Origin of the sequence: Actinocorallia sp. API 0066, assembly GCF_020991275.1 — a bacterium.
GTDB lineage: Bacteria > Actinomycetota > Actinomycetes > Streptosporangiales > Streptosporangiaceae > Actinocorallia.
This window is the reverse complement of the sequence record NZ_JAJLQY010000010.1, coordinates 1-57671: the sequence shown is the minus strand read 5'-3', so window position 1 is coordinate 57671 and position 57671 is coordinate 1. Positions and strand designations below refer to the sequence as shown.

The window sequence follows — 57671 nt, the reverse complement described above, 5'->3', positions numbered from 1 at the left end:
TGGTAAGAGATGGGCCACTCTACCCGGTCTCCGTTCTCGGGTCCCACAGATCCAAACCTTTTGGACAAGACCTCGGGACCTTAACTCCCTTGCCGTAGTGCGAGGGGTTGAACAAGTCGTCGAATGGACAGTGTGATCCAGGTCACATCACAGTTGCGCGCCGGTGCATCTATCCTCTGAAGCCTGAACGTGGGAGATTGGCGCCTAAATGTCTGCAGGTTCTAACGTGGGCTGGGGGTACGGCGGTGTTCAGGAATGCGGTGACGGAAGCCGGCTCCCCGACCGGAACGCAGCCTAAGACGGGCTGCATGCGTGTGCTGGTGGTGGAAAGCGATGTCTCCGAGGCTGCGGACCTGGTGCGCGGATTGCGTCGGCACGGCCATCAGGTGAGCAGTGTCGGCACCGGGGCCGACGCCCTCCAGACGTTCGACGACGCCGACTTCGTCCTGCTCGACCTCGAACTCCCCGACCTGGACGGCCTGGAGGTCTGCAGGCTCATCCGCAAGGCGGGGGACACCCCCGTGATCGCGGTGACCGGCCTCGGCAGCGAACTCGACAGGGTGCTGGGCCTGCAGGCCGGCGCGGACGACTACCTGGTCAAGCCGTACAGCTTCCGTGAGCTGATAGCGCGGATCGAGGCGGTGATGCGGAGGGTGAAGCCGCAGCCCAAGGAGCCCGAGACGCTGGTGCGCGGGTCGCTGCGGATCGACGCGGGCACCCGTCAGGTGACCGTCGACGGCGATCCGGTCGAGCTGACCCGCAAGGAGTTCGACCTCCTGTACCTGCTCGCGTCGCGGGACGGCGAGGTCCTCCCGCGCAAACAGATCATGGCCCACGTGTGGGGTGACTCCTGGTCCCGTCGCACTGTCGACACGCATGTCAGCAGCCTGCGCGGCAAGCTCGGCGGCAGCGAATGGATCGTTACGATCCGGGGCGTGGGCTTCCGGCTCGGGCGCGGCTGAGCGGCGGGCCGTCGAGGTCGGCTGGAGCCCCGCACCGCGTGGGGGCCGTCGCGGGACGCCGCCCGCCGCGTGCGACAGGTGCCGAGTATCGCGGGCTGGATCGGTGGGTGCGGCGGGTGCGGCGGGGACCGCGCGGCATCGGTGGCGTTTCGCTCGCGTCCGGCGCCTGTGACATTCGGAAATGACCTTCACCCCTGTTTCGGTCGTTGTGAAATTCGTCGGCGGCGTACTCGGCTAAGCCCGCCGATAAGTCCGGCCGGGCCCCGGGGTCCTTACCGTGTTCGGCACCCCGACACGCCACCATCCGGCCGATCTGACCATTTTCTGACCTTCCCCTGAATTCCGTCGAACCCTTCCACACAACACCTGGATTTTCAGACCGGTTCCTGGCATTCCAGACCTTGAACCGGGATATCTGCCCGCAGAAGAATCGGGTGGTGCTCCGGTGTGCCGTACCCGAACGACTTTCCAGCAGATTTTTCTCCCATCGGCGGAGCCATCATCGGCGCCGGGCGCCGTCAATGGCGAATCAAGGACAGAGAGGTGAACACCGTGAACAGCGACGGCAGTGAGCGGATCCAGGCGGCGCCGACCGGCCCGCGGTTCACCTGGGAGCCGGCGGCATGACCGCAAGACGTGTCGCCATCACTGGAATCGATGTCCTCGCTCCCGGGGGCACCGGCGTCGAGGCGTTCTGGAGCCTGCTGAGCGAGGGCCGGACCGCGACCCGCGCGATCACCTTCTTCGACCCGGCCCCGTTCCGCTCCCGGGTGGCCGCCGAGATCGACTTCGATCCCGAGGCGCACGGCCTGAGCCCGCAGGAGGTCCGGCGGATGGACCGGGCCGCGCAGTTCGCGGTGGTCGCCGCCCGTGGCGCGGTCGCCGACAGCGGCGTCGACCTCGCGGCCCACGACCCGCACCGGATCGGGGTGGCGATCGGCAGCGCGGTCGGCGCGACCATGGGCCTGGACGCGGAGTACCGGGTCGTCAGCGACGGCGGCCGACTGGACCTCGTCGACCACAGGTACGCGGTCCCGCACCTCTACGACTACCTGGTCCCCAGCTCCTTCGCGGCCGAGGTCGCCTGGGCGGTGGGCGCCGAAGGGCCCTGCACCGTGGTGTCCACGGGCTGCACCTCCGGCATCGACTCCGTCGGCTACGCCGTCGACCTGATCCGCGAGGGGTCCGCCGACGTCATGGTCGCCGGTTCCTCCGACGCGCCGATCTCCCCGATCACCATGGCCTGCTTCGACGCGATCAAGGCGACGACGCCGCGCCATGACCGGCCGGAGCGCGCGTCCCGGCCCTTCGACGGGACCAGGAACGGGTTTGTGCTCGGTGAGGGCGCCGCCTTCTTCGTCCTTGAGGAGTTCGAGCACGCACGTCGGCGCGGTGCCCGGATCCACGCGGAGATCGCCGGGTACGCCACGCGCAGCAACGCCTACCACATGACGGGGTTGCGCCCCGACGGCGCGGAGATGGCCGAGGCGATCAGGGTGGCGCTCGACGAGGCACGGATGGCGCCGACCGCGATCGACTACGTCAACGCGCACGGCTCGGGCACGAAGCAGAACGACCGGCACGAGACGGCGGCTTTCAAGCGCAGCCTGGGCGATCACGCCTACCGGACGCCGGTGAGCTCCATCAAGTCCATGGTCGGCCATTCGCTCGGGGCCATCGGTTCCATCGAGATAGCCGCGTCGGTTCTGGCGATGGCGCACAACGTGGTGCCGCCGACGGCGAACCTGCACACCCCCGACCCCGAGTGCGACCTCGACTACGTGCCCATCGTGGCCCGCGAGCGGCGGACGGACGCCGTCCTGACCGTCGGCAGCGGTTTTGGCGGTTTCCAGAGCGCCATGGTGCTCGCCCGGCCGGAGAGGGGAGCTGTGTGAACACGCCTGTGGTGGTGACGGGGCTGGGCGTCGTGTCGCCCAACGGCCTCGGGGCCGCCGACTACTGGGCGGCGACCCTGGTCGGCAAGAGCGGCCTCAGCCGGATCACGCGCTTCGACCCGTCCCAGTATCCGGCTCGGCTGGCGGGCGAGATCCACGGATTCGCGGCCGAGGAGCACCTGCCGAGCCGGCTGCTGCCGCAGACCGACCGGATGACCCGGCTCGCGCTGGTCGCCGCGGACTGGGCGCTCGCCGACGCGGGGGTGTCGACCGCCGAGCGGCCCGCCTTCGAGATGGGTGTGATCACCGCCAGCGCCTCCGGCGGCTTCGAGTTCGGCCAGAACGAGCTGCGGAAGCTGTGGAGCCGGGGCGGCCAGTACGTGAGCGCCTACCAGTCGTTCGCCTGGTTCTACGCCGTCAACAGCGGCCAGATCTCGATCCGCCACGGGCTGAAGGGGCCGAGCGGGGTGGTCGTCAGCGACCAGGCGGGCGGCCTGGACGCGGTCGCCCAGGCCCGTCGGCAGATCCGCAAGGGCACGCCGTTGATCGTCTCCGGCGGGGTCGACGCCTCCCTGTGCCCCTGGGGCTGGGTGGCGCAGACGGCGGGCGGCCGGCTCAGCACCAGCGACGAGCCGTCCCGCGCCTACCTGCCCTTCGATTCCGCCGCCCGCGGGCATGTGCCGGGCGAGGGCGGCGCCATCCTGATCATGGAGGATCTCGCCGCGGCACGCGCGCGCGGGGCGCGGGTCTACGGTGAGGTCGCCGGGTACGGCGCGACCTTCGACCCGAGGCCCGGCAGCGGACGCGCTCCCGGCCTGCGCAAGGCCATCGAGCTCGCGCTGGCCGACGCCGACACGGGCCCCGCCGCCGTCGACCTGGTTTTCGCCGACGCGGCGGCCCTGCCCGAGCTGGACCGGTCCGAGGCGGCGGCGCTGTGCGCGGTGTTCGGCGCGCGCGGGGTCCCCGTCACCGCGCCCAAGACGATGACGGGGCGGCTGTACTCGGGAGCCGCCCCGCTCGACCTGGCCACCGCCTTCCTCGCGATGCGGGAGGGGATCATCCCGCCCACCGTGAACGTGGAGGCGGCCGCCGAGCACCGGCTGGACCTGGTCACCCGGCAGACCCGGGACGCCGAACTCCGCACCGTGCTGGTGCTGGCGCGCGGCCACGGCGGGTTCAACTCGGCGATGGTCCTGCGTTCGGCCCGCGACACGGACCCGCCAGTCGCGAACGAGAGGAAGACCCATGTCCGGTGAATTCACGCTCGACGACCTCAAGCGCATCCTGCGCGCCGCCGCCGGTGCCGACGAGTCCGTCGATCTCGACGGTGACATCGCGGACGCCAGCTTCGAGGCGCTGGGCTACGAGTCGCTCGCCCTCCTGGAGACGGGCAGCAGGATCGAGCAGGAGTACGGCATCGTCCTCAGGGACGACCTGCTGACCGTCGAGGAGACGCCCAGGGGACTGATCGACTCCGTCAACGCGCACCTGTCCGGAGCCGTGTCCACCTGACCCGCGCCCGCCGGGCGGTCCCCCGCCGCCCGGCGGAGCCCGCGAGGACAGGGTCCCTGCCGGATCCCACACCGGAGGATTCCCATGGTGTTCCACGACGGCGGCGAGCGCGGCCCGGCGACCGCGCCGCGCGGCCGGTCCGGGCGTCCGGCGGGCCGTCAGGTCCGCCGGGTCACGCTGGACGCCGGGGGCGTCCGGCTGTCGGGGCTGCTGAGCGAACCGGAGGAGGCCGCGCCGCGCTCGGTGGTCGTGGCGCTGCACGGCGCCGGCATGAGCGCGGGCTACTTCCACGGCCAGGCCCACCCTGACGTGTCACTGCTGGAGTTGGGCGCCCGGCTCGGTTTTACCGTGCTGGCTCTGGACCGGCCGGGCTACGGCACCTCCGCCGTGGATCTGCCGCACGGCCAGGACGTCGTGGAGCAGGCCGCCGCCCTGCACGCCGCGCTCGCCTGGTTCTCCCGTCGGCACGAGACGGGCGCCGGGTTCTTCGTCCTCGCCCATTCCTTCGGCGGCGAGCTGGCGCTGGCCGCGGCCGCCGAGGACAGCGGATCCGTTCTGCTCGCCCTGGACGTCTCGGGGTGCGGCCACCGGTACACCGTCGACGCGGGCGGGATCGCCGGTCACGGCGGTCGGCGGAACTGGGGCGCGTTGCGCTTCTATCCGCCCGGGACGTTCCGCGCCAGCGAGGCGATCGTGGCTCCGGTTCCCGAGCGGGAGGCGGCGGATCTCCCGCACTGGCCCGTGCGTTTTCCCGCGATCGCGGCGAGGGTGAGGGCGCCGGTCCGGTTCACCTTCGCCGAGCACGAGCCCTGGTGGTGTCACGACCCTCCGGCCGTCACCGACCTCCGGTCCCACTTCGTCGACTGTCCCCGTGTCTCCGTCGAGCACCTGCCGGACAGCGGCCACAACGTCAGCCTGGGTTGGACGGCCCGCGCGTACCACCTGGGCGCGCTGGGCTTCTTCGAACAGTGCCTGGCCACCCGTCGGCGCCCGAGATGAGCCGGCTCGCCGACCGCCAGCTCAGGGACGCGCTGACGGTCTCGCCCGGACGGCTGGATCTGTGGGTCATGCGCGGTTCGGACCCACACGGACCAGGACCCTCACCCGCGCTGCTTGAGCTGTCCGAGGCGGAGCGCGCGCGGGCCGCGAGGTTCCTCGGGCCGTCCGGCCGACTCCGGTTCACGTCCGCGCACGTCCTGCTGCGCCGGGTGGTGGCCGCCTACCTCGGCGAGCCGCCCGACAGGGTGCGGTTCGTCCGGGAGGCGTGCCCGGGGTGCGGCGGCCCGCACGGCAGGCCCGCCGTGGCGGGGGCGCCGCTGCAGTTCTCGATGTCGCACAGCCGCGACCTCGTCCTGATCGGGGTCGCGGCGGCGACGGTGGGCGTCGACGTCGAACGGGTGCCCCGGGCCGAGTCCGTGGCGGCGTGCGGCCGGATGCTCCACCCGGCGGAGCAGTCCGAGCTGGCGGCTCTCGACGTCGAGGAGCGGCGCCGCGCCTTCGGTCGGCTGTGGACCCGCAAGGAGGCGTATCTGAAGGCGCTCGGCACCGGGCTCAGCCGGGATCTCGGCGCCGACTTCCTCGGCGCGGAGACACCGGGCGGGCCCCGGCGACCGCCGGGCTGGACGGTGGTCGACGTCGACGTGGCGGAGACCCACGCCGCCGCCGCGGTCGTGCGCGGCACCGGTCCGCTGACGACCACGCTGCGCGGGCTCCCCGACGACGCGGTGCGCGTCGCCGATCCGGCGCCGCTCCTCGGCGAGGCGGTCTTCGGCCCCCCTCGGCAAGCGAAGCACGATCCCTGATCTCACGATCACCACTCACAGGAGGAAGAGACCCCGTGGAGCAACAGGAGAAGCGGATCGCCCTGATCACGGGCGCGACCAGCGGCATCGGTCTTGCCGTCGCCCGGCACCTGGGCGGGCACGGCCACCGGGTGTTCATCGGCGCCCGGAGCGCGGAGAACGTGGCACAGACCGTCAAGCAGCTCGGGGCGGAGGGCCTGGACGCGGCGGGCGCCGCCGTCGACGTGCGCTCCAACGACGCGGTCCGGGAGTTCGTCCAGGCCGCCGTCGCCCGGTTCGGCCCGATCGACGTCCTGGTCAACAACGCGGGACGGTCGGGTGGCGGGACCACCGCCGACATCGCCGACGAGCTCTGGCACGACGTCATCGACACCAACCTCAACAGCGTCTTCCGGGTGACCCGCGAGGTGCTGAACGCCGGCGGGATGCGCGCCGGGCGGCGCGGCCGGATCATCAACATCGCCTCGACCGCGGGCAAGCAGGGCGTCGTCCTCGGCGCGCCGTACTCGGCCTCCAAGCACGGGGTCGTGGGTTTCACCAAGGCGCTCGGGAACGAGTTGGCGCCGACCGGGATCACCGTCAACGCGGTCTGCCCCGGCTATGTCGAGACGCCGATGGCGCAGCGGGTCAGGGCCGGATACGCCGCCGCGTACGACACGACGGAGGACGCGATCCTGGAGAGGTTCCAGGCGAAGATCCCGCTTGGCCGCTACTCCACCCCGGAGGAGGTCGCCGGCCTGGTCGGCTACCTGGCTTCCGACAGCGCGGCGTCCATCACGGCCCAGGCGATGAACGTGTGCGGCGGACTGGGCAACTTCTAGAGGCTTCCGCCCCGAGATCCGATCCAAGGAGGACGAGCATGACGCAGGAGCACGGACGGGAGCACCGAGAGGTGGAGCACGAGATCACGGTCTCGGCGCCGGCCGCCGCCGTCTACAGGCTGATCGCGGAGGTGGAACACTGGCCGCGGATCTTTCCGCCGACCATCCACGTCGAGCGTCTCGAAGGCGGCGCGACCGAGGAGCGCATCCGCATCTGGGCGACGGCGAACGGGACCGCCAAGAGCTGGACGTCCCGCCGCACCCTCGACGCCGGGGCGCTGCGCGTCGGCTTCCGCCAGGAGGTCTCCGCTCCGCCGGTCGCGGCCATGGGCGGCACCTGGATCATCGAACCGCTGTCGGACACGGAGTGCCGGGTGCGGCTGCTGCACGACTACCGGGCGGTCGACGACGACCCGGCGAGCCTGCGGTGGATCGACGAGGCGGTCGACGGGAACTCCCGGTCCGAGCTCGCCGCGCTGAAGACCAACGTGGAGGCGGCGCACGCGGCCGAGGAGCTGACCTTCTCGTTCGAGGACACCGTGCAGATCAACGGCTCGGCCAAGGACGTCTACGACTTCATCAACGAGGCGGGACGCTGGCGGGAGCGGTTGCCGCACGTGGCGACCGTCCGGCTGGAGGAGCTGTCGCCCGGCCTGCAGACCCTGGAGATGGACACCCGCGCCAAGGACGGCTCCACGCACACCACCAAGTCGTACCGGGTGTGCCTGCCGGTCCAGAAGATCGCCTACAAGCAGGTGACGCTTCCGGCGCTCATGACCCTGCACACCGGCTACTGGACGTTCGAGGAGAACGAGGACGGGGTCGCCGCCTCCTCGCAGCACACGGTCGTCCTCAACACCGCCAACATCGCGCGTGTCCTCGGGGCCGAGGCGACGGTGGACGACGCCCGCGAGTACGTGCGCGCCGCGCTCAGCACCAACAGCCGGGCCACCCTGGGGCATGCCAGGACCTACGCGGAAAGCAGGTCCTGACCGGCGTCCCGAGCGACGACGACGGCCGTCGCGCCTCCCCGGGAAGCCGGGCGCGACGGCCGTCTCCGCCTGCGGGATCAGGTCACCGGAGCACCGTGGAAGCCGGGCGCGGGGCCTGGCCGCCGTGTTCCGCGACGAGGCGTTCCAGCCGGGGCACCGTCGCCGTCGGGCTGGGGGAGCCGAGCATCTCCTCGCGCAGCCGTCCGGCGGCCTCCGGGTACGAGGGTGTGTCCAGGATCAGCCGCCCTGCCGTGGCGACGGCGTCCGCGGTGGCCGCCCGGCCGCGGAAGCACTTCGCCGAGCCGTGGTCCTCCAGCCGCTCGGGGTAGCCCACCAGGTCGGGCATGAACGGAACGATGACCTGCGGCACCGCGGCGGCCATGCACCCCAGCGTGAGACCGCCTCCGCCGTGGTGGATCGCCAGGTCGCAGGTGGCGGCCACGACGTCGAGGGGGACCCATCCCGCCCTGGCGCCGGTCGGCAGCGGCCCGAGGTCCGCGACGATGTCGGCGGGCGCGGCGATGAGCAGCTCCGCGTCCAGGCCCGCCGCCCCGTGGACCAGGAGCCGGAGGTCGTCCAGGGCGTACCGGCGGCTCACCCGGCTGCCGCCGGACACCAGGACCCTCGGCCGCTCGCCCCTGGTGTACATCCAGGGTTCGACCGTCCGCGCGGTGGCGTAGGACACGTGCCGCATCAGCTCCGCGGGCGGGGCGTCGGGCGGGCGGATGCTCTCCGGGCACAGGGAAAGGACGAGGGCGGGCGCGGGCAGCCCGTCCCGTCCCGTCGCCGCCAGCTCGGGGCGCAGCCCGTCCTCGGCGGCGCGGTCCCGGATCAGCGACTCGCCCATGTCCTGCGTGGTCCTGACCCAGGGGACGCCGACCGACGCGGCGAGCAGCGGCGCCACGTACACCAGCGGGCCGCCGATCACGAGGTCCGGACGCCACCCGGCGGCCAGGCCGAGCAGCCCGCCCAGGGCGTCGGCGGCCATGCGGGCCGCCGTCAGGCCCAGTTCCCGCTCCCGTTCGTCCAGGTCCTCGGGGAAGGGGATGAAGGCGCCGTCGGCGTCCGTGCGGAAGGACGCCGGTTCCCTCCGGGTCACCGGAACGCCGGGCAGTCCTGCGGCGGCGATGATCGGCATCGCGCCCTCGTGGCCGGCGACGAGGACCTCGTGGCCGGCGCCGCGCACGGCCTGGGCGAGCGGCACGATCGGGAAGATCGTGCCTTCGCCGGCCTCCACGACAAAGAGGACCTTCACCGCGGCCCGAACGGGTCGTGGTCGACGCCGCAGGTCGTGCCTTCGGCGGGCAGGGTGCCGTGGATCAGGTAGTCCCGTTTGACCTTCTCCGTGCAGGTGCTGGGCACGAACATCGAGGTGTGGCCCGCCCCCTCGGTCACGAACAGCCGGGCTCTGGCCAACTGGCCCGCGCCGTCGACGGCGCCGTGCACCGGCGTGCCCGGGTCGTACCGGTTGTTCAGGACGAGGATCGGGTTCGCCGTCCAGGCGTTCCACGGGCCCGTGTAGCGGTCCTCGTCGCGGCCGAGCCAGGTGGCGCAGGGCATCATCTCGAACACGCCGATCCGGCCGAAGTGGGGGATCCGCCGGTCCTCACTGATCGCGAGCCTGCTGTAGGTGCGGATCGACCTCGGCACGTCGCTGTCGGTGCACTGGATCGCGTGGAACGCCTCGTCCCGGTTGTTCACGTACTGCTCCTGCCGGGCGCCCTCGGTGGCCCCGCCGCCCGTGGGCCTGGTCGCGGGGGTGGTGACCCTGGTCGCGGGGCCGGTGGTCCCGCTCGCCTCGTACAGCTGCTGCAGCGTGTCGGCGGTGCTCGGCCAGTACTCCGGGACGTACAGCGCGGCGGCCTCGTCGACGACGTCGTTGTAGGTGTAGGTCCAGGGGCCGTCGGGGGTGTCGATCGTGATGGGCGCGCGGCGTGCCCGTTCCGTGAGCACCGCCCACTTCCGGCGGGGGTCTCCGGCCTCGGCGAAGGCGCAGCGCGAGGGACCGGCGGCGGCGCACTGACGCAGGAACTCCTGGAAGGTGTCGCTGATGCCGCGCGGCCGGTCCTGACGGGTCTCGACGGGGAGCGTCGCGCCCTCGTCGCCGTGGCCGGTGCTGTTGCCGATGAAGTCCAGCGAGCCGTCGAAGGCCATGGCCCGTACCCGCCGGGGGAACATGTTGGCGTACACCGCGCCGAGGTAGCTGCCGTAGGTGAGACCGTGATAGGTGAGGCGGCTGTCGCCCACGGCACGGCGCAACAGCTCCAGGTCGCGGGCGGAGTTCGCGGTGGACACGTGGTCGAGCAGGCCGCCCGCCCGCTTCCGGCAGCGCTCGCTGAAGTCCTTGGCGGCCGCGAAGAACGCCGGCTCGTCGGCGGGTTCGACCGGCCGCGCCGGATACGCCGCGTAGTAGTCCTGCTGTTCCTGCTCGGTGGCGAAGCAGCGGACGGCGGTGGAGCGGCCGATGCCGCGCGGGTCCCAGGACACGAGGTCGAAGCGGGCGCGCAGTTCGGTGGAGAAGAGCCACTCCCACCGGGCGCGCTCGCGCAGCCGGTTCTCGCTGGGCGCTCCCGGGCCGCCGAAGTTGACGAAGAGCGTGCCGATCCGCCTGCGCTGGTCGGAGGCCGGCAGTTTGATGACGGCGAGGTCGACGCGGCGGCCGTTCGGATGGTCGTAGTCGAGCGGGACCTTGGCCGTGGCGCAGCGGAAGCCGTCCCCGCAGTCGGTCCAGGTCAGCACCGGAGTGGCGGCGGCACCGGTCTTGGCCACCGGACCGGAGTCGTCGGCGAGGGCGTTCGGCGCGCTGAGGACTCCGGCGCCGAGCAGGACGGCGAGTGCCGCCGACGCGCGGCGCCATCGTCGGCGGTGGGTCGGGGTGCGCAAGGACGCTGAACTCATGGACCTGCCTCTCACACGGGTGTGGGAGGTCGATGGTCGACCACCGCCGTCGCACCGCCCTCGAGCCGCGATCGAGGCCGGTGCTCAACCGCCCGGCGCGGGTTCGGGAAGGAGGCCGCCTCCCGTGCGGGCCCTGATCCGGCGCACGTCCGGGACGAGGAGGGTGAGCAGCGTGGCGGCGGAGACGAGGCAGCCGCACAGCAGCAGCGCCGGGCGCTCCCCGAACCGGGCCGCCAGCGGACCGGCGGCGATCAGGCCCAGCGGCCCGAACAGGAACGAGCCCAGGGCGTCGTAGGCGCTCACCCGCGACAGGGCGTCGGCGGGCACCTCCCGCTGCATCGTGGTCTCGAAGAGCACACCGAAGACGTTGAACGCGATCCCCATGACGAATCCGCCGAGGACCACCGCGATCAGCGGGGCGCCGAAGCCGAGCAGGAACATCGGGAGCGCGACCCCGAAGATCATGGGGACGGCGACGAGCAGCGGTCGGCGCGGCCGGATCCGGATCGCGACGACGGCGCCGAGCAGGGTCCCGACGGTCTGCCCCGTCAGCACCGCGGACCAGGCGGGCGCACCGCCCAGATCGGCCTTGGCGACGACGGGCCCGAGCACCGCGAACGCCGCCTGCATCGCCGCGAACACCAGGGAGAAGTGCAGCACGCCCGCCCACAGCCAGCGGCGGGAGGAGAACTCGCGCCATCCCTGCCGCAGGTCGACCAGCATCGACCCGGACGGCCCCGCGTCGCGGTCGCGCGGCAGCCGCAACGTCACGAGCAGCACGGCCGAGAGGACGAACGCGGCCGCGTTGACGGCGAGCGCCCACCCGGATCCGACCAGCGCGATCATCGCGCCGGCGGCCGCCACCCCGAGCAGGCGTGCCCCGTTCATGCCGAGCCGGAGCAGCGCGTTCGCGGTCTGCAGCCGGTCCGGGGGCACCACCTCGGGCACGATCCCGACGAGCGCCGGGTAGAAGAGCGCGAACGAGACACCGACGAAGACCGCGCAGACGACGAGGGCGGCCGTGGAGGCCGTGCCGGTCAGGAAGAGCACGGCCATCACCCCGAAGGCGAGCGCGGACACCAGTTCCGCGCCCGTCATCAGCAGGTGTCTGGGCAGCCGGTCGGCGATCACGCCGCCGAACAGCATGAGCGCTATCTCGGGGACGGCCTGGGCGGTCAGCACGACGGCCAGGGTCGAGGCGGTGGCCCCCGGCAGGTCCAGCACGCCGAAGGCGAGCGCGACGGGCCCGAACGCCGAGCCCATCACCGAGCATGTTCTGGCGATGAACAGGATGAGGAACCGCCGGTCGCCGAACAGGCTCAGGTCATGCATCGCGGTTCCCTTCCGCTACCGGGGGGTGGCTACCGCGACGAAGAAGCCGGGGGTGCCGTCGCCGAGGGTGAGGTACTCCGCGCTCAGCCCGGCCCGGGCGAAGGCGTCCTCGTAGTCGGCCCGCGAGAAGAGCGTGAGGTAGTCCACCTCGCTGCGGTGCCTGACGCCGGTGGCGGCGTCGCCGAGCAGGTAGTGGATCTCCATCCGGGTGGCGTCGCCCTGCCGGGTCGAGTGCGCGACCCGGGCGATGCCCTGGGCGCTGTTCCTGACCGCGTGCGCGGACACGTAGCCGTCGATGAAGGTGTCGGGGAAGTACCACGGCTCGATGACGAGGACGCCGCCTTCGGCGAGGTGCCGCGCCATCGCGAGGACGGCGCTGTCCAGGTCGGTGGTGCCGCGCAGGTAGCCGATCGAGCTGAACATGCACACGACGGCGTCGAAGGTCTCGCCGAGCACGAAGGTCCGCATGTCGCCGTGGTGGAGCGGCACGCCCGACAGGCGCTCCCCGGCACGTGCCAGCATCGGCTCCGACACCTCCAGTCCGGCGACCCGCGCGAACCGCTTGGCGAAGCCGGCCAGGTGGATTCCGGTGCCGCACGCCACGTCCAGCAGCGTCGCGGCGTCGGGCTTGCGCTCCCGGACCAGCCCGGTCACCCGCGCGGCCTCGGCGTCGTAGTCCTTCCGGTCCTGGTACAGGAGATCGTAGATCTCCGCCTCACCGGCGTTCTCGTACATCGCATGCCTCCCTGTGGCGTGACAGATCTTTCGATTCGGCACGAGCGTGCGGAAAATTCGGTGCGCGGTCCTACGCCACGGTGAGGACGATCTTTCCCCTGCCGTGTCCGCTCTCGATGGCGCGGTGCGCGTCGGCGGCCCGGGCGAGCGGGTACGCCGCGCGGATGTGCAGGTCGAGCAGGCCCCGCTCGTAGAGGTCGAGCAGCTCGACGAGACGTGCCGCCGACCTGGCCGGACCCAGCGCCGGGATCCCGAGTTCCGCCGCCGCCTCGTCCGAGACCATGGTCCTGATCCGGTTCCGGTCGGCGACCAGGGCGGCGGAGGCGTGCAGCGCCTCGGGCCCGGCCAGGTCGAGGGCGGCGTCCACGCCGTTCGGAGCCACCGCCCTGACCCGGTCGACGAGGCCCTCGCCGTAGGTGACCGGGACCGCGCCGAGCGACCGCAGGTACTCGTGGTTTCCCTCGCTCGCCGTGCCGATGACGGTCCGGGCGCCCCAGGCCCGGGCGAGCAGCACGGAGAAGGTGCCCAGCGCCCCGGCGGCGCCGTGGATCAGCACGGTCTCGCCGGGACGCACGTCCAGCGCCCGCAGGGCCATGTGCGCGCCCTGCCCGTTGCCGGAGAAGCCCCCGGCGACGTCCCACGGCATGTTCTTCGGCTTCGGGACCACCTGGTCCGCCGGAGCCACGACGTATTCGGCGTAGGCGCCCGTGGTGCAGTAGCCCAGGACCTCGTCGCCGACCGCAGAACCGGATCCGTCCGCCTGGTCGACGACCCCGGCGAACTCGTTTCCCGGGACGACGGGGAAGCTGAGGTCCACCGAGGGCGGCGCCCATCCGGTCCTGATCACCGTGTCGAAGTGCTGTACGCCGGCGACCCGCACGCGGACCCTGACCTGGCCCGGACCGGCCTGGGGCGGGTCGAGCTCGTGCGGGGTCAGGACCTCGGGCCCACCGAATGACGACAGGGCGGCAGCCTGCATGGCGTTCCTTCCTCGTGCGCTGGGAGCGGGGGAGGCACCGGCGACAACGCGAGAAGGGTCGCGCGACCGCCTCGAGCACGCCTCGGTTCCCGCTCGAGTCTCCGATACCGCGACGATAGAACTTGAAGTCCACTGGAGGTCAATGGATCGGCCGTCCGCGATGAGCGGCGGTCCGAACGGGTCTCGAGCCGGGTTCGACCCGTGCGGGCGACGATGTCGTCGTCCCGCCACGGCCCGCACGGCCGTGGTCGCCACCGCCGGAGGATGTGTCGACATGTCCAGCAAGCCCATCCGACTCGCCGTCATCATCGGAAGTACCCGCAAGGCCAGACTCGGGCCGATGGTGGCCGACTGGTTCGTCGAGCGGGCCCGCGCGCACGGCGGTGTGGAGATCGACGTCGTCGACCTGGCGGACGCGGCGCTTCCGTACGGACTGGACGGCCAGGCCGACGACGGTTCGTACACCTCGCCCGCCGTGGCGGCGTACGCCGCGCGGATCGACGCCGCGGACGCCTTCGTCGTGGTCACCCCCGAGTACAACCGGGGCTATCCGGCGGCGCTCAAACTGGCCATCGACACCGTCTACCGCGAATGGAACGCCAAGCCCGTCGGGTTCGTCAGCCACGGCGGCCAGTCGGGCGGGCTCCGGGCGGTGGAGCAGCTACGGCAGGTCTTCGCCGAGCTGCACGCGGTGACGATGCGGGACGGGGTCTGCTTCCCGATGGCCGCCCAGCAGTTCGAGGACGGCGGCTCGCCGCGTGACGCGGAGGGCGCCACGATCTCCGCCAAACTCCTCCTGGACCAACTGACGTGGTGGGCGGAGACGCTCCGCACCGCCCGTGCGGAGCGCCCCTACCCGTGCTGACCCGGTACCCGCGCCCGGCGGCCGGGATCACCCGCCGAGGCCCTCGCACAGCGCGTCGACGACGGTCGCGACATCGGCCTCGGTGAGCCCGCCGTGCAGGGGCAGGCACAGCGTCCGGTCGGCGGCGTGCTCGGCGCGCGGGAGCACCCGGTCCGCCTGGCCGTAGAGGGGAACCCTGTGCAGCGGCGCGTAGCGGAAGGTCGTGTAGATCCCGGCCGCGAACAGCTTCCCCGCCAGGGCGTCCCGTATCCCCGCCTCCATCTGCACCCAGTAGAAGTAGTAGGTCGACTCGTGTCCTGCGGGGAGGGCGGGCGGTAGGGCCAGGCCCGCCACCTGCCCGAGCGCGCTGTTGTACCGCTCGACGACCTCCCTGCGGCGGGCCACCAGCTCGGGCAGCCTGGCGAGCTGGACCAGGCCGATCGCCGCGGTGAGGTCGTTGCCGATGAGGCGCCGTCCGACCTCGGTGATCTCGGGATCCCACCAGCGGCGGTCGTGCTTTCCGGCGTGCCCGAATCCGCTGGCCTGCACCAGACCGTGGTACGCCAGGCGCCGGGCGCGCTCGGCCCGCTCCCGGTCGCGGACGTAGAGCATGCCGCCGTCCCCGGTGACCAGCACCTTGGCGGCGTCGAAACTCCAGATCGCGAGGTCGCCGAAGGAGCCCGCGGCTTTGCCGTCGACCCGCGAGGCCACCGAGCAGGCGGAGTCCTCGACCAGCGCGACGCCCAGTTCCCGGCAGTGCGCGGCGATCTCGACGACGTCGCCGGGGTAGCCCGCGTAGTGCAGCAGGATGACCGCTCGGGTTCGCGGTGTGAGCACCTCGGTGATGTCGGCCAGGGTGACGTTGAGGGTCCGCGCGTCCACGTCGCAGAAGACGGGCACCGCCCCGCAGGCCATGATGGCGTTCGCGGCGGCGACGAAGCTCGGCGAGGGGAGCACGACCTCGTCGCCGGGCCGCAGGTCCAGCACCTCCATCGCCAGGAACAGCGCGGCGGTGCCCGAGTTGACGAACACGACGTGTTCGGCGGCGACGCCGATGTGCTCGGCGAAGGCCGCCTCGAACGCCGTGGTGCGCGGCCCGTGGCCCAGCCACTGGCTGTCGAAGACCTCCGCGACCGCCTGGAGTTCGGCCGCGCCCACCTGGGGCCGGAAGAGGTGGATCACCGCCGTGCCCCCGCGAGCTCGGCCAGCCGTCCGATGACGAGGTCCGGGCCGGGCACGGCCGTCAACTGCTCCACGAACGCCCGCGCGCTCTTGCGCAGGGCGCCGTCATGGATGAGCAGGTCCAGGACTTCCGCGTCTACCTGGTCCGGGTCGCGGTTCAGGCCGATGCCGCAGCGTTCGACCATCCGCGCGTTGATCCAGTTGTCGGCGCCGTGCGGCAGCGTCAACTGCGGCACCCCCGCGTGGGCGGACGCCAGGGTGGTGCCGGCGCCGCCGTGGTGGATGATCCCGTCGCAGGTCGCGAGAAGCGGGCTCAGCGGGGTCCACCCGACCACCCTGATGTTCTCCGCCAACGGGCCGAGCTCGTCCAGGTCGGGGTCGTCGCCCAGCGCGAGCACAAACTCGGCGTCCACCGTGCCCGCGGCCGCCAGGACGCCGCGGAGCGATCCGACCCCCGCCACGTGCGGCACGGTCGTGCCGAGCGTGACGCAGACGCGCGGGCGCGGCTTGGGCTCCGCCAGCCAGTCGGGGACGCCGCCGCCGCCGTGGAAGGGCACCGACCGCATGGTCAGGCCCTCGCCCTCGCCGTGCATCATCGGCTCCGGGGCGAAGTGGACGCTGGTGATGGAGGGCAGTTCGGCCGGTACGCCCAGCCGCTCGAACAGCGGCGTCAGAAACGGCAGGAAGCGCCGGGGCATCGAGCCTTCGCGCAGGAAGCTGAACCCGTGCTCGACCGCCGGGACCTCCAGCGCCCGGGCCGCCACGAGGGCGGCCCCCTGGAGCCGGGAGTACACGATCAGGTCCGGCTGCCAGGACCGGGCCAGCGCCATCAGGCCGTCGGCCATCAGCTCGCTGACCTGGGCGAACTTCTGCAGGATGATGTCGGGGGTCTCGCCGGTCTCGGCGATGGCCAGCCCCCGCTCCCGCATCGCGACGGCCCGCTCCGCACGGGTCCCCACCCTGGGGAAGATGTGGCTGAAGTCGGCGTCGGGCGAGACGTCACGGACGGTGAAGCCGGCGTGGGCCGCGGCCCGCGTCGACGGCCCCGAGGTGGCGAAGACCACCTCGTGGCCCGCCACGCGGGCGGCCCAGGCCAGACCGGCCAGCGGGTAGAGATGATCGAGCCCGGGGGAAACGGCGAACAGCACCCTCATGCGGGGCACCCCAATCCGGTCGGCGAGGACAGCGACTCGGCGAACGTGCCAGGCGCCGCTCAAGGCGGACTTGAGAGGCGCTCGCTCCCGGCGGGACTTGAGCGATCCTCGATCGCGCCCGGTCATGGTGGACGCACTGTCGACAGAGTGCGAGGGGTTCAGCGTGCGTGGCATCATCCTGGCCGGCGGAACGGGTTCGCGACTCCTCCCGATCACCCGCGGAACCTCAAAACAGCTGCTGCCGGTGTACGACAAGCCGATGATCTACTACCCGCTCTCGGTCCTGATGCTGGCCGGGGTGCGGGACATCCTCGTCATCTCCTCCCCCGGCGACCTGCCCCAGTACCGCGAGCTCCTCGGTGACGGCAGCGCCATCGGCATCCGGCTCTCCTACGCCGTCCAGGAGAAACCGCGCGGGATCGCCGAGGCGTTCCTGGTCGGCGCCGACCACATCGGCGACGGACCGGTGGCCCTCGTCCTGGGCGACAACGTGTTCCACGGCGCGGGCTTCGCCGAGCTGCTCCGGCCGCATCGATCCCACACCGACGGCTGCGTGCTCTTCGGGTACGCGGTGCGTGATCCGGAGCGCTACGGGGTCGCCGAGGTCGACGAAGGGGGACGGCTGCTGTCGATCGAGGAGAAGCCGGACCATCCGAAGTCCGACCTTGCCATCACCGGCCTCTACCTCTACGACAACGACGTGGTGTCGGTGGCCCGCGGGCTGCGTCCGTCGGCCCGTGGCGAACTGGAGATCACCGACGTGAACCGGGAGTACCTCGCCCGGGGCAAGGCGTCCCTGGTGAACCTCGGTCGTGGCCTCGCCTGGCTGGACACCGGCACCCATGACTCGCTGCTGGAGGCGTCCCAGTACATCAAGACCATCGAGCACAGGCAGGGCGTGCGGGTGGCCTGCATCGAGGAGGTGGCGGTCCGGATGGGCTACATCGACCCCGACCAGTGCCACCGGCTCGGCGCCGGGCTCGCGAGCTCCGGCTACGGGCAGTACGTCATGCGCGTCGCGGAGGACGTGCGGAGGTCGGCGGGGCGCGCGCCGTCCGGCGCCGGGCTCAGCGGCCCGCTGCCCGCGCGCTGACGCAGTCGAGGAGCAGCCGCATCTTGCCACCCAGCTCGCGCCGCGCGAAGTCCCGGGCGACCGAGAGGTCGGCGTCAGGGCCGAGGAGCTCCACCACACCCTCGGCCCTGAGCGTCACCTCCTGCAGCGCGGTGAGCACGGTAGCGCCCGAGGACTCTCCGATCCGCCAGCGGACGCAGTGGCTCGCCCCGATCGGTGGGAGGAGGAGCTGCTTGTACACGAGGAGCCCGGGAGCGCGGCCCACCCGCGCGTTCCTTGTCGTGAGCAGCCCGCCGCCGCTCTCCCGCGTGACCACCTCCACCAGCTGGCCGCCCTCCGGGAACCGGCGCAGGCTCGCCGCCGCCACGTGCGGCATGTGCTCCGGCCATCTGTCGGCCGCGTAGAGGAAGTCGAACACGTCACGCGGCGAGGCGGCCACCCGCCGGACGTCACGCAGCACAAGCCGGAGCTCGGGCCGGTGGAACTCCGACTCCGCCGCCGCCCGCACCGACGAGAGGTCGTCGGCGCGGGCGGCGCCGTGGGTGACGCGGACGAGGGACTCCCGCTCGGACAGCGCGGTGACGGCCAGGCCGAGGTCCTCGGTCCGTGACCCGTCCGGGAAGCGGAACTCCACGCGCAGCTCCCGTGCGCGCAGCCTTCTGCGCATCTCGCCGTACCGGACGCCGTCGCCCGAGACGCTCCACACCCCGACGCGCTCCGTGCCGTCCTCGACGCCCAGCCGTTCGAGGTGGACGAACCGGCCGAACACGCGCGGCCAGGCGTCCAGGTCGGCCAGCAGGCGGTAGACCGACTCCGCCGGGGCGCGCACCGGAAGTTCGACGCGGGCCGGCTCGGACACTCGTGGCTCCCTGGGTGACATGTGCGCACCTTCTGCGGTGGCGCTGGACGGGCGCTCGAAGCCCGCTCGAAGCCCGCGTCGGGCCGTGGGGGGTCGAGCGGGCCTCGAGGGTTCCTCCAGCCCCACGCTCGGTGAGCCTCCAGCACCGCCTGGGATCTTCTCCGGGCGCGCCGCGTCCGCGCCGCGACACGAGGGAGACGATCATGGAGCAGGCAGCAGCACACCCGGCGGCCACGGCCGGAGCGGCGTCGTGACCCGCACCTGGCTGGTCACGGGAGCCTCGCGGGGGCTCGGCCGGGCTCTGGTGGAGACGGTCCTGGAGGCGGGCGAGACCGTCGTGGCGACCGCCCGCGACCCCGAGGCCCTCACCGGTCTCCGCGACCGGTACGGCGACCGGGCGGTGCCGCTCGCCCTCGACGTCACCGACCGCGCCGCCGTGTTCGACGTCGTGGGGCGCGCCGCCGAGGCGACCGGACGCATCGACGTGCTCGTCAACAACGCGGGCCACGGGCTGGCGGGCGGCGTCGAGGAGGTCGGCGAGGAGCAGGCCCGCCGCCAGATGGACGTCAACTTCTTCGGCGCGCTCTGGTGCGCCCAGGCGGTGCTGCCGACGATGCGCCGACAGCGCTCGGGGCACATCCTCCAGCTTTCGAGCATCGCCGGCATCGCCACCTATCCGAACCTCGGGATGTACTGCGCGAGCAAGTGGGCGCTGGAAGGGCTCAGCGAGACCCTGGCCCAGGAGGTCGCGTCCTTCGGCGTCCGGGTCACCATCGTCGAGCCGGGGGAGTTCCGCACCGACTGGAGCGCGGGATCGATGGACAGGGCCGCGCCCATGCCGGAGTACGACGAGGTGCTCGCCAAGCGCCGCCACGGCCTCTCGGGCGTGTACGCCCATCTTCAGCCGGGGGACCCCCGCCTGTTCGGCCCCGCCCTGCTGAAGATCCTGGACGCCGCCGAGCCGCCGCTGCGCGTCCTGCTCGGCGGGGCGGCCGCCGACCTCGCGCCGCTCACCTACCGGCGGCGCCTGGAGGAGTGGGCCCGGTGGGACGACCTGGCCCGCACCACCGACGGCGAGGCGCGCGCACCACGGGCATGCCCACCGACTCCCACCGACGACAGGAAGGCGGTACCGATGACCCGGGCGCCGGAACCCCTCAGGAAGAACGACGTCGGAGACTTCGTCTCCGCGCGGCTGTTCAGCGACATCCAGCAGTTCTACGCACGCCAGATGAACCTCCTCGACGGCGCCGAGCCGGACAACGAGGCGTGGGCGGCGACCTTCACCGAGGACGCGGTCTTCGACGCGAACATCGATCCGGAACCGACGGTCGGCCGACCGGCGATCCTCGCGTCGGTCAGCGGGGCGACCGCCCGCATCTTCGCCACGGACCTGGACTTCCGGCACTGGATCGGGATGCTCGACATCGAGGAGCAGGAGGACGGCAGCCTGCGCACCCGCTACTACGCGCTGGGCATGGCGACCCCCCGAGGCGGATCCCTCGCCTTCCGAGGCCACACCGTGGGCATGGACCACCTTGTCCACCGGGACGGGCGCTGGCTGGTGCGGCACCGGTATCTGGCGATCGACGGCACCCCTTCATGACCCCGGCGGGCACGCCCCCGGCGGCGTACGAGCCGGTGCTCCGCGAGATCGCCCCCGGTGTGTTCGCCTACGAGCAGGCGGACGGAGGATGGTGCCTCAACAACGCCGGGGTCCTGGTGTCCGGGCGGGACGTCGCGGTCGTCGACACCGCGGCCACCGAGCGCCGGGCCAGGAGGCTGCGCTCCGCGATCGCCTCGGTCACCGGGGCGGCACCCAGGATCCTGGTCAACACGCACTTCCACGGCGACCACAGCTTCGGCAACTTCGTCTTCGCGCCCGACGCCGTGATCGTCGCGTGTGAGGCGGCCCGCCGGGAGATGGCCGTCGCGGACCTCCACATGCAGAGCCTGTGGCCCGAGGTGGACTGGGGCGACATCACCGTCGCCCTCCCCGATCTCACCTACCGGGACCGCGCGACCCTGCACGTCGGAGACCTGACGGCCGAGCTGATCCACCTGGAGAACGCGCACACGACGACGGACACGGTGGTGTGGATCCCCGAACGGTCCGTGCTGTTCGCCGGGGACATCGTCATGAACGGGGTGACGCCGTTCTGCCTCATGGGCTCGGTCGAGGGCTCCCTGGAGGCGCTCGCCCGGCTGCGGGCGCTGGGCGCGCGGACCATCGTCCCCGGGCACGGCCCCGTCGGCGGACCCGAGGTCCTCGACGCGAACGAGAGATACCTCCGGTGGCTCCAGCGCCTGGCGGCCGAGGGCAAGGCCGCCGGACTGAGCCCGCTGGAGCTGGCCCGCGCGACGGACCTGGCGGAGTTCGGCGCGCTGCTGGACTCCGAACGGCTGGCCGCCAACCTCCACCGGGCCTACGCCGACACCGGCCCCGAGCCGCGCGGACACCGGCTGGACGTCGCCGCGATCTTTGAGGAAATGACCGAGTTCCACGGCGGCCGACCGCTCTGCCGCGCCTGACCCCGGCCGAGTCGTGTCCCGCCACCCCGAGAGAGGCAGCTGCATGTTCACACCGGCGGATCTCCACCTCCGCGTCCAGCAGTTCTACCACCGTCAGATGGGCCTGCTGGACGACGGCCTGCCCGAGCGGTGGGCCGACACCTTCACCGAGGACGCCGCCTTCCTGGAGCCGCACCGGCTGGAGCCGCTGCGCGGCCGCGCGACGATCCGGGCGTCGGCCCGGGCCCGCGCCGACCGGCTGGCGGCCCAGCGCGTCCACTTCCGGCACTGGCTGAACATGCTCGACGTCCGGGAGCAGGAGGACGGGAGCGTGCGCACGCGCGTCTACGCCCTCGCCATGCGCACGGAGGAGGGAGGTTCCCTGGACGTCTTCGCCAGCGTCGTGTGCAGGGATCATCTGCGGCCGGACGGAACGGGATGGCTGGTGCGGCTCCGGGAGATCGACCACGACGGCTCCGACCTGCGGACGGCGGGCGCGCGATGAGGTTCGGCATCGTCTTCTTCCCGACCGTCGGCCCCGCCGACAAGCCCGCCCCGCAGTACTTCGACGAGTGCCTGCGGCTGGTGGACCTCGCCGAGGAACTCGGCCTCGACCACGTGAAGATCGTGGAGCACTACTTCTTCCCCTACGGGGGGTACAGCCCCGATCCGGTCACCTTCCTCGCCGCGGCCGCCGGCCGGACCGAGCGGATCCGGCTCGGCACCAGCGCCACGATTCCCGCCTTCGTCCACCCGGTGAAACTCGCGGGCAAGCTCGCGATGCTCGACAACATCTCCCACGGACGCCTCGACGCCGCCTTCGGGCGGGCGTTCCTCCCGGACGAGTTCGAGGCGTTCGGCATCTCCATGGACGAGAGCAAAAGCCGGTTCGCGGAGAACGTGGAAGCCGTCAAGCTGCTGTGGTCCGGGGAGGACGTGGTGTGGAAAGGCAGCTTCCACTCCTTCGGGCCCGTCACCCTGCTACCGCGTACCTACCAGCAGCCGCACCCCCCGGTGTTCGTCACGACCGCCCGGTCGGCTGAGTCCTGCGCTCAGGCCGCGCGCGACGGGCACTACCTGCAGACCGTGCCCAACGTCATGTCGACCGAGGAACTGCAGAGCAGGCTGGCGGTCTACCGGTCGGAATGGGCCGCCTCCGGGCGTACGCCCGGCACCGAACGGATCCACCTCAGCTATCCGTGCGTGGTGGACCCGGTGGCCGAGAAGGCCCGCGCGAAGGGACGGTTCGACCACGAGCGCAACACGGACGCCATCAGCGCGGCGGTCGCGTCCTGGGCCGACCGTAAGAGCGCCGACTACCCCGGCTACGAGAAGCTCGCCGAGATCGGCAGGCACCCCGACTTCGACCGGAAGCTCGCCGAGGGAAAGCTGTTGGTCGGCTCGCCCGGCGAGGTGCGCGACCAGCTCGCGCGGATCGCCGCCTGGTTCGGTGACGACGTCACGATCAGCCTGGGCGTCCACTCCGGCCATCTCAGCGTGGAAGACGCCGCCACGACGGTGCGGCTCATGGCAGAACAGGTGATCCCCGAGCTGTCCGCGGCGGACGGCCCACGTCAGGAGCGCACACGATGAGCACGGAGCAGCGGACCGCGGTCGTCATCGGGACCGGCACCATCGGGCTCGGCTGGATCAGCCTCTTCCTCGGACAGGGCCTGCGGGTGCGGGTCTGCAGCCGACGGCCGGACGCGCGGCGGGTGGTGGCGGAGGCGATCGAACTGCACGCGCCGTTCCTGCCGCCGGGCTCGGCCGACCCCGCCGACCTTGCCGCGCGGCTGGAGTTCGAGCCCGACGTGCGGCGCGCGGTCGAGGGCGCCGATGTCGTCCAGGAGAACGTGCCGGAGCAGCTCGAACTGAAACAGGAGCTCTTCGGCCGGATCGGGGAGGCCGCGGCGCCCGAGACGCTGCTGCTGTCGTCCACGTCCACCCTGCTGCCCGACGCCATCGGCGCGCGGATGGGCGACTCCGCGCGACTCGTCGTCGGCCACCCCTTCAACCCGCCGCACGTCGTCCCCCTCGTCGAGGTGGTCGGCGGCGAGCGCACCCACCCCGAGGCCGTCGCCGAGGCCGTCGCGTTCTACCGGTCGGTGGGCAAGGTGCCCATCGTGCTGCGCAAGCCGATCCACGCCTTCGTCGCCAACCGGCTCCAGTCGGCGCTGCTCCAGGAGAGCGTCCACCTGGTCCGCGAAGGGGTCGTGACGCTCAGCGAGCTCGACGCCGTGGTCACCAACTCGATCGGCCTGCGCTGGGCGACCGTCGGCCCCTTCCACGCGTTCCACCTGGGCGGCGGGCAGGGCGGGCTCCGGCACTGGCTGTCGTCGCTGGGCGCGAACCTGGAGGCGGGCTGGCGGGGGCTCGGCCGTCCGCCCATGGACGAGGAGACCCTCGAACTCCTTCTTGAGCAGGCCGACAAGGCGTTCGGAGGCAGCAGTTACGAGGAACTGGTCCGGGCCAGGGACCGTCGGCAGACCGCGGTGCTGGGCGCGCTGGCCGAGGTGGAGGCCGCCGAGGCGTAGCGGGACCGCCGGCCGCGCCTTCCCGGAGGCGCGGCCGGCGTCATTCGGCGTCCAGGAGGTGGCCGCCGTACGCGACGGCGGCCGGCTCCCGGCGCAGCGCGACATGGCTGGCCAGGCAGTGGACGTCCCGCCAGAAGCGCTGCAGGGGGCTCGCCGCGAGCTGGCCGCGTGATCCCGCGCCGCGGAACAGCCCCTCGACCGCGTCGACCAGGTGGTCGACGGCCAGCGCGCAGTCGTACGGCTGGCGGAGCGACTCCTCCGGCGTCAGCCCGCCCCGGTCGCAGCGGGCGGCGGCCGTCTCCAGGAGCAGGTCCGCGACGTTGATCGCGCCCGCCGCGCGCGCGGCCGCCAGCCGCGCCGTCTCTCCGCCGCCCCTGAACCGGGTCGTCCACTCGCGCGCGGCCCCGCGCGCGGCGCCGAGGGCCGGCGCGGCGAAGATCAGGCCGCTCACGCCGCGCAGCGGCACCGTGTGGCAGGGCGACCGCGACCCGACCGCGCGCCCGGCCAGCATCTCCGCCCGGTCGAACGCGCGGTGCGCGGGCACCGACACCCCGTCCAGGACCAGCGTGTTGCTTCCCGTGCCGCGCATGCCGACGTTGTGCCAGGTGTCCCTGATCCGGTACCCGGACCGTGGCACGGCGAAGAACCACGGCCGGGCGTCGGCGTCGGGCGCGCAGACAAAAGCCCAGTCGGAATGGTCGACGCCGCTGGTGAAGTCCCAGGAGCCGCTGACCAGCCAGCCGCCGTCCGTCCGCTCGGCACGTCCGGCCGGGACGAGCGCGCCGACCACCCGCGTGTCCGGACCGTCCGCCCAGAGCTCGGCCTGGCCTTCCTCCGGCAGATAGACGCCCATCCGGCTGGAACCGGCCGCCACGGCACCGCACCACGCCGCGGAGGCGCAGCCCTCGCCCACGGTGGCCGCCGCCCGCACCAGCCCGGTCGCGGCGCCGTCCGCGCCACCCCAGCGCGCGGGCACAAAATGCCGGGAGAAGCCCGCCGCGACCAGGGACTCGGCGACCTCCGCCGAAAGAACCCGGTGCTCGTCGGCTTTCGCCGCGCCGCGCGCGGCTGTTTCAGCGGCACGCCTCAGCGCCGGAGGCGGGAACGGCTCGTCGGGGTTCACACCGGGACCCTGCCGGGCGCCGTTGGAGAGCCGGTCGAGTCCCGCTGGAGGCCGGGTCGCGGCCGGGACCTGACCCGGTTCTGAACGCCGCCTGACAGTCCCCTGGCAGCCCTGACGTTCCTCTGCGAAAGCGGGCCCGGTTCTGAAGTCGCGCATGTTGAGCGGCGACGGCCGGGGCGCGGAGGATGAAACCCGGTTCGATCGCGCTAGGAGCTCTCATGAGACAGCGTCCCCTGACCGACAGCGGCTCGACATCCGCGCCATGAGGCTGCTGGTCACCGGCGGGGCCGGATTCATCGGGTCGTACTTCGCCCGGTCCCTGCTGCACGGAAGCTACGCGGGGCACACCGAGACCCGGGTGACGGTCCTCGACAAGCTCACCTACGCCGGATCCCGCGACCGGCTCCCCGCGACGCACCCCCGGCTGGAGTTCGTCCAGGGCGACATCTGCGACACCGAGGCGCTCGCCCGGGTCCTGCCGGGCCATGACGCGGTCGTGCACTTCGCCGCCGAATCGCATGTCGACCGGTCGGTGGGTTCGGCGGCGGAGTTCGTCAGAACCAACGTGCGAGGCACCCAGGCGCTGCTGGACGCCTGCCTGGAGTACGGCGTGGGCCGGGTCGTGCACGTCTCCACCGACGAGGTGTACGGATCGATCGCGGAGGGCTCCTGGACGGAGGAGTCGCCGCTGCTGCCCAACTCCCCGTACGCGGCCTCCAAGGCGGGGTCCGACCTGATCGCGCGGGCCTACCACCGCACCCACGGCCTGAACGTGTCGATCACCCGCTGCTCCAACAACTACGGCCAGCACCAGCACCCCGAGAAGCTGATCCCGCTGTTCGTCACGAACCTGCTGGAGGGCGAGCCCGTCCCGCTGTACGGCGACGGGCGCAACGTGCGCGAGTGGCTGCACGTCGACGACCACTGCCGGGCGGTCGCCCTGGTGCTCGACGGGGGGCGGCCGGGCGAGGTCTACAACATCGCGGGCGGCAGCGAACTGACCAACCTGGAGATGACCGAGCGCCTGCTGTCCCTGTGCGACGCCGACTGGTCGCGGGTGCGCAGGGTCGCCGACCGCAAGGGCCACGACCTGCGCTACTCGTTGGACGGGACCAAACTCCGCGACGAACTCGGCTACACCCCCCGCATCACCCTTGAGGACGGGCTGGCCGGGGTCGTCGACTGGTACCGCGACAACCCGGGCAGGTGGAAGTCGATCAAGCACGCGGGTGGACCGCCCGCCCGGGCACCGAAGGAAGGCGGGATCCGATGAACGCCCACAGGGACCTCATCCTCGACGAGGTCGCGAAATACCATCAGAACGCCCAACAGGAACGCCCCTTCGTGGGCGGCGTCACGGAGATCTGGCCGGCGGGCGCGGTCCTGGACGAGGAGGACCGCAAGGCGCTCGTCGAGGCGGCGCTGGACCTGCGGATCGCGGCGGGACCCAGCGCGCGCAGGTTCGAGTCGCGGTTCGCGCGCAGGCTCGGACACCGCAAGGCGCACCTGACGAACTCGGGATCGTCCGCGAACCTGCTGGCGATGACCGCCTTCACGTCCCACCTGCTCGAGGACCGGGCGCTGCGCCCCGGCGACGAGGTGATCACGGTCGCGGCGGGCTTTCCGACCACCGTCAACCCGATCATCCAGAACGGGCTGGTCCCGGTCTTCGTCGACGTCGAGCTGCGCACCTACAACACCACGGCCGCCCGGGTCGCCGAGGCCGTCGGCCCCCGAACCCGGGCGATCATGATCGCGCACGCGCTGGGGAACCCGTTCGAGGTCGCCGAGATCGCACAGCTGGCCGAGGACAACGATCTCTTTCTGATCGAGGACAACTGCGACGCCGTCGGCTCCACCTATGACGGCAGGCTCACCGGCTCCTTCGGCGACATCGCCACGGTCAGCTTCTATCCCGCCCACCACCTGTCCATGGGGGAGGGCGGCTGCGTGCTCACCTCGAACCTCGCGCTGGCCAGGATCGTGGAATCCCTCCGCGACTGGGGCCGGGACTGCTGGTGCGAACCGGGCGAGACGAACAAGTGCCTCAAACGGTTCGGCTACCAGATGGGCACCCTCCCCGAGGGCTACGACCACAAGTACATCTTCAGCCACATCGGCTACAACCTTAAGGCCACCGACCTCCAGGCCGCGCTGGGCCTGACCCAGCTCGACAAACTGGACCGGTTCGGCGCCGCCAGACGCGACAACTGGAAGCGGCTGCGCGCGGGCCTGGACGGCACCCCGCACCTGCTCCTGCCCGAGCCGACCGTGCGCAGCGACCCCAGTTGGTTCGGTTTCGCACTCACCGTCGAGCCGGACGCCCCGTTCTCGCGGGCCGCGCTCGTGGACTTCCTGGAGACCCGCAAGATCGGCACCAGACGCCTGTTCGCCGGCAACCTGACCCGGCACCCCGCCTACATCGGCAGCCGGCACCGGGTGGTGGGGGACCTCACCAACAGCGACATCATCACCGACCAGACCTTCTGGATCGGCGTCTACCCGGCGCTCACCGAGGAGATGCTCGACTACGTCACCGCCTCGGTCAGGGAGTTCGTGGCGGCGCACCCATGACGACCCTCCCGATCGGCAGGTCCACCGCGCCGCTCGTCGCCCGCGCCGACGACGGCCCACGGCACCGCTTCGCGCGCTCGGCGGCGGCCACCGCGGGCGCCCACCTGCGGACCGAGGAGATCGCCGACTGGCTCGAAGCGCGCGCCGCGGCCCGCCGGTTCAGCGTCGAGCGCATCCCCTTCGCGGACCTGGACGGCTGGCACTTCGAGGAGGACACCGGCGACATCGTGCACCGCACCGGCCGGTTCTTCTCCGTCGAGGGGCTGCGGGTCACCACGGACTCCGGCCCGTTCCGCCAGTGGGAGCAGCCCATCATCAGGCAACCCGAGGTGGGTATCCTCGGGATCGTCGTCAAGGAGATCGACGGCGTCCTCCACCTGCTGCTACAGGCCAAGATGGAGCCGGGGAACCGCAACCTGCTCCAACTGTCCCCCACCGTCCAGGCCACCCGAAGCAACTACACCAAGGCCCACCGGGGCGCGGACGTCCGCTACCTGGAGTACTTCGTGGACCGGTCGCGCAGCCGGGTCCTGGCCGACGTGCTGCAGTCCGAGCACGGGTCGTGGTTCCTCCGCAAGAGCAACCGGAACATGATCGTCGAGGTGAGCGGCGACGTCCCGCTCCACCCGGACTTCTGCTGGCTGACCCTGGGCCAGGTGGGCGAGCTGCTGCGCCGGGACAACGTCGTCAACATGGACACGCGGACCGTGCTGGCCTGCGCCCCCCACTCCTCGCCCTCGGGCCTCGCCCTGCACTCCGACGTGGAGTTGCTGTCCTGGTTCACCGCGGAACGGTCGCGGCACGACGTGCGGGTCGACCGGGTCCCGCTGAAACGGATCCGGGGCTGGCGGCGCGGCGAACGGTCCATCGACCACGAGGAGGGCCGGTACTTCAGCGTCGTCGCCGTCGCGGTGGAGGCGGAGAGCCGGGAGGTGACGGGCTGGACCCAGCCGCTGTTCGAACCCACCGGCACCGGCGTGACGGCGTTCCTGACCCGGACCATCGGCGGCGTGCCCCACCTGCTCGTCCACGCGCGGGTCGAGGCGGGCTTTGTGGAGAAGGTCGAGCTGGGGCCCACCGTGCAGTACACCCCGTCGAACTGGGGCCACCCCGCTCCGCCGTTCCTCGACCTGGTGACGGCCGCCGACCCGTCGCGCGTCCGGTACGAGGCACTGCACTCCGAGGAGGGAGGCCGGTTCCTGAACGCCGAGAGCCGCTACCTCTTCGTCGACGCGGACGAAGCCGACACGCCCCCGGAGGAACCGCCGGGCTACCTGTGGGCCACCGCCGACCAGCTCACCGGCCTGTTGAGCCACAACCACTATCTCAACGTGCAGGCCCGGACCTTGCTGTCCTGCCTGGTATCGGGAGCGGTAAGGCTCTGATGGAACCCTTGCGCATGGGTGTGCTCGGCTGCGCCGGCATCGCCCGCCGCCGGATGCTGCCGGCCATCAACGCCTTCCCGGACACCCGGCTCGTCGCGGTCGCCTCCCGGGACCCCCTGCGCGCCCGGCGGACCGCCGCCGACGCGGGCTGCGAGGCCGTCCACGGGTACGCCGAACTCCTCGCCCGCGACGACATCGACGCCGTCTACGTGCCGCTGCCCGCCGCCCTGCACGAGCAGTGGGTACGGGCCGCGCTGGAGGCGGGCAAACACGTGCTCGGCGAGAAACCGCTCACGACCGACCCGGCGGCGACCGCCGAACTCGCCGCCCTGGCCGCGACCTCGGGGCTCGCCCTGCGGGAGAACGTGATGTTCGTCCACCACGCGCAGCACGCCGAGGTACGGCGGCTCGTCGAGGACGGGGCGATCGGCGAGATCAGGTTCCTGCGCGCCGAGTTCGCGATCCCCCGGCTCCCCGACGGCGACATCCGGTACGACCCGCGGCTGGGCGGCGGCGCGCTCTGGGACACCGGGGTCTACCCGGTCCGGGCCGCCCTGTACTTCCTGGGCGCGGACCTGGAACTCCTCGGCGCCTCCCGCACCGGCGGCGCGCCGGGCCGTCCCGTGGACGTCTCCGGTACCGCCCTGCTCCGCACCCCCTCCGGAACCGGCGTCCACCTCGCCTTCGGGCTGGACCACGCCTACCGGTCCGCGTACGAGATCTGGGGAAGCGAAGGCGTCCTCACGGTGGACCGCGCGTTCACCCCGCCGGCCGAGATGCCGCCGCGCGTCCGGCTGGAGCGCAAGGACGAAGTCCGGGACCTCGTCCTTCCGGCCGACGACCAGGTGCGCAACACGCTCGCCGCCTTCACCGAGGCCGCCCGTGGCGGCACCGCGCTGGAGCCCGTGGTCCTGGACCAGGCGGTCCTGCTCGACCGGATCCACACCGGCGCGTCACCGCGCGCGCTGCCCACCGACGAGGAGTGATCTGCGTGCGCTTCAATCTCATCGGCCCCTTCGAGATCGTGACCGACGACGGCAGGACGCACCGCCCCGGCACCCCCAAGGTCTGCCAGACCCTCGCGCTGCTGCTGAGCCGGCCGAACGAGATAGTCACGGCCGAGGCGCTCATCCAGGAGCTCTGGGCGGCGAACCCGCCGCGCAGCGCCGTCACCACCTTGCAGACGTACGTCTACCACGCCCGCCGGATGTTCGTGAACGAGCGGCTGGCCGACCCCGACCGCGCGCTGATCACGACGTCGCCGCCCGGCTACTCGATCCACGTGGACCGTGACGAGGTGGACGTCCAGGTGTTCGAGGACCTGATCGACCACGCGCGCAGCGAACTCGCGGACGGCGATCCGGCGCTGGCGCTGTGCGCCGTCCAGCAGGCCCTGGAGCTGTGGCGCGGCCCGGCGCTGGCGAACTTCCCGGCGGGCGACCTCCTCGTCGGCCACATCGCCCACCTGGACGAGCTGCGCATCCGGGCCTACGAGATCCGGATCGAGGCCAAGGAGCGCATGGGCCTGCACCGGGAGTCGATTCCTGAGCTGCGCCGCCTGATCAACGACTACCCTCTCAACGAGTGGTTCCACGGTCGCCTGATCGCGGCCCTGGGCGCCACGGGCCGCCGCGCCGACGCGCTCCAGGCCTACGAGCACGTCCGCCGCCTCCTGGCGGACGAACTCGGCGTCGAACCCACCCTGGAACTCAAACGCCTCCAACTCCGCCTCCTGAGCCCCCACCCAGCCGACCCCCCCACACACCCCTCCCCCTCCAACACCTTGACCCTGACCTTCAACTGACCCCCGACCCCCGGAGCCAGCCCCTGTGCCTCGCGTCCGCTTGTGGGTGCACCACCACCAGTACTTCCTCGTCGACACCGAGGCTGACAACCTGCCCTCGACCAGCGCGGTCAAGAACGGCCTGATCGGAGCCGACACGAACGGCGTGTGCGTCCTGGCCGGCCTCCACACCGGACCGATCTGGCTGGACGTCGAACCACTCGACACCGAACCGGCCCTCGACCTCGACGACTGGGAGGAGATCGTCGAGATCGGCTACCCGGCGACGTCGGGTGCGCTGGAGGTCAGCGAGTGGGGTTCGGGCGAACGCGACGACCTGCCCGACCTCATCGGGGGGCCGGGCGAGGTCCGCGTCAGGATCAGCACCCGGGGCCGTCCCGCCGGCCACGCCGCCGACGCCCTCAACAACGAGGACGAACCCGTCGAAGAACACCGCCTCCAGATCTGGCCCGGCCCGGGACCAACGGAGACCGTCCACAAGACCACCGACCGGACCTGAACGGCGCACCCCGCCCAGCCGCGCCGCGCCAGAGCCGATCTAGGCTCTTCGTTGTGGAGGGGGCGGATTGAACACCGGAAGACTGTTGATGCGGATCGGATCGGGTGTCCTTGTTTCCGTTCTCGGTGGATGTGCGGGGGGTGGCGGCGTGGAAGTTCCGATTCCTTCGCCGACGGGGCAGGCGGCGACGATTTGTGGGGCGCTTGAGTATCCGAAGTCCTTTGATGGGCTTCCCAGGAGAAAGGTATCGCCGCCGTCGAACCTGGTCGCGGCATGGGGGGAGCCGGCGATCGCCCTTCGTTGTGGTGTCGCTCGGCCATCCGACGTCCGAGGGCTTATCCCGGATGTTGTGAACATAGCTGGACTTCTCTGGGCTCCTGGCGGTCCATGGCCTGGAGAAGGCGATCAGCCCGTCACCTGGACCCTTGTCGGTCGGACGGCCTATGTCGAGGTCACCATTCCCAGGAAATACACTTCGCACGGCAGGCCGGTCGGTGAGATTCTCGGAGGGTTCTCGGCGATTCTCAAAGATCTACCGAAACTGCCGGAGGACACGTATTAGTGCCTCAGGGCGGTGGTTTTGGGGGGTTTTATTTTCGGGACATCGAATCTACGGTGTCGAGCACGATGAATCTGATGGCGGTGAAGGGGTTCTGGAAGGCCAGGAACGCCTCGCCGATTTTCAGTCCGGCGCCGGCGTAGCCGTAGTCGTACTTCCACTGGCCGAGTTTCATTCCGATGGCGGTTCCGGCGACTCCGCCGAGGGGAGCGCTGACCAGTCCGCCGGCCCCGCCGAGGGGGGCGGTGCCGATGACGCCCACGGTGGCTCCGCCGACCCATCCGACGAAGAAACCGCCGACACCCCAGTTCCTGATGGTCTTCTCCCGTTCGGTGAGTTCACGGACCTCACCCAGTTCGGGGTCGTAGACGTGGTTGTCGTCGATGTGTGTGCCAATCGGGCCGAACGGCCGAAGGGGCACGTAGGAGGACACCGATTGCTGGAGCACGGCTTCGGAGCCGACGGCGGCGGGCGAGGGCGGCGTGAGCGCCTGTTGGAAGGCGTTGCCGATTCCCTGGGACACACCGAGCGAGAATTCGAGATGGTCCACCTGGACTTTGGCGATGATCGAGGGGGCGTCCCCCGAATCGTCGCCTGAACTCGTCTCCTCCTCAAGCGCCTGGCGCAGCGTCTCGTCCTGCCAGTAAAGGCGGCCCGCCAATGCGACCGCCACGTTCCGCGCCGCGCTGTCGCCGGCGGACAGCCTGATGAGGGCCTCGGCTTCCGCCGCCCTGCGGAACGGCTCCGTGTCGCCGGAGCGCGGGGGAATCGGGACCGCCGGAGGATTGGTGTGCAGCGCGTGGAGAATCGACCGATGGACGACCTTGACGGGAGCCACGCCCCCTGATTCCGCGAGCGCGTCATTGACGCGGATGACCTGCTGGGCGACCACGTCGATGACGATCTCGATGTCGTCGTCGTCCGGCACGGGCAGGGTGTGCGCGGCGGCGTCGAACTGGGCGGCCGCGGTCACGGCCGCCTCCAGCTGGCCTTGGAGCCGGGCGTCGCCGAGCTGCCCGGCCTGGGCGGCCAGGTCCTCGCGCAGGGTCAGGACGGCGGCGAGCAGCTCGTCCGCCTGGATCGGGTCACGCTCGGCGACCCTGGCCACGATGGCCAGGTCCGGGTCGGACAGTACCGGGAGCACCGGCGACGCCGACAGCACAAGCCCGACCGCCTCCTCGAAGGTGATGCCGTCAGCGAGCCCCAGGTCCGTCGTCAGGGGCGACACCAGGAGCCGGGCCCGGGTCGCGACCTCGAACAAAAGCTCCACCGGAGGAGCGGGCGCCACCTTCCCGATAAAACTCTTCGACCCGACCAAGCCACCACCGGACTTCGACACCACCATTGGTTCCTTTCATTCCACCGACAACAAATCGACTCTAATCGAACCGCCCACACAAACATATCTCCACCCTGGCCACAGACGGCCATTGACTTTTCCCCGCACCCGGGAGACCCTCCCGCAAGGCCCCCTCGAACTTTCCCCGCCACGGAGCCGAAAAGGCACCACCAGCCTGACCCGGAATTACGGTCAAGCCACCGGCCGTCCGACCAATTGACAACCGCCGAGTGCCCCCCGCAATCTGGTCGTTCCGGTAACTTGGCTGGTTGTGGATCAGGCGCGGGCGGTGGAGGTCTTCGGGTTGGAGGCCGGGCGGCTCGCTCAGGCCGTCACGGGCTTGTCGGAGGCGGATTGGCGGCGTCCGACGGGTTGTGTTCCCTGGCGGGTCCGGGATCTGCTGGGTCATGTCCGGGTGGTGATCGCGTGGCTTCCCGGCATGCTCGCCGCCGAGTCCCCGGTGCGGGCGGAGGTGTCGGCGGCGGAGTACTACCGGCCTGATGAGCGTTTCGCCGAGGGCACGAACGCGGCGCGGATCTTGGTGGCCCAACAGCACGCGGCCGCTCAGGGCGGCGGTGAGGCGCTGGCCGCGGATTTTGCGGAGACCTGGCGGCGCGTGCACGCGTTGTGCCTGGCCGAGCCCGACGGCCGGATCGTACGGACCCGTCACGGGGATGCGATGCTGCTGTCGGAGTTCTTGCTGACGCGGGTGGTGGAGCTAGCCGTCCATGGGCTTGACCTGGCGGCGGCACTGGACCGGGAGCCGTGGCTGACGTCGGAGGCCGGCGACGCGGTGGAAGGCTTGCTGCTGGACGGAGCGGGAGCGGCCACCGTGCGGCGGCTGGGCTGGGACCAGGTGACCTTCCTGCGCAAGGCCACCGGCAGGGAGCCGATCAGCGAGGCGGAGGCACAGGCCGTCCGCCGCGCAGGCATCCGCTGGCTGACTCTGGGATGACCTGAAGCCGCCCCCGGCGCGGATGGAGTCGGTGGCATCCGTGGTTCAGGGTAGGAGGGCGCGGATCTCTCGGGTGAGTTCGATGGAGGCGTCGATCTCGCGTTTGCGGTTGGTGAGGCTTTCGACGTTGATGCCGAACGGTAGGGCGAGGCGGCGGCAGTAGGCGATCAGGGCTTGGGCGTTGAGGAGGCACTGCTCGTACGAGGCGGTGAGGGCGTCGCCGCGGGTGATCTCGGCCTGGAGCCAGCGCGGGACGGCGATGCCGAGCCAGGCCATGAACTCCAGGGTCTTCACCGACCCGCACGGGGCCAGGGTCAGCACCACCGGTTTTGGGTCCAGGCCGCGGTCGCGGCAGCCGTGGGCGTAGTCGGACAGCAGGTCGCGGGTGTGGTCCAGGTCGTAGCAGACCTGGGAGACGAAGAACTCGCAGCCGGCGTCCTGTTTGCGCAGCATGCGCGCGTGCTCGGCGCCTGAGGAGGCGTGCCGTTCGGCGATGGCCACGCCGCCCATCCGCGGCGGGAACGGGTGCCCGGCGTGCCGGCGGTAGGCGTCGGAAAGGCTCGTCCGGACGGCCTGGTGCCGGGAGGCCGCGCCGACCAGGACGGTCAGCACCCGGTCGCGGTCGGCGTTCGTCCACCAGAGGTCCAGTTCGTCGCCGGTGTACTTGCCGACGGCGCGGTAGACGATGACCGGCCCGGCCCAGTCGGCGAGGTGGTCGTCGAGGAAGCGGGCCGGGTCCATCATCGGCATGAACGGGAACGGCCGCGGCGCCTCGGCCCGGTCGGCCTCGGCGTCCACGTCGTAGAGGATGAGCCCGTCGACCCGCACCGACGCCAACCGGGTCAGGGCGGCGGAGGCGACGGCGTCGGCCTGTTCGGGGGTGATGGCCTGCCGTGGCGGGGTCATGCTGTAGAGCAGGATGCCGTCCCGAGTGCGATCCAGGAGCCCTGCGACTGTTGTCCGTTCAGGGGGAGCCATGCGTCGATCCTCTCAGAATCCGGACAAGAATCCGCCTCGAAGATCGTTCCAGGTCCGGCTTCGGAACCGCCCGTCTAGTAGATCCCCTCGATGACCTCCTCGCCGCCGAAGGTCTCCACCGGTTGGGGAGCCGAGACCGAGTCGCCGATCTGGCCGGGCGGTCCGGGAACCCGGATCGCGGTGTCGCGTTCGAGGTTGTTCGGCAGGAACATGCCTTTGCTGATGTGGTTCATGACCACCTGGCCGCGCCGCCCGTACGGGACCGGCTCGCCGGTCGCCGGATCGACGACCAGGAACGTGACGACCGGGCTGCCCGGGTCGTAGACGATCTCCTCGTCCAGGCTGGTGCCGGGCCGCTGCCGGGATCCCTCGAGGATCAGGGCGCTGCTGTACCGGCTGAGGAACCGGGCCTTGGGGAAGGTCACCCGTTCGAGTTCGAACCGCTGGTCGAGGGTCATGTGGGCGCCGCCCCAGGTGATGAGGTCGATCTTGGCGTTGATCAGGTCGACGAGCGACGGCCGCCGTGCGCAGGCGAGCAGGAGCGGCGGCGTGATGACCAGCATCCCGACGTGCTGGCTGCTCAGCACGTGCTCGATCTGGTCCAGGACGTGCTCGACGTACGCCTGGACCTGCTCGTTCTCGCCCCGGCCGATCAGCTTCTTCACCCAGCGCGGGTCGATGTCGATGCTGAACTTGACGAAGTTCTGCCGCGCGGCGATGTCGTCGTAGAGGCTTCCCGCCTTGTGCGGGCCGGTCGGCATGGCGACCAGGATGTTCGACGGCGGCCGCCCGGAGAACTGCGGCCCTTTCTCCATCCGGTCCAGCGCGCTCTCCAACCAGTCCGGCATCAGGATGACGCGCTTGGGCGCCCCGGTGGTGCCGCCGCTCTCGAAGACGCGCGGGGCCGGCGGGCGGGGGCCGTAGCCGCGCGGGATGAGGTCCTCGACCGGAACGTCCCGCAGTTCGTCGACGATGTTCGGGAACCGCCGCAGGTCGTCGTAGCCGTGGATGCTGGTCAGCGGGTCGAAGTCGAGGTCCTTGGCCCGCTCCAGCCAGAATCTCGACCCCGTCGCCTCCCCGAAGTGCCACTGGACGGCGGCGCGGAGGTACTGGTGCGGATCCGTCGGGCGGACGGCCGGGTCGAGGATGTTCCACCGCGTGTCAAAGGCGGTTTCCGCCATGGGTTTCCTCCGGGTTGCTGGGGTCGGCGCCTCCTGGTCGTGCCAGCAGGCGCATGATCGACCGCGGTGTTGACCGGTCGGTGAGCTGGAAGATCTCTTCGCGTAGATGCCGGGCTGACGCCTCGTCCAGGGTGGGGGAGAGGTTCAGGCCGAACTTGAGGGCGAGTTCCTCGTCGGTCAGCGGCCGCCGTGGGCCGCCTCGGCTGTCGAGGCAGAGCGCCTCCTCGACGCGGCCATCCGCGAGGTGGGCGGTGAGTCTGGCAGGCATCCGCACGGGGAAGAGCGACGTGCATTCCGGGTCGGCGTAGCACGTGACCTTCGCGGCCAGGGCCAGTACCTCCGGGCGGCGGACGGCCTGGTCGGTGAAGTCGTCGATGTACAGGGCGAGTCCGCCTCCTCCGTGCAGGGCCGCGGCGACGGTGTACGGACCGGAGAAGGCCCCCGCGTATCCGCTGGCAGGTGCGGCCTTCACCGCGACGGGTTCCGCGATCGTCCTCAGCACCGGCTCGGGGACGCCGAGCCTGAGCGCGGTGATCTCCTCCGGCCGCACCCCGCGCTCAAGGAGTTCGACGGCCGCGTCGATTCCGGCGTGGGTGAAGAGGTTGCACGGGTACGGCTTGATGCGCAGCGCGTCGGAGTGCCAGTGGCGGCCGAGGTCCTCGGTGACGGTCTTCGGATGCGCCCGGGGGCCGCAGAACGCCTCGAAGAAGCCGAACCGGCCTTCGAGGGCGGTGGGCGGACCGGTGATGCCGGACGCGGCCAGGTGCGCGGCCGCGATCCCGGAGTGGGCCGCCCACCCGGTGTGGATCTGCTTCACCGTGCCGCCGGTCCGGTTGCATTCGATGATCCCCGATCCCATGCTCGCGGCGATCGACGCCGCGGCGGCGATCGTGGGCGATTCGCCGGACAGCAGCATCGCGGCCGCGACGGCGGCGCCCAGGGTGCCGCAGATCGACGTGGCGTGCTGCCCCCGGTCGAAGAAGATCGAGTTGGCGTTCTCGGTGTCGTACCCGGCCATTCCCAGCCGGATGCAGAACTCGTTCCCCACGGCGATCGCGGCGAGGGTCCGTGGACCGGTGGCTCCGACGGCCTCGCCGACGGCGAGGGCGGCGGGAACGACCGACGCGCTCGGGTGCAGGACCGACGGCAGGTGGGTGTCGTCGAAGTCCAGGCAGTGCGCGAACGTCCCGTTGACGAACGCCGCGGTGCCGACCGGCGCGCGGAGCCCGGCGCCGATCACCGAGGCGGACTCGTCCCGGCCCCAGTGCCGGGCGGCCTGGGCGACGGTCGACGACAGGGGCTGGGCCGAGCCCCGGACCATGACGCCGACCGTGTCGAAGACCGCCCGCATGGAGTGCCGGAGCCGGTCTTCCGGCAGCCCGGCCTCGACCACGTGGGCGGCGAAGTCGGCGACCTCGTCGAGGAGCCCGCCCCGAGCCTGTGCGCTAGTCACGGGGACGGCTCACGATCGCGAGTGGACGCACGGGAGACCCGGTGCCTCCGACGATCTTCAGTGGGGACAGGATGAAGGTGAACTCGGCCACGTCCTGCTCCGCCAGTTCGGTGAGCCGCATGTGCTCGATGATGTGGATGCCGTGCTCGACCAGGAGGATGCGGTGGACCGGCATGACGGCGTGCCCCCGCTCCGGGTGGATCTGCTCGAAGGCTGTCGTGTCGGCGCCGGCCGCGACGACCTGGTGTGCGGCCAGCCACCGGGCCGCGTCCGGGGTGAGTCCAGGCACCCCGGTCCGCACGCCGAGGTAGGCGACGGGGTCGTCCCACCACCGGCTCCAGCCGGTGTGGACCAGGCAGACGCCGCCCGGGGTGGGTCGCACGCCGACCCGCTCGGCGGCGTCGTCGAGGTCCCGCGCGGTGATTCCGTAGCCTGCGGGCAGGGCCGGGACACCGTGCCGGGCCGCGATGTCGAGCAGCACCCCCCGGCAGACCATCGGCGGGATCGTGTCCACGCCGTGGGTGGTGAATCTGCCTCCCACCTGCGCTTCGGCGCAGTCGACGTCCCCGAAGAGCCGGCCTTTGTGGGAGACGTGCGCGAGGGCGTCGATGTGCGTCCCCACGTGCCCTCCGATGACGATGATCTCGCTGGCGGCCGAGCCGCCGTCGGCGCGGACCATGTCGCCGTGGCGCCTGGTCAGGGACATCTTGAAGCCGGGATGGTTGGGTGAGCAGGGCATGCCGTCGGCCAGCGGCTGGGCCAGGTCGAAGACCTCGACACCGGCCAGGACGGCGCCGAGCAGGGCGTCCGGCGGCGCTACCGCGGGTGTGCTCATGCGGGGGCCTCGAGAAGGCTGAGGGCTTCGGCGAGCCGCAGGACGTTCCTCGCGTTCGCCAGGATGGGCGGGGCGATGACGCCGCCGCGTTCGTTCAGGACGACGGACCGGTCGGCTTCCCGCGCGAGTTCCGGGGTGCGGAAGACCGCCTGGGCGTCGGCGATCTCCTGGGCCGTCGGTGTGTACACCTCGTGGATGGCGGGGATCTGCGCGGGATGCAGGGCCATCCGCCCCACAAAGCCGAGTGCCTTGGCGCTTCGGCTGGTGCGGAGCAGGGCGTCGGTGTCGTGGATGTCGGTGGACACGCTCTGGCAGGGGCTCGGCAGGCCGGCCGCCCGCGACGCGATGACGACGCGGCTGCGGCACGCGTCCATCGTGGGGCTCTCGGCCGTGATCCGAAGATCCGCGCACAGGTCGGACTCCCCGAGGCTGATCATGGCGACCGAGGGGGAGGACGTGGCCAGGTCGAAGGCGGTTTCCAGCGCGTGCGCGGTCTCGATGAGCAGGTGGACGGGAACCGGGCACCCGGCCTGGGCCAGCAGCGTGACGAGCTGCCGCACGTCCTCCGGGCGGGCGACCTTCGCCATCCGGACCCCGCTCAGCCCGGGACCCGCCACCGCCCGCACGTCGTCCTCGGCGCGTCCCGACGCCATGGAGTTCACCCGCACGAAGGTCGGCTTGGGGGTCGCCGCCGCGGTGACGCGCGCGACGGTCTCCCGGGCCCGTGCCTTCTCGGAGGGCGGTACCGCGTCCTCGAGGTCGAGGATGACGGTGTCGGCTTCGGACTCGTAGGCCCGTTCGATGAGACGTGCCTGGTGACCCGGCACGTAGAGGCAGCTTCTGAAGACCGGATGCTCCGTCTGGGGAGGATTCACGCCGTCCGCTCCTCGCCCCGGTGTCTCTCGTGCTCTGCGACGGCCCGGAGGATCTCCTCGGTGTCCGCGCCCAGCCGGGGGCCGGCGTGCCGGACGCGCCCGGGAGTGGCCGAGAGCCGGAACGCGACGTTGGGCATGATGATCGAGCCGAGTTCGGTGTCGGGGGCGTGCACCAGCGTGTCACGGTCCCGGAAGTGCGGATCCTCGAGGATGTCCTCGATGTCGTAGACCGGCGCGGCGGCGGCCTCGGCCCGCTCGACGGCCGCGAGCACCTCGTCGCGGTCGCGGTCGGCGATCCACTTGGCCACCGCTTCGTCGATCTCGGCCCGGTGGGCTCCTCGTCCGCTGCCCTCCTGGAACCAGGGCTGGTCGGCGAGGTCGCTTCGTCCGACGAGCCGCAGGAGGCGCTGGGCGACCAGGGTGACCGGGGCCGAGAGGGCGACCCAGCGGCCGTCCCGGCAGCGGTAGACGTTCCGGGGGGCGGTGGGCGCCTCGTCGCCCGGCCTGACGCCGAGCTTCTCGTGGACGGCGAAGTGCCCTCCCATGAGGCTGATGACGCCCTCCGTGATCGCGACGTCCGCGATCTGCCCGTGCCCGATGCGGCCGCGGGCGTGCAGCGCGATGAGGGTGGCGCAGGCGCCGTAGAGGCCGGCCAGGGCGTCGCCGAGCTGGTATCCGGGGAGGACCGGTGGGCCGTCGGGCCCGCCCGCGAGGGCGGCGACGCCACCCATGGCCTCGGCCAGCGTGCCGAATCCGGGACGCGGGGAGTACGGGCCTTGCTGACCGAAGGCGGTGATCCGGGTCAGGACGAGGTCGGGGTTGACCTCCTTCAGCTTCTCCGGGCCGATCCCCCACCGCTCCAGCGTGCCGGGACGGAAGTTCTCGATCACGGCGTCGGCCGTGGCCGCGATCCGCAGGAACTCGGCCGCGCCGTCGGGCGTGCTCAGGTTGATGGCGATCCCCTGCTTGTTCCGGTTCAGGACCTTCCACCAGAGCGGGGCGCCGTCGACCGACGGGCCGAAACGGCGCATCGGGTCGCCCGCCGGGTGTTCGACCTTGATCACTCTGGCGCCGAAATCGGCGAGCACCTGCGCGGCGAAAGGGCCGGCCAGAACGGTGGAGAGATCGATGATGGTGAGATCGGCAAGCGGCAGAAGCTCGTCTGTCATGCTTTCCTCATTCTCTCGTCGGTTCACGGTCCAGGGCTTCTTCGCTTCTTCACGCCCGATCAGCGAGAGTCGATCGCGAGGCACCGAACGGCCTTTATGCTGGCCCGGTCCAGCGAGATTCGGGAACCCCTGTTTTCACCTCCCGGATTCGCCGTAATCCGTCCATGAAGGGGTGGCGGGCCCGCCCTAGGGGTCGGTTCCGGTCGTTCTTTAGGGGTTGCCTTCCGAGCGCCTTACGCGGGCAGCCCGTCGGTCAGTTCGGAACCGTCGGGCAGGATCGGCAGATCGTTCCGGCGGCGGACGTTGAGCTTGCTGTACACCCTGGTGAGGTGCTGCTCGACCGTGCTGATCGTGATGAAGAGCTTGCTGGCGATCTGCCGGTTGCTGTGGCCGTAGGCGGCCAGTGCCGCCACCCTGAGTTCCGCCTTGGTCAGGACCTGGAACGGCTCCCACGCGACGGCGATGTCCGGCTCGTCCTCGTGCCCGTCGCGGTCGGGGTCGGCGATCCGGTGCACCGGGGAACCGCTTCCGTCCGGCTGGACCCGGCCCAGGTCGACCAGCGCGAGCGAGAGCTCGAAGCGGTCGCCGGACCTGCGGAGTTCGCGCACCGACTGCTCCAGGCGGGTGAGCCGCTTGGCCGGGTCGCCGGCGGCGGCCAGCACGCGCAGGGTGATCCCCCGTTCCAGGGCCTCCGTCGGCGCGAGCATCTCCCACTGCTCGACCGCCAGGCGACGGGCCTCCTCCCGGCATCCGAGTTCCAGGTGGACGAGCGCGGCGTCGGTCCGCCAGGGCGCCAGCGCGGGCCGGTCGAGGTCCCATCGGGCCACCAGCTCGGAGACGGTGTCGATCTCGCTCAGCGCCCGGTGGAGCCTTCCCCTCGCGGCGTGGAAGCGGGCGCGGGCCCGCAGGTACGGGATCGCCAGGGGCGTCTTGTGCAGGACGTCGGGCACGGGGGTGCGCAGATGGGTGAGTGCCTCCTGATACAGGCCCGTCATCGTTGTGGCGTCGATGAGCACGCTGAGCGGGAGGAGGACCCCGACGCCCCAGCTCTCGGCCGGGACCAGGTCCAGGGCGCGGCCGGCGTGCGTCTGCGCGGTGACCGGATCGCCCTGCCGCAGGGCGATCCTCGACCGGAGGGCGGCCAGTACCGCCAGCCAGGTCGGCGCCTCCGCCGCGGCGGCATCCCCCTCCAGGGACGCACACCACCGGTCGGCGGTGCCGAGTTCCCCGCCGTAGATGAGGGCGCCGAGGGCGCAGGCGAGCGCCCCGAAGGTGCGCTCGCCGAGCGGGCTCTGTTCGACGAGGTGTTCGGCGGCGGCCGTCGACTCGCCTGGACCGTTCCGCAGAGTCCTGACCAGCAGCCCGAGGGCCTGCCCCAGAAGGTCGGCCGTCGCCGCCGCCTCCCTGTTCTCGGCGGGCACGCTGACGGTCCGCCCAGGCCCCTCGCCTGTGGGGAACAGGCAGGACAGGCCCAGCCGCAGGGACTCGAGCTGGTCGGCCTGGGACTCGTCGAGGGCGTGCTTTCGGTCGCCGAGCCGCTCGATCGCCGCGCGTGCGTCGTGCTCGCGGCCGAACCAGATCAGGCGGCCCGCCCAGGCCGGGAGGTCCGGCCCGCCGGGATCGGCGCCGGACCGCAGGGCCGCGACCAGTTCGGCTCCGTGCCGCATGGTCAGGGCGGGGTCGGTCCGCCATTCCGCCCGCGCCAGGAGGGCCCGCGAGACCTCGTGGTGGGGGTCCGGGGCCGGGATCCCGTGGGCGAGCCGAAGATAGGTGAGGGCCCGGTTCACCCGTCCCTGGGACAGGGCCTGTTCCGCTGCTTCGTTCAGGGCCGGGACCGCCCAGGTGGCCTGGGGCTCCCCGGCCGCGACGAGATGGTCGGCGACGACGAGGACGGAGGCGCCCTCGGTCTGGAAGCGGGCCGCCGCCTCGGCGTGCATGGCCGCCTGCTCCGCCGGGGCCAGGGCGTCCAGGACGGCTTGGCGGAGCGAGGGGTGCCGGAACCGGCCGCCGACGAAGCAGCCGGTCCGGTCGAGCGCCCTCAGGGTCCGGGAGGTCGCCTCGTCCTTGAGGCCGGCGAGGCGCCCGCCCATCGACGGGGTCCCCGACTCCCCGAGGACGGCCGTCCACCGGGCCAGCCGGAGCATGGTGGGATCGCACCGGTGGAGGATGCGTGTCCAGGCGCGCATGGTCTCCGGTCCGAGCGGCCCGGCGTCCTCGACGGATCGGCGGTGGTCGTCGGCGAAACCGCGCACCATGACCGGGTTGCCGCCGGTCAGGGCGTGGCACTCCGCGGCGACCCGCCGGGCCGCGGCGTCGGGGAGGTGCTCGGCCAGCATGCTCTCCACACCGCGCTCGGTCAGCAGGTCGAGCCGGAGGTGACGGCAGTACGGTGCCGCCGGCAGCCCGCCCAGGAACGCCGGGCTGAACGACTGGGGCCCGTCGACGGCGCTGACGACGACCATGAGCGGGAAGTGCCGCAGCCGTGCGGTGATCGCCAGCAGGCAGTGCAGGGACGCCGGGTCGGCGTGGTGGGCGTCGTCGACGGTCAGCAGGAGCGGACGGCCGGTCTCCTCGATCACGTCCATCAGGAGACCGCTCAGGATGTGGGAGATGTAGGCGAGGTTCTGATCGAGGCTCCGGTCCGCGGCGCCGTCGGTGTCGAGCGGGGTCCGGGCGACCTCTGAGTTCAGGAGTTGGGCCGCCCGCCTGCGCGTCTTCTCCGGCAGTCCCGGGTTGATGAAGAGCTGCCAGATGGTGCCGAAGGGGAGGGCGTGGTCCAACCTGCAGGTCGCGGCCGCGCAGTGGAGTGCGCCCGCGCCCACCGCGTCCCGGGCGAGGGTCCGGACCATCTCTGTCCGGCCGGTTCCCACCGCGCCGGTCAGTATCACTGTCCGTTGCTGACCGAGCCGGCTCTCCGCGAAGAGCGCCACCAGGTTGGACAACGGTTGATCCCGCTCGTACAACCTCATGCAACCCCCCCTATTCCCGGAAAAATAAAGACACAAACAGGTCTCGATCGTCAAGGCGGCCGCGCGCGGTCTTCGGAGATCTGAGGGAGGGCCGCGTATTCGGCTGCCGTCAGGGTGGTGGTCGTGGTGACGGAATGTGGCGGAGCGGCGCGGCGAGTGGGAAACGGTCATCGAGAGCCGGGGTCGGGCGCGGTGCGCATGGTGAAGCGGTGATCGATGTGATGGAGGAGCAGGACGGTGAAGGCTCGCGGAAGGGCGTGGCGGTTTCCGAATCGGATAACGACGTGGCCGTCTTCGGACAGAATTCAGTCCAGGCCGAAAGGGCGTCGAACCAGTCGATCGATTCGTGTGGATTTCCTGGCTCGTATTCCGTGCCGACGGTGAAAAAGGCTCGGTGACACGCGACTAGGCGTCGGGTCGGGCGGGCTCGGAGTCGGCCGGGGGCTGCTGGCCTCGGGCGCCGGCCCGCAGCACCAGGGCCAGCACCAGGCCGGTGGCGGCCAGGCCGACACCGCCGGCCAGCCCCCAGGCGTGGCCGCTGTTGCCGGCCTCCGCCGCGCCGACGCCGTCGGCCAGCGCCCTGCCGTACCGGTGCTGGCTCAGCGTGCTCAGGAACGCGACACCGATCGCGCCGCCCATCTGCAGGGTGGTGTTGTTCAACCCCGACGCCGCACCGATCATGTACCCCTCGACGCCGGTGGTGCAGACGATGACCGAGGGGACGATCGCCAGTCCGACCCCGAAGGTGTACAGGACGCCGGGCAGGACGAAGGACAGCACGATGTTGGCGTGCACGTCGAGCACTCCCACCCACCACACCAGGCCGACCGCCTGGATCGTGAACGCGATGATCAGCGCGGTGGCCGGGGTGACCCGGGCGAGGAGCCGGACCACGACGCTGGCGCCGGCGAACATCGCCAGGCCGATCGGCGCGGTCAGCAGGGCCGCCACCACGGGCGAGTAGCCGCGCTCGCCCTGCAGGTGCAGGGTCAGCACAAAGAAGACCCCGAGGAGCAGCGCGCCGAGCACCAGGTTGACCAGGTTGCCGAAGACGACGTTGCGCATCCGCAGCAACCGTGGGGGGATCAGCGGCGTGGCGGCCTGGCGCTGCCGCACGACGAACGCCGCGAGCAGCACCACCGCGGCGGCGAAGGCGCCCGGCGTGGCACCCGAGGTCCAGCCCTTGTTGCTGCCCTCCAGGATGCTGTACAGCAGGAGGGTCAGTCCGCCGGTGCTGGTCAGGGCACCCCACACGTCGATGCCGCCGGTGGCGGTCGTCGTGCCGGCGGGCACGATCCGCATGCCGAACACCAGCACCAGGACGATGATCGGGACGTACACCAGGAACGCCGCCTGCCAGGCGATCGAGGTGAGCAGACCACCGAAGACCGTGCCGGTCGCTCCGGCGAGCCCGCCGAGGCCGCCCAGAATGGCCAGGGCCTTGTGGCGCTCCGGCCCCGGCTCGAAGATGTCCAGCACCAGCGCCATCGTGGCGGGCAGCACCAGCGCGCTGCCCAGGCCCTGCACGGCCCGGGCCGTGATGATGTGCCAGGGCTCCGTCGCCAGCCCGCCGGCCAGCGACGCGACGCCCATCAGCACCAGGCCGATGGTCAGCGTCCTGCGCCGGCCGAAGATGTCCGCCGCTCGTCCACCCAGCATCAGGAAGCCGCCGAAGGCGAGAATGAAGGCGTTCGTGACCCACGCGAGCCCGGTCTGGGTGAAGTGCAGGTCGGTCTGGATCGACGGCAGCGCCACAAAAACGATGCTGGTGTCCAGCGTCATCAGGTACTGGGTGAAGGCCAGTACGGCGAAGACCAGCCACCGCCCCCGCCCTGGCTGGTTCTGCGTTTTCTCGCCCTGGTTCGAGGTGGTCGACGTCATCGAATTACTCCCATATCCACCGCTCGAATAAAAAGGAAATACGACCGACGACGGCGGAAGGCGCCGTGATCTCCTGCGTCACCGGCGTCCGCGGGGACCATTCCGGCCAGGGCGGGCGGCCTTCCCGGGCCAGGGTGATCAGGGCGTTCTGCTCCCGCGCCCCCACCAGCCGGTCGGTCTCCGTCCCGTCGCCTCCCTCGGTGTCGACGAACAACGACGCCATGTCGGTGCCGTGCACCGGGCGATCCGCCATGGCCGGAAAATCAGCCGCGAAGCTCGAATTGGTCGGCGCGTAGCAGAACCTCTGCAGCCACACCTTCCCGCCGGATCGGTGGGCGGCCCGCAGCAGCCGGTCGGCGGGCTCCCAGAAGCACTTCTTCGAGAGCAGCCTGGTCTTCTCGTCCAGGTCGGCCGGGGTCTCACCCGCGGCGACCGCGTTGTAGACGCGGTCGAGGACCACGTCGCCCATGGCGACGTAGATGCCGGCTTCGTCCGACGTCACCGATACCAGCAGGGGCACGTCGGCGACGCCCCCCGCGCGGATCGTCTCGAGCGGCGGACGGGGCACGACGGCGCCGTCGACAAAAGGCCGGTACCGGACCGAGACCCCCTGTTGGAGCAGCTTCCCGTGGATGTACCGCAGCCCCACGTTCGGGAGCCGGGCCAGGTCCTCGGGCGACTTCGCCAGCGGCCCGGCCGCCGCGAGGAACTCGTCGGTGAAGCGCACCGCGGCCTCCACGGACACGGGCACCTCGGCGTTCCCGCTGTAGATCGCCGCCCGGTGGAACAGGCCGTGGGCCGCGGGCGTGCCGAGCAGCGTCGCCACGTCGGAACCGCCGGAGGACACGCCGAACAGCGTGACGTTGCCCGGGTCGCCGCCGAAGCCGGCGATGTTGTCCCCGATCCAGCGCAGCAGCATGACCTGGTCGAGGGCCTCGAGGTTGGCGCTGTCGGCGAAGTCCGGGTCGTGGCCGCCCAGGTAGAGGCATCCCCACGGGCCGAGGCGGTAGTTCGCGGTGACCACGACGACGCCGTGCCGGGCGGCGAAGTGCCACGGGTCGATCCAGCTACTGGCACTGCCGTTCACCCGGCTGCCTCCGTGGAACCAGACCAGGACCGGCAGGGGCCCGTCCGGCCGCGGGCCAGGGGACCACACGTTCAGGTTGAGGCAGTCCTCGTTCTCCACAAGGCCGTTCAGCGGGAGGTGGTAGAGGCCCCGGCTCACCTGGATCGGCAACTGCCAGCTGACCGGTCCCCATGCGGTGGCCTCGATCGGGCCGCCCGGCGCCACCGGCACCGCCGGACGGAAACGCCGCTCGACCCGCGCGTAGGGCACGCCTCTCCAGTGGGGCACCCCCCGGTCGAGAAAACCGCGCACTGGCCCGGATGCGGTGCCGACCACGAGATCCTTTTTGGTGAAATCAGGCACGGCTTCGTCTCCGAATCCTCAGAAACCACTCGCTGCTCATGTTTCTGGTGACGTCCGGAGAATGTCAATAGGGGATTGTGTTCCCGATCGGTGGCGGAGCCCCTAGGAATGGCCGGGCCGACCCCCTAGGGGTGATAGCGCCGTCTGCCGGCCCGGTCGTACCCCTGGCAGGCGCGGGTAGGGGTCCCCTAGGAATGGTCGGCCGACCCCTAAATGCCCTACCGGTGCTTGCGGGCCCGGCCGCCCCCCGGCGAGCATTTGATCCGTTGCTTCTCCTGTGAAATCGATCGTTGTGTGGAGGCCCCGTTGCACCCTGCGGATCCGGCGGGGGAAGTGAAGCCACCTCTCGGTAATGTGCGCACGCTGCTGGTGGACAACTACGATTCCTACACTTACAACCTCTTCCAGTTGATCGCGCAGATCAACGGCGCGGAACCCGTGGTCGTCCGCAATGACGACCCGGTGTTGGGGGACGACGCCTTCATCGCCCGGTTCGACAACGTCGTGATCTCCCCGGGCCCCGGTCATCCCGGGCACAGGCGCGATTTTGGTGACACCGCCCGGCTGCTGTCGATGCCGGACCTGCCGGTGCTCGGAGTCTGCCTCGGCCACCAGGGCATCGCCCTGTTCCACGGCGCCAGAGTGCGCCCGGCCGGAGAGCCGAGGCACGGCCACCTCTCGCGGGTCACCCACCTGAACAAGGACGTCTTCGAAGGACTGCCCCAGAACTTCACCGGGGTGCGCTACCACTCCCTCGCCGTGGACTCCCTGGACTCGACGTCCTTGGAGGCGATCGCCTGGGCCGAGGACGGCGAGATCATGGGCGTCCGCCACACCGGCCGACCGCACTGGGGCGTGCAGTTCCACCCCGAGTCGGTGGCGACCGAGCACGGCGCCCGGATCCTCGAGAACTTCCGGGACCTGACCCGGCGCCGCGGTGCCGCGCACCGCAGCCCGTCGGCGGCCAGCCCGGACGGCGAGGGCTCGCTCGTCGTCCGCACGTCGACCCTGGAACGCGAGGTCGACGCCGAGACGGTCTACGTCGGCCTCTACGGGAACAGCTCCCACTCGTTCTGGCTCGACAGCAACCGCTGCGAGCGCGGCCTGGCGCGGTTCTCGTATCTGGGCGACGCCTCGGGCCCGCTCAGCGAGGTGCTGAGCTACTCGGTGACCGACGACGCGGTCGTCGTGGAATCCGCGGACGGCGTCCAGAGCCTGGTCGAGGGGAACATCTTCGACCTCCTGAGCCGACGGCTGGCCGCATCGCGGGTCGAGCTGGACCTCCCGTTCGACTTCAACGGCGGATACGTCGGCTACTTCGGGTACGAGATGAAGGAGCACTGCGGCTTCGTCAACCGCCACAAGGCCGAGACCCCCGACGCGACATGGATGCGCGCCGACCGGATCATCGTCGTCGACCACGTCGAGCACCGGACCTACCTGGTCGCGCTGTGCCGGCCGGGGGCGGAGTCCGTCGCCGAGGCCGACGCCTGGCTGGCCCGCACGGCCTCGGCCGTCGGCGCGCTCGAGAAGGCGGCGCCCGTACCGGCGGCGCCGGGCCCGAGCCCCGGCGTGGACGTCCCGGCGTCCTTCGTGCGGGACCGGGAGACCTATCTCTCCGACATCGCCGAGTGCCTGCGGAAACTGCGGGAGGGCGAGAGCTACGAGGTCTGCCTGACCAACATGCTCCGGACCGCGGCCCCGGACGACGATCTCGCCTTCTACCTGCGGATGCGGCGCACCAACCCGGCTCCCTACAGCGCGTTCCTGCGGTTCGGTGAGCTGCGGATCCTGAGCTCCTCACCCGAACGGTTCCTGCGGATCGACCGGCACCGCATGGTCGAGAGCAAACCCATCAAGGGCACCGCGGCACGCAGCGAGGATCCCGCGACCGACGAGTCCCGGCGGCTCGAGCTGACCCGCAGCGCCAAGACCCGGGCCGAGAACCTCATGATCGTCGACCTCGTGCGCAACGACCTCGGCCAGGTGTGCGAGGTCGGGAGCGTGCACGTTCCGAAGTTCATGGCGACCGAGTCGTACTCCTCCGTGCACCAGCTCGTCTCCACGATCCGGGGGCGGCTGCGGCCGACGGCGAGCGCCGTCGACTGCGTGAAGGCGTGCTTCCCGGGCGGCTCGATGACCGGAGCGCCCAAACTCCGGACGGTCGAGATCACCGACCGGCTGGAGTCCGAGGCACGCGGCGTCTACTCCGGGGCGCTCGGCTACTTCGGGTTCAACGGGTCGGCCGACCTCAGCATCGTGATCCGGACGGCGGTCTTCTGGCGCGACGCGGTCCTGATCGGTGCGGGCGGCGCGATCGTGCTCGACTCGGACCCGGTCGAGGAGTACGAGGAGATGCTGCTCAAGGCCCGCGCCGTCCTGCTGGACCCGGACCGGCAGCGGCGATGAGGACGCTGCGGACCCAGGTCGCGGTCGTCGGCGCCGGCCCGGCCGGGCTGTACCTGTCACACGAGCTGCGCGCCCACGGCGTCGACTCCGTGGTCGTCGAGCGCTGCAGCCGCGAGCATCTGGAACGGCGGGTGCGGGCCGGGCTGCTCGAGGAGGGCACGGTCCGGCTGCTGCGCGGTTCCGGGCTGGCCGACCGGCTGGACCGGCAGGGCCTGGTACACGACGGTTTCCAACTACGCTTCGACGACACCGTTCAGCGGATCTCGACCACGTCGCTGATCGGTGAGCCGACCTACATCTACGGCCAGCAGGAGGTCGTCAAGGACCTGCTGGCCGCTCGTCCGCCGGACGACGGTTCGCTGCACTTCGACGCGCGGGACGTCCAGATCGCGGGGATCACCGGCGACCACCCCTCGGTCGCGTTCACGGCCGACGGGGAACAGGTCGTCGTCGAGGCCGACTTCATCGCCGGCTGCGACGGACACCACGGCGTGTCCCGCGCGAGCATCCCCACGGCGTCCCTCGTGGTCCACAGCCGACGCTACCCGTTCGACTGGATCGGGCTGCTGGTCGGCGCGGCGCCCTTCGCGTCCGAACTGGTCTACTCCGTGCACGCGCGCGGCTTCGCCCTGGCGAGCATGCGCACACCCGAGGTCAGCCGCCTCTACCTGCAGACCGACGCCCGGGACGAGCAGAGCGACTGGCCCCATGAACGGATCTGGGACGAACTGTGGCAGCGGCTGTACGTCGAGGAGGGCCGCCGGACGCGGGGAGCGGTCCTCGAACAGGTCAGGGTTCCGCTCCGGGCCACCGTCGCGGAGCCCATGCAGTTCGGGCGGCTCTTCCTCGTGGGCGACGCCGCCCACATCTTCCCGCCCACCGCCGCCAAGGGGCTGAACGTGGCGCTTGAGGACGCGAGCGTGCTCGCCCACGCCCTCATCGGGTGGTTCCGCCGTGGTGAGGCGGGTCCCCTCGAGGGCTACTCGGCCGCGCGCCTGCCCGCCGTCTGGCGTGCCCAGGACTTCTCGGCCTGGCTGACCTGGCTGTTCCACCCCGCGGCGGACGCGACCGCGTTCGACCACCGCCGCCGGACCGCGAGCCTGACGCGCCTGGCCGAGGCCGGAAGCAGCGCCGTCGCCTTCGCCGACGAGTACGTCGGCCGCTCTCGGCGCCGGCCGCCCGCACGTTCCTACGTTCACGAACTCGACGGCATGGAGGCTTGAGTGTCCACTCAACGGTGGGAAGCAGGGCGGGCATTGATCGTCGGCGCGGGCGTCGCCGGCCTGACCGCGGCGCTGAGACTGCACCGGGGTGGCTGGGAGGTCCTGGTCGTGGAGAAGGCCACGGGCAACCGCAAAGGTGGGACGTGGATCAGCTTCCGGGGCGTGGGCTACCAGGCGGCCGAACGGTTGGGCATCCTCCCACGGCTCGTCGAGGCGCAGCTACCGTGGGAGGACATCCACATGGTGGACACCGGCGGACGGCTGCGTGTCATCTGGCGGGCGGCCACCCAGCTCGCGCTGATGAACGAGCCGACCCTGCACGTCCCGCGCGACAAGATCACGGAGATTCTGCTCGACGCCCTGGACGGCGAGGTGAAGATCGAGTACGGCACGACCGTGTCGAGCGTCACCCAGGACGAGTCCGGCGCCGAGGTCGTCCTGTCGAACGGGGTCAGCGAGCGTTTTGACCTGGTGATCGGCGCCGACGGCGTCAACTCGGCCGTTCGGGAGCTGGTCTTCGGTCCGGAGACGGAGTTCCGAACCGACTTCGGTGACCTCCTGGCCCTCTACAACCTGGAGCGCAGTCCGATCGACACCGGGGTCGAGCACCTCCTGAGCGGAGTCGGCCGGATGATCGCGGTCAGCAGCCTCGGCGACACCTTCTCGGTGATCTTCCTGTGGACGAGCACCGACCTGCCGGGCGACCTGGCCACCGATCTGTCCACCTCGGTCCGGCGCCGTTTTGAGGACCTCGGCTGGGCCGTCCCGGCCCTGCTGAGGGAGGTGGAGGCCGTCCCGTCGGTCTACTACGGGCCGGTGAGCCAGATCAAGATGGACACCTGGAGCCAGGGCCGGGTGGTTCTCGTCGGCGACGCGGCGTGGTGCACCGGCTTCTACGCGGGTTTCGGCGCGTCGCTGGCCGTCGGCGGCGCCGATCTCCTCGGCGACGTGCTGGAACGCCATCCCGGGGACATCCCCACGGCGCTGCGCGAGTGGGAGGCCGCCTACCGCCCGATCGCGCTGAAGGTCCAGGCGCAGGCTCGCCGGGGACGCGAGAGCTTCTTCCTGCCGCCCACCGAGTTCGCGCTCGCGCTCCGGACGATCTTCCTGCGGATCGCCGGGAACTCCGTCACGACCCGGCTGCTCCGCCTGTTCATGGGCGTCCGGTCCCCGAAGTAGGCCCCGCCGCTCTTCTCCCGGACGAGTACTCCGCACCGAATACCTGGTCACAGAAGGTGAGTACGTAGTTGCATACCGAGCGCATCCGGCCCCTGGGCGAGATCGTCCGGACGAACGCCGCCCGCCTGGGCGGCAAGATCGCCTTCTCCGACGCGCACCGCGGCGTGACCTACGCCGACCTGGACCGGAACACCGCCCGCCTCGCGGGACACCTCGCCGCACTCGGCGTGGAACCCGGAGACCGGGTCGCGCTGCTGCTCGGCAGCCGCGTCGAGATGATCGAGAGCTATCTGGGCGTCGTCCGCGCGGCGGCGATCGGCGTGCCGCTCGCACCGGACTGCACGGACGAGGAACTGCGCCACTACCTCGACGACAGCGGCGCGAAGGTCGTCATCACCCGGGCCGCCTATGCCGACCAGGTCCGCCGGGCGGCGCGCGGCGGCGGCGTCCGCGAGATCGTCGCGGTGGGAAGCGCGCCCGGAACCACCTCCTTCGCCGACCTGGTCGGATCGGAACCCGGCACCCCCGCACGGGACGGTCTCGGCCTCGACGACCCGGCCTGGATGCTCTACACCTCGGGCACCACCGGCCGTCCCAAGGGCGTCCTGTGCACCCAGCGCGCCTGCCTGTGGTCGGTCGTCTCCAGCTACCTGCCGATGGCCCGGCTCGACGAGCGGGACCGCGTCCTGTGGCCGCTGCCCCTGCACCACAGCCTGGCCCACTGCCTGTGCCTGCTCGGCGTGACCGTCGTCGGCGCGTCCGCGCACATCGTGAGCGGATTCGCCGCCGACGAGGTGCTCGACACCCTGGACCGGGAGCCGTTCAGCATCCTGTCCGGCGTCCCGGCCATGTACCACCTGCTGGTCGAGGAGGCGCGGGCACGGCCCCGTGCGGCCCAGGGCCTGCGGCTGGCGCTCGTCGCCGGTTCGGTCACCTCCGACACCCTGCGCGGGGAGATCGAGGAGACGCTCGGCGTCGCCGTGCTCAACACCTACGGCAGCACCGAGACGTGCGGGCCGATCACCATGAGCGGCCTCGACGAGCCCGTGCCGGTCGGGTCCTGCGGCCGACCGGTCCCCGGTCTCGACGTCCGCCTGGTGGACCCCGCCGCCCACCGCGACGTCGGCACCGGCGAGGAGGGCGAGGTCTGGGTCCGGGGTCCGAGCCTGATGCTCGGCTACCACAACGCCCCGGCCGAGACCGAGGGCAGGTTCAGCGACGGCTGGTACCGCACCGGCGACCTGGCGCGCGGCGACGAGGACGGCTTCTTCCGCATCACCGGCCGGATCAAGGAACTCATCATCCGGGGCGCGGTCAACATCCACCCCGGCGAGATCGACGAGGCGATCCGGCCGGTGCCGGGGGTGGCGGACGTCGCCGCCGCCGGCAAGCCCGACGACGTCCTCGGTGAGGTGCCGGTCGCCTTCCTGGTCGCCGGCGACGGCGGTCTCGAACCCGACCGGGTCCTGGCCCGATGCCGCGAACTGCTCTCGGTCCACAAGATCCCCGCCGAGCTGTACGAGACGCGGCGCATCCCGCGAACGGGCTCGGGCAAGATCGCCCGCCATCTCCTCGCCGACACCCCCGCCCGGCTCCTGGCCGTCAACCGCGCGGGCCGGGCGACGGCGGCCACGCGCGTCCCGGGCCCGGACGGGGAGGAGACGACGCTGCCCGTCGCCCGGAGCGGGATCCGCGCCGGCGCCCCGAACCCGTGGTTCGGGCCGTCCGACACCGTGATGATCTCGGGTGCCGCGACGACGCTCGGGGCGGCGGTGGCGGACCTGCTCGCCGACCGGTACGCGGTGCGCCGGCTCGTGCTCGTGGACACCGCCGAGCACCGGGACCACCTCGACCTGCTCGCCGACGGCATCGGACGGCGGACCGGCGTCGAGGTCGTCCTGGGAGCGGCCGACACGCCGGACGCGGAGATCACGGGCCTCGTCCACATCCAGGACCCCGCGCGCGGCGCGGCGCCGGACGTCGAGGACCTGGTGACCGCGTCGTCGGCGCGAACGGTCGTCCTGTGCGCCGAGGGCGTCGCGCGGCCCTTCGACGCGCTCGCCCGCCGCCATGACTCGCCGGACCGGCGCGTCCTGTCCCTGACGTGCGACGGCTGGGCGGTCACCGGCGGCTTCCTGCGCACGAGCCTGGCGGATCCGTTGTCGGCGGCCGAACTCGCCGCGGCGTTCGACGCCGCCGTCCGCTCCTCGGGCACCACGATGGCGATCACCGAGGTCGTGCCCCAGGACGACCGGCTCGCCGTGGCCGGTGCGACCGGGTTCCTGCGCGACCTCATCTACCGCGAGGTGGCCTCGACCGTCGGGGACGACCTGTTCGACCGGCGGCGGCCGTTCAAGGACCTCGGCCTGGACTCGGCCCGGGCCGTCGCCCTCCGGAACCGGCTCGCCTCGCTGACCGGGCTGAACCTCTCGGTCTCGGCGCTTTTTGACCACCCGACCCCGTCGGCTCTGGCCGACTTCCTGTCCGCCCAGGTGGCCGGCGAGACGCCCGCGCTCGCGGCCGCCCCCGCGACGGCGGCGACCGACGAGCCGGTGGCGATCGTCGGTGTGGGGGTGCGGCTGCCCGGCGGTGTGGACGGCCCGGCCGCGTTGTGGGACCTCCTGTCGTCGGGCGCGGACGTGGTGGGGGAGTTCCCCACCGACCGGGGCTGGGACCTGGACGGCCTGTTCGCCTCGGACCCGGACGCGGTGGGCGTCTCGCACGCGCGTGCGGGAGGGTTCCTGAGTGACGCGGCGAGGTTCGACGCGGCGTTCTTCGGGATCAGTCCGCGTGAGGCGTTGGCGATGGATCCGCAGCAGCGGCTGCTGCTGGAGACGTCGTGGGAGGCGCTGGAACACGCCGGGATCGACCCGTCCTCGCTGCACGGCCAGGACGTCGGCGTCTACACCGGGCTGATCGCCAACGACTACCAGTCCGCCGCCGACGCGGTGGTGCCGATTCCGGAGCTGGACGGGTACCGCTCGACCGGGGACGCGCACAGCGTGGCGTCGGGGCGCATCTCCTATGTGCTGGGGCTTGAGGGCCCGGCGGTGAGTGTCGACACGGCGTGTTCCTCATCGCTGGTGGCGTTGCACCTGGCCGCCCAGGCGCTGCGGGCGGGCGAATGCTCGATGGCGCTGGCCGGTGGCGCGACCGTGATGGCCACCCCGGAGACCTTTGTGGAGTTCTCCAGGTTGCAGGGCATGGCCCTCGACGGCCGCTGCAAGGCGTTCTCCGACTCCGCCGACGGCATGGGCTGGGCCGAGGGTGCCGGGATGTTGGTCCTGGAGCGCTTGTCGGATGCTCAGCGTCTTGGGCATGAGGTGCTGGCGGTGGTCCGGGGTAGTGCGATCAACCAGGACGGTGCTTCGAACGGGTTGACGGCTCCCAACGGTCCTTCCCAGCAGCGGGTGATTCGTCAGGCGTTGGCGAGTGCCGGTCTGACCCCGGCTCACGTGGACGCGGTGGAGGCGCATGGCACCGGGACGGCTTTGGGTGATCCGATCGAGGCGCAGGCGCTGCTGGCGGTCTACGGCGACCGCGCTGAAGGCGGTGAGCCGTTGTGGTTGGGGTCGGTGAAGTCGAACATCGGTCACACCCAGGCGGCGGCCGGTGTCGCCGGGATTGCCAAGATGGTTCTGGCGCTGCGGCACGGGGTGCTGCCCCGGACATTGCATGCCGAGACGCCGTCGTCGAAGGTGGATTGGTCGGTCGGGGATGTGCGGCTCCTGACCGAGGAGCGTGGCTGGCCGGAGACCGGTCGTCCGCGCCGTGTCGGTGTGTCCTCCTTCGGGATCAGCGGTACCAACGCGCACGTCATCCTTGAACAGGCCCCCGACACCCCCGACACCCCTGGTACGCCCAGCGAGCCTGTTTCGGGTGTGTCGGGTGTGGTGCCGTTGGTGGTGTCGGCGCGGTCTCCGGAGGGTCTGCGGGCTGCGGCGGGCCGGTTGGCCGATTTCCTGGCTCTCGAATCTGGTCTGGGTTGGGGGTTGGAGGAGGTCGGCGGGGCGTTGCTGTCTGGTCGTCCGGTGTGGGAGTTCCGGGCTGCGGTGGCGGCCGTCGGTCGGGACGAGGCCGTGGCGGGGTTGCGTGCGGTGGCTGCTGGGGACGCGGGGCCCTCGGGGGCGGCCGGTACGGGCCCGGTGGTGTTGACGTTCGCTGGTCAGGGTGCTCAGCGGGCGGGGATGGGCCGAGATCTGTATGGGGCGTTCCCCGTGTTCGCGGCTGCGTTCGACGAGGTGTGCGCGGCGTTGGATGCCGAGTTGAGCGAGGTGCTGGACGACGCGTTGGGTGGGGTGACTCGGTTCCCGGTGCGGGAGGTGGCGTTCGCTGATTCGGGTTCGGATCTGGCGGGCTTGTTGGATCAGACGCTGTATACGCAGTCGGTGTTGTTCGCCTTTGAGGTCGCGTTGTGGCGGCTTGTGGAGTCGTGGGGTGTGCGGGCAGAGGCGTTGGTGGGTCATTCCATCGGTGAGTTGGCTGCGGCGTTCGCGGCCGGTGTGTGGTCTTTGGAGGATGCCGCCCAGGTGGTGGCCGCTCGGGCCCGGTTGATGCAGGCTCTCCCGGCCGGGGGCGCGATGGCGTCGTTGGCCGCCGGTGAGGATCGGGTCGTCGGGCTTGTGGCCGATCGTGCCGGGGTGTGGGTCGCGGCCGTCAACGGGCCGAGGGCGGTGACGGTCTCCGGGGAGCAGGCCGCTGTTGAGGAGCTGGTTGCTGCTGCGGTTGGTGCGGGGATTCGGGCGCGGCTGCTGCCGGTCAGTCATGCGTTCCATTCGCCGTTGATGGATCCGATGTTGGCGGAGTTCGGCGTTGTGGCGGCTGGTGTCGTCTACCGGGAGCCGTCGGCGGCCGGGCGGCGGGAGTGGATGTCGCCGGAGTACTGGGTGCGGCAGGTCCGTGAACCCGTCCGCTACGCCGACGCCCTGGCTGAGGCAGTGGCCAGCACCGGCGCGGGGTTCGTGGTCGAGATCGGCCCGGACGGGAGTCTCACTTCGCTGGCCCGGACCAGCGATCACCCGTCTGCGGTGGCGGTGGCGTTCTCGCGTCGGAACCAGTCTGAGGTGGTTGCCGCTGTTGCTGGGTTGGCGGAGCTGTGGGCTGCTGGAGGGCCGGTCGCCCAGACCGCTCTGGCCGCGTTGATCCCAGGCGCTCGGGTGCCGGGTCGGGTTGTTCCGCTGCCGACCTATCCGTTCCAACGCGATCGTTACTGGCTCAGCCCCAATCCTGCTGCCGGTCAGGTGGCTGGTGGTCATCCGTTGCTGGGCACGGTGGTGGAGGTACCGGGCGGTGTGATGCTGGCCGGGCGGGTGTCGTTGCAGACTCATCCGTGGCTGGCCGACCATGCGATCGCCGGTGCGGTTGTGGTCCCCGGTGCGGCTATGGTCGAACTCGCCATCACCGCCGGAGACCGGATCGACTGTCCTGTCCTGGATGAGCTCGTCATCCACGCTCCCCTGCCGATCCCGGCGTCCGGCGCCGTCGAGATCCAGGTCCACGTCACCGACGAGCCGGATCCCCGTGGGCGTCGGCAGGTCCTCATCCGTTCCCGCCTGTCCGGGTCGCAGGAATGGCGGTCCAACGCCGAGGGCCTCCTCGCGTCCCTCGCCGCCTCCGCCACCCCTGCCGCCACCGACGATCTGAGCGCCTGGCCGCCGCCTGGGGCGCACCCGATCCCCGTCCAGGACTTCTACGAGAACCTCGCCGACCACGGTTACACCTACGGGCCGTCGTTCCAGGGTCTGACTGCGGCGTGGGCCGGTGACGGT

48 protein-coding genes are annotated in these 57671 nt (G+C 71.5%); 29 read left to right on the top strand and 19 right to left on the bottom strand.

Features of this window, described 5'->3' with window-relative positions; translation table 11 throughout:
• The first annotated feature begins 308 nt into the window (after window positions 1-308).
• From LO762_RS23575 to LO762_RS23535, 9 genes are all read left to right on the top strand, one after another.
• Window positions 309-962, top strand: a complete 654-nt coding sequence (locus tag LO762_RS23575) for a response regulator transcription factor (protein ID WP_230618062.1) — start codon at window positions 309-311, stop codon at window positions 960-962.
• 447 nt (window positions 963-1409) lie between these two features.
• A complete protein-coding gene (locus tag LO762_RS23570; protein WP_230618060.1) occupies window positions 1410-1589 on the top strand; it encodes a hypothetical protein in 180 nt (59 codons plus the stop codon).
• Window positions 1586-2857 carry a beta-ketoacyl synthase gene (locus tag LO762_RS23565; RefSeq protein ID WP_230618058.1) on the top strand — a complete coding sequence of 424 codons (1272 nt, stop codon included), beginning with the start codon at window positions 1586-1588 and terminating at the stop codon, window positions 2855-2857. The genes LO762_RS23570 and LO762_RS23565 overlap by 4 nt, the downstream gene beginning before the upstream one ends.
• A complete protein-coding gene (locus tag LO762_RS23560; protein WP_230618056.1) occupies window positions 2854-4113 on the top strand; it encodes a ketosynthase chain-length factor in 1260 nt (419 codons plus the stop codon). Before LO762_RS23565 ends, LO762_RS23560 begins: the two co-directional genes overlap by 4 nt.
• The gene (locus LO762_RS23555; protein ID WP_230618054.1) at window positions 4103-4369 is read left to right on the top strand and encodes an acyl carrier protein; all 267 of its coding nucleotides are present in this window, start codon (window positions 4103-4105) and stop codon (window positions 4367-4369) included. Before LO762_RS23560 ends, LO762_RS23555 begins: the two co-directional genes overlap by 11 nt.
• 84 nt (window positions 4370-4453) lie before the next feature.
• A complete protein-coding gene (locus LO762_RS23550) occupies window positions 4454-5368 on the top strand; it encodes an alpha/beta fold hydrolase (RefSeq protein WP_230618053.1) in 915 nt (304 codons plus the stop codon).
• Window positions 5365-6171, top strand: a complete 807-nt coding sequence (locus LO762_RS23545; RefSeq protein WP_230618052.1) for a 4'-phosphopantetheinyl transferase superfamily protein — start codon at window positions 5365-5367, stop codon at window positions 6169-6171. Before LO762_RS23550 ends, LO762_RS23545 begins: the two co-directional genes overlap by 4 nt.
• Before the next feature lie 35 nt (window positions 6172-6206).
• Window positions 6207-6992 (top strand): 3-oxoacyl-ACP reductase FabG, encoded by a 786-nt coding sequence (fabG, locus tag LO762_RS23540; RefSeq protein WP_230618051.1) that lies wholly within the window; start codon window positions 6207-6209, stop codon window positions 6990-6992.
• Window positions 6993-7030: 38 nt separating this feature from the next.
• Window positions 7031-7984, top strand: a complete 954-nt coding sequence (locus tag LO762_RS23535) for an aromatase/cyclase (RefSeq protein ID WP_230618050.1) — start codon at window positions 7031-7033, stop codon at window positions 7982-7984.
• Window positions 7985-8066: 82 nt separating this feature from the next.
• Here the strand turns inward: LO762_RS23535 and LO762_RS23530 are convergent, their stop codons facing one another.
• The 5 genes from LO762_RS23530 to LO762_RS23510 form a co-directional block, all read right to left on the bottom strand.
• Entirely contained in the window at window positions 8067-9221 is a 1155-nt protein-coding gene (locus LO762_RS23530; RefSeq protein ID WP_230618049.1) for a glycosyltransferase, read from the bottom strand.
• A 14-nt stretch (window positions 9222-9235) separates the two neighbouring features.
• Window positions 9236-10882 (bottom strand): alpha/beta hydrolase, encoded by a 1647-nt coding sequence (locus LO762_RS23525; protein WP_230618048.1) that lies wholly within the window; start codon window positions 10880-10882, stop codon window positions 9236-9238.
• 84 nt (window positions 10883-10966) lie between these two features.
• Window positions 10967-12214 (bottom strand): MFS transporter, encoded by a 1248-nt coding sequence (locus LO762_RS23520; RefSeq protein ID WP_230618047.1) that lies wholly within the window; start codon window positions 12212-12214, stop codon window positions 10967-10969.
• A 15-nt stretch (window positions 12215-12229) separates the two neighbouring features.
• Window positions 12230-12949 carry a class I SAM-dependent methyltransferase gene (locus LO762_RS23515; RefSeq protein WP_230618046.1) on the bottom strand — a complete coding sequence of 240 codons (720 nt, stop codon included), beginning with the start codon at window positions 12947-12949 and terminating at the stop codon, window positions 12230-12232.
• Window positions 12950-13019: 70 nt separating this feature from the next.
• A complete protein-coding gene (locus LO762_RS23510) occupies window positions 13020-13928 on the bottom strand; it encodes an NADP-dependent oxidoreductase (RefSeq protein ID WP_230618045.1) in 909 nt (302 codons plus the stop codon).
• Window positions 13929-14202: 274 nt separating this feature from the next.
• Here LO762_RS23510 and LO762_RS23505 point away from each other — a divergent pair, with 274 nt between their 5' ends.
• On the top strand, window positions 14203-14793 hold the full coding sequence (locus LO762_RS23505) for an NADPH-dependent FMN reductase (protein ID WP_230618044.1): 591 nt from the start codon (window positions 14203-14205) through the stop codon (window positions 14791-14793).
• Window positions 14794-14820: 27 nt separating this feature from the next.
• On the opposite strand, the gene LO762_RS23500 is transcribed toward LO762_RS23505, so the two are convergent.
• Together LO762_RS23500 and LO762_RS23495 are read right to left on the bottom strand one after the other, a co-directional pair.
• Complete coding sequence (locus tag LO762_RS23500) at window positions 14821-15954, bottom strand: DegT/DnrJ/EryC1/StrS aminotransferase family protein (protein WP_230618043.1); 1134 nt, start codon at window positions 15952-15954, stop codon at window positions 14821-14823.
• A complete protein-coding gene (locus tag LO762_RS23495; protein WP_230618042.1) occupies window positions 15951-17108 on the bottom strand; it encodes a nucleotide disphospho-sugar-binding domain-containing protein in 1158 nt (385 codons plus the stop codon). Before LO762_RS23495 ends, LO762_RS23500 begins: the two co-directional genes overlap by 4 nt.
• Window positions 17109-17271: 163 nt before the next feature.
• On the opposite strand from LO762_RS23495, the gene rfbA reads away from it, so the two are divergent.
• Window positions 17272-18201: a glucose-1-phosphate thymidylyltransferase RfbA gene (gene rfbA, locus LO762_RS23490; protein WP_230618041.1), complete on the top strand. Its 930-nt coding sequence runs from the start codon at window positions 17272-17274 to the stop codon at window positions 18199-18201.
• Here rfbA and LO762_RS23485 read toward each other — a convergent pair.
• Window positions 18176-19039 carry a hypothetical protein gene (locus tag LO762_RS23485; RefSeq protein WP_230618040.1) on the bottom strand — a complete coding sequence of 288 codons (864 nt, stop codon included), beginning with the start codon at window positions 19037-19039 and terminating at the stop codon, window positions 18176-18178. The genes rfbA and LO762_RS23485 overlap by 26 nt on opposite strands.
• A 250-nt stretch (window positions 19040-19289) precedes the next feature.
• Here LO762_RS23485 and LO762_RS23480 point away from each other — a divergent pair, with 250 nt between their 5' ends.
• The 5 genes from LO762_RS23480 to LO762_RS23460 are packed head-to-tail and all read left to right on the top strand — an operon-like array spanning window position 19290 to window position 24084.
• Window positions 19290-20645, top strand: coding sequence for an oxidoreductase (locus LO762_RS23480; protein WP_230618039.1), 1356 nt, complete (start codon window positions 19290-19292; stop codon window positions 20643-20645).
• The gene (locus LO762_RS23475) at window positions 20642-21571 is read left to right on the top strand and encodes an MBL fold metallo-hydrolase (protein WP_230618038.1); all 930 of its coding nucleotides are present in this window, start codon (window positions 20642-20644) and stop codon (window positions 21569-21571) included. The genes LO762_RS23480 and LO762_RS23475 overlap by 4 nt, the downstream gene beginning before the upstream one ends.
• Window positions 21572-21614: 43 nt before the next feature.
• Window positions 21615-22055 (top strand): nuclear transport factor 2 family protein, encoded by a 441-nt coding sequence (locus tag LO762_RS23470; RefSeq protein WP_230618037.1) that lies wholly within the window; start codon window positions 21615-21617, stop codon window positions 22053-22055.
• Window positions 22052-23143, top strand: a complete 1092-nt coding sequence (locus tag LO762_RS23465; RefSeq protein WP_230618036.1) for an LLM class flavin-dependent oxidoreductase — start codon at window positions 22052-22054, stop codon at window positions 23141-23143. Before LO762_RS23470 ends, LO762_RS23465 begins: the two co-directional genes overlap by 4 nt.
• Entirely contained in the window at window positions 23140-24084 is a 945-nt protein-coding gene (locus LO762_RS23460; RefSeq protein WP_230618035.1) for a 3-hydroxyacyl-CoA dehydrogenase NAD-binding domain-containing protein, read from the top strand. Before LO762_RS23465 ends, LO762_RS23460 begins: the two co-directional genes overlap by 4 nt.
• Window positions 24085-24124: 40 nt before the next feature.
• Here LO762_RS23460 and LO762_RS33665 read toward each other — a convergent pair whose 3' ends face one another.
• On the bottom strand, window positions 24125-25207 hold the full coding sequence (locus tag LO762_RS33665) for a hydrolase (protein WP_230618034.1): 1083 nt from the start codon (window positions 25205-25207) through the stop codon (window positions 24125-24127).
• A 262-nt stretch (window positions 25208-25469) separates the two neighbouring features.
• Here LO762_RS33665 and rfbB point away from each other — a divergent pair, with 262 nt between their 5' ends.
• The 7 genes from rfbB to LO762_RS23420 all read left to right on the top strand — a co-directional run bounded on the left by rfbB (window position 25470) and on the right by LO762_RS23420 (window position 32031).
• Window positions 25470-26480, top strand: coding sequence for a dTDP-glucose 4,6-dehydratase (rfbB, locus tag LO762_RS23450; protein WP_230618033.1), 1011 nt, complete (start codon window positions 25470-25472; stop codon window positions 26478-26480).
• Window positions 26477-27781, top strand: coding sequence for a lipopolysaccharide biosynthesis protein RfbH (rfbH, locus tag LO762_RS23445; protein WP_230618032.1), 1305 nt, complete (start codon window positions 26477-26479; stop codon window positions 27779-27781). The genes rfbB and rfbH overlap by 4 nt, the downstream gene beginning before the upstream one ends.
• On the top strand, window positions 27778-29166 hold the full coding sequence (locus tag LO762_RS23440; protein ID WP_230618031.1) for an NDP-hexose 2,3-dehydratase family protein: 1389 nt from the start codon (window positions 27778-27780) through the stop codon (window positions 29164-29166). Before rfbH ends, LO762_RS23440 begins: the two co-directional genes overlap by 4 nt.
• On the top strand, window positions 29166-30152 hold the full coding sequence (locus LO762_RS23435) for a Gfo/Idh/MocA family protein (protein WP_230618030.1): 987 nt from the start codon (window positions 29166-29168) through the stop codon (window positions 30150-30152). The genes LO762_RS23440 and LO762_RS23435 overlap by 1 nt, the downstream gene beginning before the upstream one ends.
• 5 nt (window positions 30153-30157) lie before the next feature.
• Window positions 30158-30970 (top strand): BTAD domain-containing putative transcriptional regulator, encoded by an 813-nt coding sequence (locus LO762_RS23430; RefSeq protein WP_230618029.1) that lies wholly within the window; start codon window positions 30158-30160, stop codon window positions 30968-30970.
• A gap of 25 nt (window positions 30971-30995) precedes the next feature.
• On the top strand, window positions 30996-31469 hold the full coding sequence (locus LO762_RS23425; RefSeq protein ID WP_230618028.1) for a hypothetical protein: 474 nt from the start codon (window positions 30996-30998) through the stop codon (window positions 31467-31469).
• A gap of 88 nt (window positions 31470-31557) precedes the next feature.
• A complete protein-coding gene (locus LO762_RS23420; RefSeq protein ID WP_230618445.1) occupies window positions 31558-32031 on the top strand; it encodes a DUF3515 family protein in 474 nt (157 codons plus the stop codon).
• Between the two features lie 28 nt (window positions 32032-32059).
• Here the strand turns inward: LO762_RS23420 and LO762_RS23415 are convergent, their stop codons facing one another.
• Window positions 32060-33298 carry a hypothetical protein gene (locus LO762_RS23415; RefSeq protein WP_230618027.1) on the bottom strand — a complete coding sequence of 413 codons (1239 nt, stop codon included), beginning with the start codon at window positions 33296-33298 and terminating at the stop codon, window positions 32060-32062.
• Window positions 33299-33638: 340 nt separating this feature from the next.
• Here LO762_RS23415 and LO762_RS23410 point away from each other — a divergent pair, with 340 nt between their 5' ends.
• Window positions 33639-34322 carry a maleylpyruvate isomerase N-terminal domain-containing protein gene (locus LO762_RS23410; RefSeq protein WP_230618026.1) on the top strand — a complete coding sequence of 228 codons (684 nt, stop codon included), beginning with the start codon at window positions 33639-33641 and terminating at the stop codon, window positions 34320-34322.
• Between the two features lie 45 nt (window positions 34323-34367).
• Here the strand turns inward: LO762_RS23410 and LO762_RS23405 are convergent, their stop codons facing one another.
• The 7 genes from LO762_RS23405 to LO762_RS33180 form a co-directional block, all read right to left on the bottom strand.
• Complete coding sequence (locus LO762_RS23405) at window positions 34368-35300, bottom strand: methylenetetrahydrofolate reductase (RefSeq protein WP_230618025.1); 933 nt, start codon at window positions 35298-35300, stop codon at window positions 34368-34370.
• A 74-nt stretch (window positions 35301-35374) separates the two neighbouring features.
• The gene (locus tag LO762_RS23400; RefSeq protein ID WP_230618024.1) at window positions 35375-36481 is read right to left on the bottom strand and encodes a phenazine antibiotic biosynthesis protein; all 1107 of its coding nucleotides are present in this window, start codon (window positions 36479-36481) and stop codon (window positions 35375-35377) included.
• Window positions 36462-37934, bottom strand: a complete 1473-nt coding sequence (locus LO762_RS33660) for an MmgE/PrpD family protein (protein WP_230618023.1) — start codon at window positions 37932-37934, stop codon at window positions 36462-36464. Before LO762_RS33660 ends, LO762_RS23400 begins: the two co-directional genes overlap by 20 nt.
• The gene (locus LO762_RS23390; protein ID WP_230618022.1) at window positions 37927-38769 is read right to left on the bottom strand and encodes a cyclase family protein; all 843 of its coding nucleotides are present in this window, start codon (window positions 38767-38769) and stop codon (window positions 37927-37929) included. Before LO762_RS23390 ends, LO762_RS33660 begins: the two co-directional genes overlap by 8 nt.
• Window positions 38766-39644 (bottom strand): CoA ester lyase, encoded by an 879-nt coding sequence (locus tag LO762_RS23385; RefSeq protein ID WP_230618021.1) that lies wholly within the window; start codon window positions 39642-39644, stop codon window positions 38766-38768. Before LO762_RS23385 ends, LO762_RS23390 begins: the two co-directional genes overlap by 4 nt.
• Window positions 39641-40813 (bottom strand): CaiB/BaiF CoA-transferase family protein, encoded by a 1173-nt coding sequence (locus LO762_RS23380; RefSeq protein WP_230618020.1) that lies wholly within the window; start codon window positions 40811-40813, stop codon window positions 39641-39643. Before LO762_RS23380 ends, LO762_RS23385 begins: the two co-directional genes overlap by 4 nt.
• A gap of 233 nt (window positions 40814-41046) precedes the next feature.
• Window positions 41047-43782, bottom strand: a complete 2736-nt coding sequence (locus LO762_RS33180; protein ID WP_304523694.1) for a LuxR family transcriptional regulator — start codon at window positions 43780-43782, stop codon at window positions 41047-41049.
• A 209-nt stretch (window positions 43783-43991) separates the two neighbouring features.
• Between LO762_RS33180 and LO762_RS23360 the strand changes: the two genes are divergently transcribed.
• Window positions 43992-44180 (top strand): hypothetical protein, encoded by a 189-nt coding sequence (locus LO762_RS23360; RefSeq protein ID WP_230618019.1) that lies wholly within the window; start codon window positions 43992-43994, stop codon window positions 44178-44180.
• Between the two features lie 7 nt (window positions 44181-44187).
• On the opposite strand, the gene LO762_RS23355 is transcribed toward LO762_RS23360, so the two are convergent.
• The gene (locus LO762_RS23355) at window positions 44188-45663 is read right to left on the bottom strand and encodes an MFS transporter (protein WP_230618018.1); all 1476 of its coding nucleotides are present in this window, start codon (window positions 45661-45663) and stop codon (window positions 44188-44190) included.
• Window positions 45664-45667: 4 nt separating this feature from the next.
• Window positions 45668-47065 carry a carboxylesterase family protein gene (locus tag LO762_RS23350; protein ID WP_308104398.1) on the bottom strand — a complete coding sequence of 466 codons (1398 nt, stop codon included), beginning with the start codon at window positions 47063-47065 and terminating at the stop codon, window positions 45668-45670.
• Between the two features lie 381 nt (window positions 47066-47446).
• Here LO762_RS23350 and pabB point away from each other — a divergent pair, with 381 nt between their 5' ends.
• The 4 genes from pabB to LO762_RS23330 all read left to right on the top strand — a co-directional run.
• Entirely contained in the window at window positions 47447-49501 is a 2055-nt protein-coding gene (gene pabB / locus LO762_RS23345) for an aminodeoxychorismate synthase component I (RefSeq protein ID WP_230618016.1), read from the top strand.
• On the top strand, window positions 49498-50724 hold the full coding sequence (locus LO762_RS23340; RefSeq protein WP_230618015.1) for a 4-hydroxybenzoate 3-monooxygenase: 1227 nt from the start codon (window positions 49498-49500) through the stop codon (window positions 50722-50724). Before pabB ends, LO762_RS23340 begins: the two co-directional genes overlap by 4 nt.
• Window positions 50725-51903, top strand: coding sequence for an FAD-dependent monooxygenase (locus tag LO762_RS23335; RefSeq protein WP_230618014.1), 1179 nt, complete (start codon window positions 50725-50727; stop codon window positions 51901-51903).
• A gap of 68 nt (window positions 51904-51971) precedes the next feature.
• Window positions 51972-57671, top strand: a 5700-nt coding sequence (locus tag LO762_RS23330; RefSeq protein ID WP_230618013.1) for a type I polyketide synthase, incomplete at its 3' end; no start/stop codon positions are given.

Excerpts from the sequence above, each read along its gene's own strand:
- LO762_RS23575 (WP_230618062.1), top strand. The coding sequence starts at position 309 with ATGCGTGTGCTGGTGGTGGAAAGCGATGTCTCCGAGGCTGCGGACCTG.
- LO762_RS23565 (WP_230618058.1), top strand. The coding sequence starts at position 1,586 with ATGACCGCAAGACGTGTCGCCATCACTGGAATCGATGTCCTCGCTCCC.
- LO762_RS23555 (WP_230618054.1), top strand. The coding sequence starts at position 4,103 with ATGTCCGGTGAATTCACGCTCGACGACCTCAAGCGCATCCTGCGCGCC.
- LO762_RS23550 (WP_230618053.1), top strand. The coding sequence starts at position 4,454 with ATGGTGTTCCACGACGGCGGCGAGCGCGGCCCGGCGACCGCGCCGCGC.
- LO762_RS23545 (WP_230618052.1), top strand. The coding sequence starts at position 5,365 with ATGAGCCGGCTCGCCGACCGCCAGCTCAGGGACGCGCTGACGGTCTCG.
- LO762_RS23535 (WP_230618050.1), top strand. The coding sequence starts at position 7,031 with ATGACGCAGGAGCACGGACGGGAGCACCGAGAGGTGGAGCACGAGATC.
- LO762_RS23525 (WP_230618048.1), bottom strand. The coding sequence starts at position 10,882 with ATGAGTTCAGCGTCCTTGCGCACCCCGACCCACCGCCGACGATGGCGC.
- LO762_RS23520 (WP_230618047.1), bottom strand. The coding sequence starts at position 12,214 with ATGCATGACCTGAGCCTGTTCGGCGACCGGCGGTTCCTCATCCTGTTC.
- LO762_RS23515 (WP_230618046.1), bottom strand. The coding sequence starts at position 12,949 with ATGTACGAGAACGCCGGTGAGGCGGAGATCTACGATCTCCTGTACCAG.
- LO762_RS23510 (WP_230618045.1), bottom strand. The coding sequence starts at position 13,928 with ATGCAGGCTGCCGCCCTGTCGTCATTCGGTGGGCCCGAGGTCCTGACC.
- LO762_RS23505 (WP_230618044.1), top strand. The coding sequence starts at position 14,203 with ATGTCCAGCAAGCCCATCCGACTCGCCGTCATCATCGGAAGTACCCGC.
- LO762_RS23495 (WP_230618042.1), bottom strand. The coding sequence starts at position 17,108 with ATGAGGGTGCTGTTCGCCGTTTCCCCCGGGCTCGATCATCTCTACCCG.
- LO762_RS23475 (WP_230618038.1), top strand. The coding sequence starts at position 20,642 with ATGACCCCGGCGGGCACGCCCCCGGCGGCGTACGAGCCGGTGCTCCGC.
- LO762_RS23470 (WP_230618037.1), top strand. The coding sequence starts at position 21,615 with ATGTTCACACCGGCGGATCTCCACCTCCGCGTCCAGCAGTTCTACCAC.
- LO762_RS23465 (WP_230618036.1), top strand. The coding sequence starts at position 22,052 with ATGAGGTTCGGCATCGTCTTCTTCCCGACCGTCGGCCCCGCCGACAAG.
- LO762_RS23460 (WP_230618035.1), top strand. The coding sequence starts at position 23,140 with ATGAGCACGGAGCAGCGGACCGCGGTCGTCATCGGGACCGGCACCATC.
- rfbB (WP_230618033.1), top strand. The coding sequence starts at position 25,470 with ATGAGGCTGCTGGTCACCGGCGGGGCCGGATTCATCGGGTCGTACTTC.
- rfbH (WP_230618032.1), top strand. The coding sequence starts at position 26,477 with ATGAACGCCCACAGGGACCTCATCCTCGACGAGGTCGCGAAATACCAT.
- LO762_RS23440 (WP_230618031.1), top strand. The coding sequence starts at position 27,778 with ATGACGACCCTCCCGATCGGCAGGTCCACCGCGCCGCTCGTCGCCCGC.
- LO762_RS23435 (WP_230618030.1), top strand. The coding sequence starts at position 29,166 with ATGGAACCCTTGCGCATGGGTGTGCTCGGCTGCGCCGGCATCGCCCGC.
- LO762_RS23420 (WP_230618445.1), top strand. The coding sequence starts at position 31,558 with ATGCGGATCGGATCGGGTGTCCTTGTTTCCGTTCTCGGTGGATGTGCG.
- LO762_RS23405 (WP_230618025.1), bottom strand. The coding sequence starts at position 35,300 with ATGGCTCCCCCTGAACGGACAACAGTCGCAGGGCTCCTGGATCGCACT.
- LO762_RS23400 (WP_230618024.1), bottom strand. The coding sequence starts at position 36,481 with ATGGCGGAAACCGCCTTTGACACGCGGTGGAACATCCTCGACCCGGCC.
- LO762_RS23390 (WP_230618022.1), bottom strand. The coding sequence starts at position 38,769 with ATGAGCACACCCGCGGTAGCGCCGCCGGACGCCCTGCTCGGCGCCGTC.
- LO762_RS23380 (WP_230618020.1), bottom strand. The coding sequence starts at position 40,813 with ATGACAGACGAGCTTCTGCCGCTTGCCGATCTCACCATCATCGATCTC.
- LO762_RS33180 (WP_304523694.1), bottom strand. The coding sequence starts at position 43,782 with ATGAGGTTGTACGAGCGGGATCAACCGTTGTCCAACCTGGTGGCGCTC.
- LO762_RS23355 (WP_230618018.1), bottom strand. The coding sequence starts at position 45,663 with ATGACGTCGACCACCTCGAACCAGGGCGAGAAAACGCAGAACCAGCCA.
- LO762_RS23340 (WP_230618015.1), top strand. The coding sequence starts at position 49,498 with ATGAGGACGCTGCGGACCCAGGTCGCGGTCGTCGGCGCCGGCCCGGCC.